The sequence below is a fragment of the Pseudomonas arvensis genome, from assembly GCF_056688935.1.
Map to the genome: position 1 here is coordinate 2336676 of NZ_CP162038.1, position 57671 is coordinate 2394346.

The window sequence follows — 57671 nt, forward strand, 5'->3', positions numbered from 1 at the left end:
AGGCCGGGTAAACCCGGCCGAATAAGGAGAGCGGTTTCAGCGATTGAGGAACGCCAGCAAGTCTTCGTTCAATGCCTGGGCGTGGGTCACGGCAAACCCGTGGGGCGCGTCCTTGTAGACCTTCAACTCGGCGCCCTTGATCATCTCGGCGGCCACTTTACCGGTGGTTTCGAACGGCACGATCTGGTCTCCATCGCCGTGGATCACCAGGGTCGGCACGTCGATCTTGGCCATGTCCGGACGGAAGTCGGTTTCGGAGAAAGCGGTGACGCAATCCACGGTCGACTTGAGGGACGCCAGCATGGCGATTTGCAGGGTCTGCCTCAGGATGCCTTCGGAGACCGTCTGCCCCTTGTTGAGACCGAAGAACGGCGTGTTGAAGTCCGCGATGAACTGCGCACGGTCCTTGAGCAGGCCGGCCTTGATGCCGGTGAACACGTCCAGCGGTACACCCTGCGCGTAATCCGGCTGCTGGCCGAAGATCGGCGTGACTGCACCCAACAGCACCAGCCCGGCAACCCGCGCGCTGCCGTGACGGGCGATGTAGCGCGCCACGTCGCCGCCGCCCATGGAGAAGCCCACCAGGGTCACGTCCTTGAGGTCCAGGTGTTCGATCAGTTGCGCGATATCGTCGGCGAAGGTGTTGTAGTCGTTGCCGGTCCACGGCTGGTCCGAGCGGCCAAAGCCACGGCGGTCGAACGCGATGGTGCGGTAGCCACGGCTGCTGAGGTATTCCATCTGGTATTCCCACATGTCGGCATCCAGCGGCCAGCCGTGGCTGAACAGCACGGGTTTACCGCTGCCCCAGTCCTTGAAATAGATCTGGGTACCGTCTTTGGCAACGAATGTGCTCATGGAAAACTCCTGGTTGAGGGGGGCGAGAAGACGCTGGCGCACTATTGCCGTAAACCTGACGAAGGGCTTGTACGGGTGTGCTCGGTTGAACGGTTCAGCGTCTATGCTGGTCCACTGACCTCCACAGTCTGATCACGCAGGTGAACGAAATGGCCAAGACCTACAGCTACGCCGCCCGGGATTCCAAGGATTCGCTCAAGCCCTTCACCTTCGAGCGCCGTGCGCCAGGGGGGGACGATGTACAGATCGACATCCTCTATTGCGGCGTGTGCCACTCCGACCTGCACACCGCGCGCAACGAGTGGAACAACACCCTGTACCCCTCGGTACCCGGCCATGAAATCGTCGGCCGCGTAACGGCGGTGGGCGCCAACGTGAAAAAATTCAAGGTGGGCGACCTGGCCGGTGTCGGCTGCATGGTCGACAGCTGCCAGCACTGTCCATCCTGTGCCGAAGGCGAGGAGCAGTACTGCGAGAACGGCTTTACCGGCACCTACAACGGCCCGGTATTCGGCGGTGAAAACACCTTCGGCGGTTACTCCGACAGCATCGTGGTCAAGGAAAAGTTCGTGCTGCGCATCTCCCACGACGATTCCAACCTGGCTGCGGTGGCGCCGTTGCTGTGCGCGGGCATCACCACCTATTCGCCGCTGCATCACTGGAAGGTCGGTCCCGGCAAGAAGGTCGGCGTGGTCGGCCTCGGTGGGCTGGGCCACATGGCGGTGAAGATCGCCCATGCCATGGGCGCGCACGTCACGCTGTTCACCACTTCCCCCAACAAACGCGAAGACGGCCTGCGCCTGGGTGCGGACCAGGTGGTGGTGTCGAAGAACCCGGATGAAATGGCCAAGGTCGCCAACAGCCTGGACTTCATCCTCAACACCGTCGCCGCACCGCACAACCTCGACGTGTTTCTCAACCTGCTCAAGCGTGACGGCACCATGACGTTGGTCGGCGCCCCGGACAGCCCGCACCCGTCGCCAGCGGTATTCGGCCTGATCTTCAAGCGCCGCAGCCTGGCCGGCTCGTTGATCGGCGGCATCCAGGAAACCCAGGACATGCTGGACTTCTGCGCCAAACACGGGATTGTCTCGGATGTGGAGATGATCGATATCCAGGGTATCAACGAGGCGTATGAGCGGATGCTCAAGGGCGATGTGAAGTACCGGTTCGTGATCGATATGGAGAGTTTGAAGAAGGAAAGCCACGCGGCCTGAGCCTCGCTCTCCAATCTACCGAATAACCCTTTTGGGAGGGGGCTTGCCCCCCCAGGCTCACGGCCGTTGCGGCTTGACCGATGTACCAAAGGTATTGCCCATGCGCACGCTGGTTGCCGCCGGGGTGGATAAGCCCACGGCGTTTGGCGGGCGTTTTTCCACGGACAGGTTTTGCGCCTCACGGTTTTTTTTCGCGGCCTTGGCTGCATTCGTGTCATTGCCCATGTGTTGGCCCAGGCAGCCATAGTCGGGCGCCTTGTAGCCATCCACCGTGACTTCGGTGCAACCGCCGGGCGCGTTGTCGGCGTGGGCGAGCAAGGGCAGGGCGGCGCACAGCAACAGGCTGGCGAGCGTCGGGAGCAGCTTCATCATGGCCTCCTGGCAGGCCCGAGGGAGTGGGCCGGTAAGGCTTTGGAGTCTAGTGCAGCCGGCTTCTCGTCACCGTGATGTTTTTTTTGCTATCACCGTAACATCAGGTTCATAAACGGGCCTCAGGATGACGGTTTTCTAGGGCGCGTCGGCCGTGCAGCGATGCAACGCAGGGGGTGAACAGGGGGCCTGGAGGCGCGCCGTATGCGCCCTGGTCTTGCTGTTGCTGCTGGCCGGCGGCAGCGCTGCGCGGGCACAGTCGCCGCCGTTGTTACTGAACCTGCCCGCGCAAGACCTTGAACATGCCTTGCAAGCCTACAGCCGCGCCACCGGGATGGCGGTGCTGGTGGACCGCGAATTGACGCGGGGCCGTCGCTCCTTTGGAGTGCGCGGTCGTTTCACGGCGCAGGAGGCTCTGGCGATGTTGCTGACGGGGAGCGGCCTGATGGCACGTTATGCACGCAGCGATGCGTTTACCTTGCAGTTGCCCGAGGTCAGCCAACCGCCCCCGGCTCGTGGTGCGGCGGCCCGCAGCGCTGCGCGGATCAATAACAGCTACGCGACGGCCTTGCAGCAGGCCATCGAGACCAGCCTGTGCCGTTCGCCCTTGACCCGGCCCGGCAGTTTTCGTGCGCTGGTGCAGGTGTGGGTCAACCGCGACGGCAGGATCGAACACAGCCGGCTGGTCAGCTCCACCGGCGATGAACAACGCGATGAAGCACTGGTTCGCGGCCTCGGCGCTGCGCGGGTGGAACGCCCGGCGCCGAGTTCACTGCGCCAACCACTGACTTTGCTCTTGATGCCCGACACCACAGGAACACGCATGGAATGCACAGCCGTAAAAGGAGCCTCGGGCGGATGAAAAATACCGGGCACAGTACGATGGTCAGCTTGTTCCTGGCGTCCTACGAAGACTTCAAGGTGCGCTTGCGCAAGCGCTTGGGCTCGGAAGACCTGGCCAACGACGTCCTGCACGAAACCTACCTGCGGGTCGACCGCATGGAAGTGCCGCCGAACCTGGCGCAACCCAATGCCTACCTGTACCGCATGGCCCTGAACATCGCCGCCGACCGCCGCCAGGCCGACGCCCGCTTGCTCACCGGCAGCGAGGTGGAAGAATTGCTGCAAAGCGCCGACGAAGCCCAGGACCCGTCGCGGGTGGTGGGTGGCCAGCGAGAAATCCAGTCCCTGGTCAAAGCCCTGTATGAACTGCCCGCGCGCCGCCGCAAGATCCTGATCGCCGCCCGCCTGGAAGAAGCGCCGCACCTGGAAATCTCCCAGCGCTTCGGCATCTCCACGCGCATGGTGGAGAAAGAAATCAAGGCCGCCCTGGGGCATTGCGCCAAGCGTCTGGAAAGAAAAGTGATCCAGCGGTTCGGTCCCGGCGCCGGAAAACCGTCTTAGTGTTGAGTCCCTGATAAAACCGTGAGTATGTGCGCGCTTGAACATTTTTAGCCTCTCCCTCGCCCGGCCGTCCGCCGCCAGCCCCTTGCACGATGAAGCTCGCGATTGGCTGCTCCTGCTGACCTCGGGCCGCGCCACCGTGGCCGATGCCAAGGCCCTCAAAGCCTGGTGCGACCAGAGCACTGAGCATGCCCAGGCGTTTGAACAGGCCAAAGGGTTGTGGCAGCAATTGGCACCGGCGCTGGAGCAAACGTCTGCGCCGCGTCAGTTCGGGCGTCGCGCATTCCTCGGTGCTGCGATTGCCGCGTCGGCGGCGGTGGTAATGGTGCGCGTCGGTGTGCCAGGCGGTTTTTCCGGGCTCACGGCGGACTATCGCACCGAGGTCGGCGAGCAGCGCCAAGTGTTGTTGAGCGACGGCGTGAGCCTGGAACTCAACACGCAGACACGCATCAGCCGGGTGGGGCAGGGGATTGAACTGCTCGAAGGCGAGGTCGAGGTCGTCGCCCATATTGCGCAACCGCTCAAGGTCCAGGCCGGGGAAGGCTGGGTGAGTGCGGCGCAGGCGCGGTTCAATGTGCGGCATACCGATCACCGGGTGTGCGTCACCTGCATCGAAGGATCGCTGTCGGTGGACGTTGGCGGCAACAGTCTGAGTTTGGGCAGTGGTCGGCAAATAAGCTATGACGCTGCCGGGGTCAGTGCCGTGACGACGGTGGACACGCAGGCGGTGGTGGCCTGGCGTGAGCAGGTGTTGGTATTCGATAACGCGACGCTGGCGACGGTGGTGGATGAAATCAACCGCTATCGGCCGGGGATGCTGGTGCTGCTCAATAAAGAACTGGGACGACGGCGGGTGCAGGCGCGGTTCAGTCTGCAGCAGTTGGCGGGTGTGGCGCTGTTGATTCGGGATGCGTATGGGGCCAAGTGTACGGAGTTGCCTGGGGGCGTTGTGTTGTTGAGTTAGGCCAGGTCTCTGCAGTTGAGCCCAGCCCAAATGTGGGAGGGGCGGTGCGACGATAGCAGTGGGTCAGTCAAAGTTGCATCAACTGGAGAGTGTCAGATTTTTTGTGTTCGGGCCGGTTACGGCCTGCCGTCAGGCAGGCCATCTTTACCAGGTCGGCCTGATAAATCGATCTCCGTACAGAATCGCAAATTGATTCATTGCGTTCTTCCAATCATGAGCTGCACTGCCCCAGTTCGCGGTGATATTTCGTAATGCCAGCCAGATTAGTTTTGTCGCGGCCTCATCCGTTGGGAAGTGGCCTCGCGTCTTGATGACCTTGCGCAACTGGGCATTGATACTCTCGATGGCATTGGTTGTGTAGATCACTTTGCGTATCGCCGGGGGAAACACGAAGAACGGGATAACTCGATCCCAAGCACGTTTCCAAGCTGATACGACTGTCGGATATTGCTTACCCCAAGGCCCGGCTTCGAAAGCCAGTAGCGCTTGTTCTGCGGCGTCAGCATTGAGTGCTTGATAGATCGGTTTCAGTGCCTTGGCCAGCTCACGGCGCTTATCCCACGGGGCGTAATCGAGGCTGTTACGGATCAGGTGGACGATGCAGGTCTGCAACGTCGTCTCAGGAAACACAGCACTCAGCGCTTCGGGCATGCCTTTGAGACCGTCAGTTACGGCGATCAAGACGTCTTCGACGCCTCGGGTTTTCAGGTCGTTAAAGACCTTCATCCAAAATTTGGCGCCTTCGGTTGTTTCAATCCAAATGCCCAGAATATCTCGCGTTCCGTCCGGCAATACTCCCAGTGCCAAGTAGATCGCTTTGTTGCGAACCAAGCCTTCGTCGCGAATTTTGACTCGCAATGCATCGAAGAAAATTACCGGGTACATCGGTTCAAGCGGTCGCTGTTGCCAGGCGGTAACCTCCTCCAACACTGCGTCAGTGACGGAGCTGATGAAATCGTGAGAGACGTCTGTTCCGTACTGTTCAGAGAGAAACGCCCGGATTTCGCGAACCGTCATGCCTCGGGCATACATCGCGATAATCTTGTCATCGAAGCCGGTAAAACGCCGTTCGTGTTTGGGGATCAGAATCGGAGCAAAGCTTCCATCACGGTCTCTGGGAATGTCCAAACGCAGCGGACCGTCATCGGTTAGCACCGTTTTTCCGCTCTTGCCGTTGCGCTGGTTACTCGACTCCTCAGGGCGCTCCGCGCCCTGAGGATAGCCAAGGTGGTGGCCCAACTCGGCACCAAGAGCTCGCTCGATCAGCGCCTTTTTGAACGCCATCGAGGCATCCTGAATGGCTTCGGCACTCATCGGGCCGCTGACGAACTGGTCGATCAGCTCTTGGGGAATGGATGGAAGGTCTCGCGGGGCCTCACGGGCCGGTTTCTTTTTGGTCGGCATACATGCACCTCTATCAACATGTTATGCCCGAACACAAAATTTATGACAGTCCCTCAACTGACACTCCCTCATCGAGGCATGCGTATCTACACATCTTTCAATGGATGGTGAATCTATGGCAAATAGGCTGTTGTGGTGAGCGGGCTTGTCCCGCGCTGGGCTGCGAAGCGGCCCCAAACTTTCACCTCGATTGATTCTGGCACGCTGCGGTGACCTTTTAGGGCTGCTGCGCAGCCCAGCGCGGGACAAGCCCGCTCACCACAGAGTTGTGTAGATACCCATGCTCATCGGGACAAGGGGAATCGTCGCACCGCCCCTCCCACATTTGGATCTCCATACATCAGACAGATGTCAGCCAGCATCGGCGCTGGCTTTTGATCTCAGTCGCCCCCCACCCGCAAAGGCCCCAGCACCTGCCGATACCGCTCCACCCCCTGCGCCGTCTGCCTGACCAACCGAATCTCCAACCCCAGCGGATCCGCCCGCCGATTCCCACTCAACTGGCGCCAGCCTTTGTCCGCCTCCCACACCCGCACCTGCAAATCGCTGACCCCGGTCAACACCACGACCCCATCCTTGGCCGCCGGTAACGGAAACCGATCCCGCGCCGGCGCGGCGGCGCGATACAGGCTGTCGCCCTTGAGCCACCAGCGCACCCGCTGCAAGCCATCGCCTGCCACGGGGGCACTGCGGATCACGTCCAACTGAAACCCTTTGCTGTCGGAGCTGCGAACGGAAACGCCAGCCAACCCATCGGCGCCGTCTTTCGGCATAGTCAGTTCCACACTGGCCCTGAGGCTGATGTCCCGTTGCAGTTGGTTCAGTACGCGCAACATGGCCTCAGTCTGTTCCGTGCTCGCCTGCAGGTGATGATCGGCACGGGTCACGCTGTCCAACCCGCGCCAGGCGATCAGGCTGACTACCGCCATGAGCATGATCGCGACCATCACTTCGATCAGCGTAAAACCTTGTTCAGCGCGCTTCATGGCAGGCTCACCACACGCATCAAACCGGCGGCATCCCGTTGCAGGCTGAGGCTGTGTTGCCCGTCGGACAGCACCACGCGCACGGGAGGGGTGATCCACTCGGCATCGAGTACCAGGGTCTGCCTGGGTTCGATGTTGATCTGCATCGACGGGCTCTCCCATAGACGTGGGCGCAATTGGGCATCGCCCTTGAACGCCTCCATGCCCATTCCGTCCTCACTGCGACGATTGAAGCGAAACCCCTTGGCATCGGCGCGCCAGGTAATCGGGCGGCCGTCGGCGCGGGCTTCGGCCTGGGCCACTTGCAACAGCTGGCTCAGGCGCTCGGCGTCTTTGCGCAGCAGGTGCAGCGGGTCGGGCTTGATGCTCAGGCTGATGGCGGCACTGGCAATGCCGATGATCACCAGCACGACCATCAGCTCGATCAGGGTGAAGCCGTGTTGTTTCATCGCGGGGCACCTGCTGAACTGGCGAGGTTGTGAAATAAAAACGTGCGAATTGGCCTGTACGCTGGAGACTCGGACAAACAGGAGGTCCCACCCATGGCTTTTTCCCTGCGATTTTCCCCCGCCCAGGGCGTGCAGATCGGCGCGCTGCTGGCGGCCTTGGCCGGCGGGGTAGTGTGGACGCCACTGTTACTCACCTCCGCGCAATCCCATACGCCCCAGGCCACCCCGCAGGCCCTGGCTGCGCGCAGTGATAACCCGGCGCTGCAATGGTTTTCCAATACGCCGACGGCGTTGCAGGTCAAGGTCACTGGCGTGCTCGCCGGCGCGCGCGGTGCGGTGGCGATCCTCAGCCTCAACGACGGCCCGCCGCGCAGCTTTCTATTGGGTGAGCGCCTGAGCCCCGGCGTGCGGCTGACGGCCATCGAAGGCGATGGTGTGGAGATTGAACGGGGCGGCGAGAAACTGCGCGTCAACCTCGACAAGCTGCCGGACGCTCCCGCATTGCCGCGCCTCACTCGGCCATGACCTGAGTGGCAAGGCGCGCCAGGGGCGGCGCTTCGCGACTGGCGTCGAGCACCAGGACGGTGATCTTAAACAGCGGGCCATCGGCGCTGACGGTCTGCTCGCAGCGCAGTTTCAGGCGGCCCTGGTCGCACTCGATGGTCTGCTTGCCGCTGCGCAGACTGCCCTCCAACCGGGCTTCCGCCAGGCGACTTTGCGCCGCCAGCAGCGCCATCGACTTGTCCCGCAACAGCCCGTTGCTCTGGGTCATCAACCCGGCCACACGCACAGCGGCGGCCATGGCCACGGCAATGATCGCCAGCGCCACCAGCACTTCAATCAGGGTAAATCCTCGCTCGTTGCGATGGCCGTACATGGCGCTCTCAAAGCCTGGAAACAGGCCCGCAGACTAGCGCCGCGAGTTGACCGATTGGCGACCGAACCTCCCGAGGATTTTCAATACGACTGACATGTGTTCTTGCAACACTGCGCCACGAAATGCACTCACCCAAGGAATGTCGAGATGGATATCGCGCGCCTAACGTCCCCATTGCCAGGCCCTCGCGGCCAGCGTGGCTTTACCTTGATCGAGATCATGGTGGTGGTGGTCATCCTCGGGATCCTGGCGGCGATGGTGGTGCCCAAGGTGCTTGACCGGCCGGACCAGGCGCGGGCCACGGCGGCCAGGCAAGACATCGGCGGCTTGATGCAGGCGCTGAAACTCTACCGCCTCGACCACGGCACCTACCCGAACATGAACCAGGGCCTGAAAGTGCTGGTGGAGCGCCCGGCGGATGCCAAGAACACCAGCTGGCGCGCCTACCTCGACCGTTTGCCGAATGACCCGTGGGGCCACCCGTACCACTACCTCAATCCGGGCGCCAACGGCGAAGTCGATGTGTTTTCCCTCGGCGCCGATGGCCAGCCGGATGGCGATGGTGTGAATGCCGATATTGGCTCCTGGCAGTTGTAAGGCGCGCCATGAAACGGTATTCGCCCCCAGTGGTGAAGCAGCGCGGCATGGCGATTATCAGCGCGCTGCTGATCGCCGCCGTGGTGGCGGTGATCGCCGGAGCCATGCTCACGCGCCAGAGCGTGTTTACCCGCAGCCTGGAAGCCGAGCAGATGCGCATCCAGGGCCAGTGGCTGTTGCAAGGCGGCCTTGAGCGCAGCCGGCAGATGCTGTGGGAAGCGCGCCAGAAAGACGTGCTGACCCGCCTGGACCAGCCGTGGGCCAGTGCCCAGGGCGGTGCGTTCGAAGGCCGGGTTGAAGACGAGCAGGGCAAGTTCAACCTGCGCAACCTGGTCAATCGTCAGCGGGTGGATGTCGAGCAAGTGCAGAGCTTCGAACGCCTGTGCCGCCTGATCGGCGTTGACCCGGCCGTGAGCCGGCGCATCAGCCAGCGCGTGATCGCGTCCTATGAGCAACTCGACACGCCCGCCAGATACCCGATGCTGCGCAGCCTGGATGACTTGAGTGGTATCGAAGGCCTCGACCCCGAGGTCGTGCAGCGCCTGCAGACCTATATCAGCGTGCTGCCCGACGTCACCTGGGTCAACGGCAACACCGCCCGCGCCGAAGTGCTCAGCGCCGTGGTGCCGCAACTGAGCCTGTCCCAGGCCCAGGCGCTGGTGGCTGAACGTGACGGCGGGCACTGGTTTATCAACCGGGGGGATTTCGTCAACCGTCTGCACTTGCCGCAGGTGGCGGTGGACACGGTGCAGGTGGGCATCACCAGCGAGTGGTTTCGCCTGCAGGGCCAGGCGCGGCAGGCGCAACGGCGGGTGACCCTTGATGCGCTGCTGCACCGTCCGGAGAGTCGCCGGCCCCAGGTGATCTGGTCGCGGGTGGGCGTATGAAACGCTTGCGCATTGCCTTGCCGCCGCTGGCTGAATTGAGGGTCGACAGTCGGGTGAAATGGGCCTGGCTGGAGGGTGGCGCGGTGGTCCGCGAAGGTCATGAAAGCCTGGCGCAATTGGGCAAGGGCCGCCACGCGGTGGACTGTTTTCTGCACCCCCGCGACAGCCTGCTGACGAGCCTTGAATTGCCGCCATTGCCCGCCGCCAAAACCCAGGCCGCCGTGGCCTGCGCGGCCCAGGCGTTGATCCTCGGCCCGGTGGAGCAGATGCACGTGGCCCACGGCCCCCGGGAAAGCGACGGCCGTGTGCAGGTTGGCTGGGTGCCCAAGGCCGGGCTGGAGCGGCTCGGTCAGGTCCTGGCGCTGGCGCAACTCAAACTGCGCGGGCTGTACCCGGCGCCCTACGCTTTGCCCGTGGGCGCAGCGGCGCTGGACGAAGGCTGTTTGTTGACTCGCGACAGCCTGCAACAAGCGGCGGTGCACCCGCTGGGGTTGCAGGCCCTCGATATGCCGCTGGTGGACGCTGCGCAACGTTGGGCCGGTGCCGTGCCCGCCTGGGGTTTGCACGCACGCCTGCGCGAAGGCTCCAAGGGTGGCTGGGGCCGGGCGCTGGCCTGTGTCGCGCTGGCTGCGCTGGTCTGGACGGTTGGCCTCAATCTGTATGCCGCCCGTCAGGCGGACGAAGGCTTGCGGCTCAAAGCGTTGATGAGTCAGCAGGTACGCCAGGCGTTTCCCGAGTTGCCGGTGGTGCTCAATCCGTTGCAGCAGGCCCGCCAGCAACTGACGGCACGCCAGACCGGCGCCGCCGCCGATCCCGGCCAACGCTTTCCCAGCCTGCTGCAACTGGTGGGCAGCCAGTTGCCGTTCATGGTGGGCAGCGTCGACACCCTGACCTTCGAACACGGACGCTTGCAACTGGCGTTGCTGGCCGACAGCCGTAGCCCGGCCGCCGAGGGCGAGTGGCAGGCGGCCTTGGCGCAGGCAGGGTTTGCCGCCACGCGGGACGACCATGGCTGGAGCATTGCCCCTGCGCAGGTCGCAGAAAAACCGGGAGCCGGCGATGAATAAATGGCGCCGCATGCGCGGCCAGACCCAGGTGTTCTGGAACGGCCTGGCCCTGCGTGAAAAACGCATGCTGGTGGGCGTCGGCCTGGTGCTGGCGAGCCTGTTGACCTGGCTGGTGCTGGTCCAGCCCGCGTTGAAGAAGATCGACTATTGGCAAGCCGAAACCCCCAAGCTGCGCGCCCAGGCCGCCGCCTTGCAGGTGCTGTTGCAGGATGTCACCGCGCCTCGGCCCGCCGACGAGGCGGCGCTGCGCCAGGCCCTGGACAGCGCCGGTCTGCAAGGCCATTACCAGTTGCAGGCGCTGGACGCCGGCGGTTGGCGCCTGACCTTCGACAACGCTCCGGCCGACGCCGTGGTGGGCTGGTTGCTGGGCAATCCCCGTTCATTTTCTCTGGAAGTGTCCGAGGCGCGTTTGCAACGTGCCCCGGACGCCGTCGACACCTCGGCCGGCACTGTGTCCGGGACCGTTCGCATGGATCAGGCGCTTGGCGCTAAGGAAGCTTCATGAAGTGGTCAGTCCCCCCTTTTCGTATGGCCGCGCCACTGCTGTTGCTGGCGCTCAGTGCATGCAGCAGCCAGGAGGCAGCCAAGCCGTTGCTGGTGGACAGCGAACTCGGCCAGCCGTTGGCCGACACGCGCCGCAGCGGCGATAGCGTGCTGGATCGCCAGCGCGAACTTGTCCCCAAGCCCGCCGTGCAGCATCGGGTGACCAACAGCGCCCGTGGCCAGGCCCCGGCGACGGTCAAGGCGCGTAACCCGTTGGGCGACCAACCGGTGCAACTCAACTTCGTCGACGCCGATATCCAGGCGGTGGTGCGCGCACTGTCCCGTGCCACCGGCCAGCAATTTCTGGTGGACCCGCGTGTGAAGGGCAACCTGACCCTGGTCAGCGAAGGCCAGGTCCCCGCGCATCAGGCCTACGACATGCTGCTGGCCGCGTTGCGCATGCAGGGCTTTAGCGTGGTGGATGTAGGCGGCGTGGCCCAGGTGGTGCCGGAGGCCGATGCCAAGTTGCTCGGCGGGCCGATCTACAGCGCTGGCAGCAGTGGCATGCAGACCCGCACCTTCCGCCTGCAATACGAAAACGCGGTGAACCTGATCCCGGTGCTGCGCCCCATTGTGTCGCCGAACAACCCGATCAACGCTTACCCCGGCAACAACAGCATCGTCATCACCGACTATGCGGAAAACCTGGCGCGGGTTGCACAGATCATCAGTGGCATCGACACCCCCAGCGCCATCGACACCGACGTGGTGCAGATCCAGAACGGCATTGCTGTCGACATCGCCGCCATGGTCGCCGAACTGCTCGAAACCCAGGGCGCCGACCAGACCCAGAAGATCAATGTGATCGGCGATCCGCGTTCCAACTCGATCATCATTCGCTCCGGCAGCCCCGAGCGCACCGAGCTGGCGCGCAACCTGATCTACAAGCTCGACAACGCCCAGAGTAACCCCAGCAATATGCACGTGGTGTACTTGCGCAACGCCCAGGCGGGCAAGCTGGCCCAGTCGCTGCGCGGGTTATTGACCGGCGAGAGCGATTCCGGCGTCAGCGACGAGGCGCGCGGCAAACTCAGTGCCATGGGCGGCAACGGCCAGACCACCACCCCGGCCAGCAACGCGCAGAACAGCAGCGGCACGCCCACCGGTAGCGGCGTGCAATCGAGCTATGGCCAGGACCCCCAAGCTACCGGCAGCCCGTCCAAGGACCAGGACACCGCGTTCAGCGCCGGCGGCGTGACCATCCAGGCCGACGCCACCACTAACACCTTGTTGATCTCCGCGCCGGACCCGCTGTACCGCAACCTGCGCGAAGTGATCGACATGCTCGACCAGCGCCGCGCCCAGGTGGTGATCGAAAGCCTGATCGTGGAAGTGGGTGAGGACGACGCTACCGAGTTCGGCGTGCAATGGCAGGCCGGCAACCTGGCAGGCAGCGGCGGGTTTGGTGGGGTCAACCTCGGCGGCAGCGGCTTGAACGGCACACCCGCCAGTCCCACCAGCATTGATGTATTGCCCAAGGGCCTGAACATCGGCCTGGTCAACGGCACCGTGGATATTCCAGGGATCGGCAAGGTGCTCGACCTCAAGGTGCTGGCCCGCGCCTTGAAGAGCAAGGGCGGCACCAACGTGCTGTCCACGCCCAACCTGCTGACCCTGGACAACGAAGCGGCGAGCATTTTTGTGGGGCAGACGATTCCGTTTGTCACCGGCAGCTATGTCACCGGCGGCGGGGGCACCAGCAACAACCCGTTCCAGACCGTGCAGCGTGAAGAAGTGGGGCTCAAGTTGAACGTGCGCCCGCAGATTTCCGAGGGCGGCACGGTGAAGCTGGATATCTATCAGGAAGTCAGCAGCGTGGATTCCCGGGCGTCGGTGGCCGCGGGGACGGTGACTAACAAGCGGGCGATTGATACCAGCATTCTGTTGGATGACGGGCAGATCATGGTGCTGGGTGGCTTGCTGCAGGATGGTTATAGCCAGAGCAATGACGCAGTGCCGTGGCTGTCGAGCATTCCGGGGCTGGGGGCGTTGTTTCGCAATGAGAAGCGCAGTGTGAGCAAGACCAACCTGATGGTGTTCTTGCGGCCTTACATCATCCGTGACAGTGGGGCGGGGCGGGCGATTACGTTGAATCGCTATGACTATATGCGCCGGGCTCAAGGTGGCTTGCAGCCGGAGCATAGTTGGGCGATGCCGGATGTGCAGGCGCCGCAGTTGCCTTCGGTGGAGAAGGCGATTCCGGCAGGGACACGGCCATGAGCCTGCTGTACACAGAACTAAATGTGGGAGGGGGCTTGCCCCCGATGGCGGTGGGTCAGTTAAAAATTTGCCAACTGACACTCCCTCATCGGGGGCAAGCCCCCTCCCACATTTTGACCGCATTTTACTGGGGGAGGCTGGTATGAGCCTGCTGCCCTACGCCTGGGCCAAATCCCAGCGCATCCTGTTGCGCCCCGGCGACGAAGGCATGCTGCTCACCGTCTGCCCTTCAACCCCCGGCTGGTCCATCAGTGAAGTCCAGCGCCAGTTTGGCGAGTCGCCGATTGAGCAGGTACGCGACGACGAACTCGACGGCCTGCTCGCCAGCGCTTATGCCGACACGGGCAGCGCCGCCGCTGTGGTCGGTGCTGCCGAGAACGAGGTGGACCTCGACCGTCTGATGCAGGACATGCCCGAAATCACCGATCTGCTCGACACCCAGGACGGTGCGCCGGTGATCCGCATGATCAACGCCTTGCTCACCCAGGCCGCCCGCGATGAGGCCAGTGATATCCACATCGAACCCTACGAAACCCATTCCGTGGTGCGCTATCGCGTCGACGGCACGCTGCGCGATGTGGTGTCGCCGCGCAAAGCGCTGCACGGTGCGTTGGTGTCGCGGATCAAGATCATGGCCCAGCTCGATATCGCCGAAAAACGCCTGCCCCAGGATGGGCGTATCGCCTTGCGGGTGGCCGGGCGGCCGATTGATATTCGGGTGTCGACGGTGCCCACCGGGCATGGCGAGCGGGTGGTGATGCGCCTGCTCGACAAGCAGGCCGGGCGTTTGCAGTTGGAAACCCTGGGCATGGAAGCGCAGTTGCTGGCGCGCCTCGATACGTTGATCCGCCAGCCCCACGGCATCGTGCTGGTCACCGGGCCCACTGGCAGTGGCAAGACCACCAGCCTCTACGCGGCGTTGGCGCGGCTGGATGCGAGCACCAGCAATATCCTCACCGTTGAAGACCCGGTGGAATATGACTTGCCGGGCATCAGCCAGATCCAGGTCAACGCCAAGATCGACATGACCTTCGCGCTGGCATTGCGGGCGATCCTGCGCCAGGACCCGGACATCATCATGATCGGTGAAATCCGCGACCTGGAAACCGCGCAGATCGCCGTGCAGGCCTCGCTCACCGGGCACTTGGTGCTGGCCACCTTGCACACCAATGACGCGGTGTCGGCGGTCAATCGCTTGATCGATATGGGGGTCGAGCCGTTTCTGTTGGCATCGTCATTGCTGGGAGTATTGGCCCAACGGTTGGTGCGGCGCCTGTGCCCCCATTGCAAGCAGGAAGACCCGGCCTCGCCGGGCACCTGGCGTCCGGTGGGATGTTCACATTGCAACCAGGTCGGTTACAGCGGCCGCACCGGTATCCATGAGTTGTTTTGCGTAGACGACGATGTGCGCAGCCTGATCCACCAGGGCGCCGGCGAGCAGGATTTGCGCCTCGCCGCGCGCCGGGCCGGGATGTTCAGCATGCGTGAGGACGGTGAGCGCTGGGTACGCAGCGGCGCCACCGCCCCCGAAGAAATCCTGCGCGTGACACGGGACGCCTGATGAATCGCTATCGCTATGAAGCCGCCGACGCCAACGGCAACGTCGAGGCCGGGCACCTGGAGGCCGACAGCCAGAGCGGGGCGTTTGCCGTACTGCGCAGCCGTGGCCTGACCGCGCTGTTGGTGCAGGTCGAAGGCCATCAGCAAACCACCGCCGGCAGCAGCCTGTTCGCCGCCAAGCTGTCGGACAACGACCTGGCCTGGGCCACGCGGCAACTGGCGAGCCTGCTCGGCGCCAGCCTGCCGCTGGAGGCGGCGCTGAGTGCCACGGTGGAGCAGGCCGAGAAAAAGCACATCGCCCAGACGTTGGCGGCCGTGCGTGGCGACGTGCGCGGCGGCATGCGCCTGGCGGATGCGCTGGCGGCGCGGCCACGGGATTTCCCGTCGATCTACCGCGCCTTGATCGCGGCGGGGGAGGAATCCGGTGACCTCGCCCAGGTGATGGAGCGCCTGGCCGACTACATCGAGGAACGCAACAACCTGCGCGGCAAGATCCTCACTGCATTTATCTACCCCGGTGTGGTGGGGCTGGTGTCCATCGGCATTGTGATTTTTTTGCTGAGTTACGTGGTGCCCCAGGTGGTCAGCGCGTTTTCCCAGGCGCGCCAGGACCTGCCGGGCCTGACCCTGGCGATGCTCAACGCCAGCGACTTTATCCGCGCCTGGGGCTGGCTGTGTTTTGCCGGGATCGTCGGCGGTTTCTGGAGCTGGCGCCTGTACCTGCGCAACCCGGTGGCGCGCTTGAATTGGCACAGCCGCGTGCTGCGCCTGCCGCTGATCGGGCGCTTTGTGCTGGGCCTGAACACGGCACGGTTTGCCTCGACCCTGGCAATCCTCGGCGGTGCCGGCGTGCCGTTGTTGCGGGCGCTGGAGGCGGCGCGGCAGACCTTGTCCAACGAGCGCCTGAGCCAGTGCGTCAACGATGCCACCGCCAAGGTGCGTGAAGGCGTCAACCTGGCGCCGGCGCTGGCTGTGGAGAAAGTCTTTCCGCCGGTGCTGATCCACCTGATCGCCAGCGGCGAAAAAACCGGCTCGCTGCCGCCGATGCTGGAGCGTGCGGCGCAAACCCTGTCGCGGGATATCGAACGGCGCGCCATGGGCATGACCGCGTTGCTGGAGCCGCTGATGATCGTGGTCATGGGCGCCGTGGTGCTGGTGATTGTGATGGCGGTGCTGTTGCCGATCATCGAGATCAACCAACTCGTCACCTGACGACACGCTGTAAAAAATGTGGGAGGGGGGCTTTGGTGAAAACATAACCTTAGCAAACGAGGCTCTTGTGGTGAGCGGGGCAAGCCCGCTCACCACAGAAGCCCCCTCCCACATTGGACCTTTTCTGTTCAGTTGATTTTTGGGCCGGGCCAATATCGCCAGACCCCAACCTCGGGTTCCTCATTCCGTCATATCCACGCCCCTTGTCACAGCCCGCGCCGCCTTGACGAAACCCACGCTGAAACCTCGCTGTCATCTGCCGCCAAACCGCTCAAAACCATGACCAAAACACCCGAGAATCTTTTTAAAATCAAGTGCTTCCTCCCGAGGTTTTTTCCTACATCTGTCATCGGAAACTGCGACTTTCTCTCCATGGTTTTCACCCCCCGGCCACCCCCGCATCACGGCCTTGGGACCGAAGCCATGGCGTCATGCAAGAGCCATCTACCCCAAACGTACAAACACGACGAAAGGAGATTCTTCATGTTTAAGCGCAACGTTCTCGCGGTATCCATGACCCTCGCTGCACTGTGCTCGGCCCAGGCTGCAATGGCTGACATCAACGGCGGCGGCGCAACCCTGCCACAGCCGCTTTACCAGACCTCCGGCGTCCTCACCACTGGCTTCGCCGCCTACATCGGCGTGGGCAGCGGCAACGGCAAGTCGGCGTTCCTGAACAACGACTACACCAAGTTCGTGGCTGGCGTGACCAACAAGAACGTGCACTGGGCAGGCAGCGATTCCAAGCTGACCGCGGCCGAACTGTTGGCTTACAAAACCAACAAGCAACCGACCTGGGGCAAATTGATCCAGGCGCCTTCGGTGGCCACTTCGGTTGCCATTCCGTTCAACAAGGCCGGTGCCAACGCGGTTGATCTGAGCGTGAACCAGCTGTGCGGCGTGTTTTCGGGCCGCTTGACCGACTGGAGCCAGATCACGGGTTCGGGTCGCACCGGCGCGATCAAAGTGATCTACCGCAGCGAGTCCAGCGGTACCACCGAGCTGTTCACCCGCTTCCTCAACGCCAAGTGCGCTGAGACGCAGCCGTTCGCCGTGACCACCACCTTTTCGTCCAGCTACGGTGCAGGCTTGCCTGCTGGCGCAGTGGCAGCCACCGGCAGCCAAGGCGTAATGACCGCGCTGAACGCGCAAGATGGCGCGATCACCTACATGAGCCCGGACTACGCGGCGACCACCCTGGCCGGTCTGGATGACGCCACCAAAGTTGCCAAAGTGGGCGGTGTTTCGCCTGCGCCTGCCAACGTTTCCACCGCCATCAGCCAGATCCCTGCGCCAACCGAAGCCCGTGCTGATGGTTCGTTCATCGACGCGACCAACCAGGACAACTGGGTACCGGTCTTCGCGGCTACCGCCAGCGGCCCGGCGACTTTCGCTTACCCGTCCAGCGGCTACCCGATCCTGGGCTTCACTAACGTGATCTTCAGCCAGTGCTACGCCGACGCCACCCAGACCACCCAGGTCCGTGCGTTCTTCAACCGCCACTACGGCAACCTGATCAACAACGACACCGCCATCAACAACAACCGCTTCGTGCCGTTGCCAGCCAACTGGAAAAAAGCCGTGCGTGACACCTTCGCCACCGCTTCCAGCGCTCAAGGCATCGGTAACACCAGCGTCTGCAACGCCATCGGTCGTCCGCTGTAACCCAGGCTTTCAACGACCCGCAACACCGATCAGCAACGGCCCGTGCCGTTGCTGATTTTTTTGCGTTAGCAGCCCTTTATGAACTTTGCATGACAGAAGTTCAGTCCCGCCCCTCGCCAACCGCCTAACCCTCATACGTGAGCCTGTCTTGCGCCTGGCGATTACAAAGAAGGAAGATTCCCGATGGTCCGCTGCACACCCACGCTCAAGCTGAATGCCCAGGGCTCGCACGCCCAGACTGTGTTGCGCCTCAAGCCTCTGGCCCAGGTCATTGCCTTGTTGGTGGTGGCGGGCAATGCCCATGCGGCGACGGCGTTCAGCCCGGCCTGGTTCGCGGCCAAGGGGGCGACCCAGGCGACGACGGCGGCGCGGATCAATGCGGGGCAGATGCCGTCGGTACCGACGCTGAACCAGCAGGCACGGGTCAACCAGCAGTTGGCGCGCTCCATCAGCACGCTCAACACCACGGTCGCGGCTATTGCGGCGCAACAGGCGGCGCAGGCGGCGGGTCGGCAGGCGGCGTTCGGTCAGGTTTCGACGATTCCCGATGGCCTCGGCAAGGGCGGCCTGCAGGTGGATAACAGCCTGACCCAGGGCTGGACCAACGCCAAGGCACCGACCCAGACCCAGGCGGGCGGCAAGACCACGGTGAGCATTGAGCAGACCGCCGACAAGGCGATCCTCAATTGGGAGACCTTCAACGTCGGGCGCAACACCACCGTGGATTTCCAGCAGCAGTCGACCTGGGCGGTGCTCAACCGCGTCAATGATCCTGATTCACGGCCCAGCGAGATCCAGGGCCAGATCAAGGGCGCCGGCACGGTGATGATCATGAACCGTAACGGCGTGGTCTTCAGCGGCACCAGCCAGGTCAATGTGCGCAACCTGGTGGCGGCGGCCGCGACGATCACCGATGACCAGTTCACCCAGCGCGGCCTCTATGTCGACACCAATGGCACACAACCGACGTTCACCGATGCGGCGGGCAAGGTCGAGGTACAGCGCGGTGCGTTGATCCAGACCCACAACGCCGCCACCTCCACCGACGCGGGCGGCTATGCCTTGCTGCTCGGCAGCGAAGTGGAAAACGCCGGCACGATCATCACCGCCAAGGGCCAGACCACCCTGGCCGCCGGCGACAGTTTCTACATCCGCAAAGGCGTGGGCACGGCGGGTAACGAGCGTTCCACCACCCGTGGCAACGAAGTCGCCGCCAGCCTGAAAACCGGCAGCACGGCGGGAACGGTGATCAACAACGGCCTGATCATGGCCGCCACTGGCGACGTCACCCTGACCGGGCACAATGTGCAGCAAAACGGCGTGGCCCTGGCCAGCACCTCGGTGGACACCCGTGGCTCCATTCACTTGCTCAATTCGGCCAGCGACACCACGGGCAGCATCACCCTGGGCGAGGGCAGCACCACTGCGATCCTGCTGGACGCCAGCGGCAGCACCGCCCTCAACAGCCAGAAAGACAACGGCCTGATCAAGCTCGACGGTACGCCCGCCAACCTGATCGGTGGGCAGTTCAACCACCTCAGCGCCGTGGCCGACCGCACTGACCAGTCGCGGATCGAGATCGTCAGCGGCGGCACCGTGGACTTCCAGAAAGGCTCGATCACCCTCGCCACCGGCGGCCAGGTGGCGGTCAGCGCGGGCCAGCGCAGCCTGGTGCGCGATGACGCGATGATCGACGTGTCAGGCGCCGTGGGCGTCAAGGTGTCGATGGAAGCCAATAACATCAAGATCAATGTGCAGGGCAACGAGCAGCGGGATGCGCCGGTCAACCGCGACAATGGGCAACTGATCAACAACGACGTGTGGGTGGACTTGCGCGACCTGGTGTTTGTCCCGGCCGGTACCAATGGCTATGCCACCGACCGTTGGTACACCGCTGGCGGTCTGCTGGAAGTCGGCGGCTACCTTGGCACCCAGGGCCATTCGGTGGGTGAATGGATGGCCCAGGGCGGTACCGTGACGTTTACCGGCAAGGATGTGGTGACCCAGCAGGGCGCGCAGATCAACCTGTCGGGCGGCACCGTGGATGTGCAAGGCGGCTATATCCGGCAAACCTGGCTCAAGGGCCCGGATCGACGCTTGTACGAGTTGTCCAGGGCGCCGGGTGACATCCTTTATTCGGGTATCTACAAGGGCTATGAAGACACCAGCGTTCGCTGGGGCCAGACCGAGTACTACTACAACCCGATGATTGCTCCGCAAGGCCGTAACGAGGCCGGTTATACCGTGGGGCGTGACGCCGGCAAGCTGGTGGTGAGCACCGCCAGCGCGGTGCTGGAAGGCCAGATGATCAGCGCGGTGTTCCAGGGGGATCGCCAGACCCAGGCGCCAAACATCAACCTCGACGGTTACCAGCAATCCCAGAAGGCCATGGCCCAGCTTGCGCAGTTGATCATTGGCCAATACACGCCGATCTACAACAAGACCACCGGCACCTTGCGCTATGCCTTGGGGGCGAACGCCGACGAGGTGTCGCTCGACGGCAACCTGGCAAACATCGCCGATGGCCTGGACCTCGCCACCGCGTTGCCCCAGGAGCGCCAGGGCAAGATCCTGCTCGACAGCGGGCAGCTCAGTGGCAACCCGTTGGGCGCGATCAAGGTCGCGGCCCGGCAGCAGGTGACGGTCAATGGCGCGCTCAGCGTGGCGGATGGGGGCGACATCACCCTGTTCGGGCCGAGGGTTGATATCAACGCGAATCTGACGGCCCTGGGTGGCAGCATCAATGCCGGCAACATCCTCAGCCAGGTCAACCCACTCAAGGCCGGCGCGGTCGAAGACACGACCCTGGCCGGGGGTTCGAGTGTGAATGTCGCGGCCGGCGTCAAGCTCGATGCCCGTGGTCGCTGGAACAACCTGTTGCTTGACCCGGCCAACAGCACCGGTGTGGCGTATGTCAATGGCGGCAAGGTCTCGTTGCGCAGCTCGAACAACGTCAACCTGGCGGCGGGCAGTGAGGTGGACGTGTCTTCCGGCGCGACCCTTGGCGTAGACGGCAAGCTCATCGGCGGCAAGGGCGGCAGCGTGACGCTGGGCGCGCTCGGTGCCCTGGGCCTGGATGGCGACGTGCGCGGCTACGGCGTGAACGGCGGCGGCACCCTGGCGTTGCAGGCTCGCAAGGTGCAGATCGGCGACAGCGCGGGTGCGGTGGACAGCGACACGCTGCGACTGGCCGGCGATTTTTTCAATAAGGGGTTCTCGGCCTACGACATCACGGGCAACGAAGGGCTGATCGTCACCGACGGCACCCAAGTGGATGTCAGCGTGCCGACCTATCGCTTGGGTACGCAAGCGTCCACAGTGCCGACCGGCAGCGATGCCGCCACGGCCCTGGAGCAATGGACGCCGCCGCTGTACCAGGAGGACGCCACCAAGGGCGTGCTGACCCAGCGCCGAGGCGCCGGCTTGAGCCTCACCGCCGGCACGGTCTTCGCCGGCGCTGCGCAGATGGCGAGCACAGCCCTGACGGTGGGCCACGGCGCGGTGATCAACGTCGACCCCGGCCAAGCCATCCAGCTGCGCAGCATCGGGCAATTGACCCTGGACGGCACGCTCAATGCCTGGGGCGGCAGCGTCACCTTGGGTGGCTTGACCACTGGCGCCTCGGAGGCAGTGAACGCCAGCGGCCATGACCGCTCGATCTGGATTGGCGAACAGGCATTGATCGACGTGGCGGCGCGGGCGGCCACGGCAGTGGACTTCCGGGGGCGCACCTACGGCGTGGTACGCGACGGCGGCACGATCAACATTGGCGGCACCCTTGACCTGAACACCGGCCTGACCACGGCCAGCGACTTGTTCGTGGTGGTACGTGAGGGTGCGCGCCTGGACGCGTCCGGCACCCAGGCCTTGCTGAATGTTCCAGGGCAGGGCGCGGTGGCGGTCGCCAGCAACGGCGGCAGCATCAGCCTGGCCTCGAACAACGGCCTGTACCTGGACGGCAGCCTGGTCGCCAAAGCCGGTGGTGTTGGCGCGGCAGGCGGTAGTCTCAACCTGGTGCTGGAGAGCCCGTATTACCAGAAAGCCGGGCTCACCGACCGGGTGCTCAAGGTCCGTGACCTGGTCGTGAGCCAAGTGCATCAACCGACTGCGCTGGGCGACAGCCTGGAGTACGGGCATGGCCGCCTGGGCGTGGATCAAGTCACTGCTGGCGGCTTCGATAACCTCGCGCTGCTGAGCAATGGCCTGCTGAGCTTTGACGGCGATGTGAGCCTGGACATGGGCCAGAGCCTGCGCCTTTACAGCCGGGGTTATGGGCTCAGTGAAAACGCGGCAGGCAACTCCCGTATCAACCTCAAGGCGCCGCACCTGTTGCTGGCGGGCTACCTCGCGCCGCCCGAAACCGGCAAGGATCTGTATGTGCGTCCGGTGCCGGTGCTGCCGGCGCCGTCCCAGCGCGCAACCGAGGCGCAGTTCAATGCCGACGGCGACCTGGTGGAAGTGCGCGGCAACGTGATCTTCGGTAACCGCAGCAGTTTGTATAACGCCGACAATAGCCTGGCGAGCCTTGAGCGCCGTGGCTTTGACCACGTCAACCTGACCAGCCAGGGCGATCTGCGCTTTCTGGCCGGCGCCTCCGCAAACGACATCATCACCGGGGTCAGTACCCAGTTGCTGACCCAGGGCGACATGACCTTGCGGGCGGCGCAGGTGTACCCAAGCTCGGACGTCAGTGCCCGAGTGATCGCTGGCTACCTTGGCGAATCAACCACGCTGAATCTGGGCCTGGACTTTGATCCGTTGCGCACATTGACGATTGGCCGCGTCGGCAGCACGGACGCGCCCCTGCCGTATTCGGCATTCGGGCGTCTGCAACTGGGTGCGGCCACCGTCAAGCAAGGCGGCGTGGTGCGCGCGCCCCTGGGCTTGATCGATATCGGCAGCATGGGCAGCAGCCTGGTGCAATTGCTGCCGGGCAGCGTCACCTCGGTGAGCGGCAAGGGGCTGGTATTGCCATATGGCGGCACGCTGGACGGGCAGGTCTACACCTACAACGGCAAGACCGTGACATTCCTCGGCCAGGGCGGGCTGGCCAATACCAACAGCGACTTGAGCGTCGGCGTCATTCTGGGCGGCCAGTCGGTTGCGGTGCAGCCGGATGCCATCCTGGACCTGTCGGGCGGTGGCGAGCTGCTCGGCGCCGGTTTTGTTTCCGGGCGCGGCGGTTCCACGGATGCGCGTTACAACCCGCTGGTGCAATTTGGCGCCAACGGCGGGTTTGTGCTGCCGGGGCTGTCCACCAACCCGATCTACGCGATTGTGCCGGGCGTGCAACCCGGCGCGGCGCCGGTGGCCGCCGAGGGCGGTGCCGTGGCGCCGCTGGTGGGCCAGCAGGTGACCATTGGCGCGGGTGTGCCGGGGTTGCCGGCGGGCACCTACACCTTGATGCCCTCGACGTATGCCTTGATGCCTGGCGCCTTTCGCGTGGAGATCAATGGCCTGGCCGGGCTCGGCAGCGACGCCGCGACCACGTTGATGCGCAATGGCTCGTGGTCGACGGCCGGGCAGCTGTCGATTGCCCACACCGGGATCCGCAACAGCATCGCCAGCCAGTTGATCCTGACCTCGGCGGACACCCTGCGCCGTTATTCCCAATACAACGAAACCAGTTACGCCCAGTTCGCCAAAGCCGACGCGGCCAGGCTGGGCGTGCCGCGCCCACTGCTGGAAGTCGACGCCAAGACCCTGAAACTGGCATTGCGCCCCGGCCAGGGCGCCGATGCATTCGCCTTCGACGGTATCGGACGTTTTGATGCCGCGACGGGCGGATATGGCGGCACGGTCGCGGTGGTGGACCCGAGTCGCCTGGGTATCGAAGTGGTCGCCGCCGACGCCTCGGCGACCGCCGGTTTTTCCGGCATTACCCTTAAAGCCGACACCCTCAATGCCATCGGTGCCTCAAGGCTGATGGTGGGTGGCTTGACTGCGGTGGAGTATGGCCAGTCGGGTAACTTCATCGGCCTGGCATCGGGTGTGAATGCCGCCAATAGCAACGTGACCCTGCGTGCGGGCGCCACGCTGGCTGCGCCCGAGGTGTTCCTGGTGAGCAACACCGGCGCCATCGTGGTCGAGCAGGGTGCTTCGATCAATACCCTGGGGCAGGGCGCCGCCAGCTACGATGCGCGCGACGGTTTTATCTACCAGGTTGCCAATATGCTCGCGGTGTCCAACGGGTTGCTCAACGTGGTCGGTGCCGTCCAGCCCGCTGGCGTGATCAGCGGGGGGATCAACGTGGGCGCCTGCGGCAGTAGCGCATGCCTGGGCCAGACCGGGTTGTATTCCGATGGCAGCATCGTGGCCCTGACCGACAGCAGCTTCCAACTCGGCGACCAGGTGCGCTATGGCACCCGTCACCTCAACCTGGGCGTGAGCACCATCAACCTGGGCAGCGTCGAAGCCCTCGCCGCCGCAGCCGCCGCGAACCGCTTGCCAGCCGGCCTGACTCTCAACCAGACGCTGCTCGACCGCCTGCTGCGCGGCGATACGCAACTGGGCGCACCGGCCCTGGAGACCTTGCAGCTGTCGGCGCGTGACGGTTTTAACTTCTACGGCAGCGCCAGCCTCGACACCTATGACCCGCTGACCGGCAAGTCGCTGCTGAGCAACCTGATGCTGTCCACCCCGGCCATGTACGGCGCCGGCGGTGCCAGCGATGTGGCGACCATTCACACCGCCAACCTGATCTGGCTGGGCGCGACCAACGCCCCCGGCGCGGTGGTGACGGGCGGCGCAGGCACCGGCAGCGGGCGCCTGGATATCAATGCCGAACGCATCGAGTTCGGCTACGGCGACTTTGGCCAACCGAGCAACGTGAAAAGCTTCGACCGCCTGGCCCTGGGCTTTGCCAACGTCAACCTCAATGCCAGCGAGCGCATCACCGCCAACCACAAGGGCAGCCTGTCGGTGTACCAGCGCCAGGGCGCCTATGACCCGGTCAGCGGCTTCCAGTACAGCGGCGGCAACCTGACCATCCGCACCCCGCTGATGACCGGTGAGGCCGGTTCGGTGAACACGATCAAGGCCGGCGGTGCGATCGATATCGGCGCTTCGGCAGGCCCCCGTGGCAGCGCCAGCGGCCAGGGCGCGACGCTGTCCCTGCAAGGCGACAGCATCCGTGTGGCCACTGCGGTGGTGTTGCCCAGCGGCAAAGTCAGCCTCAGTGCGCGGGGCGATGTGCTGTTGACCGATGACGCGCTGATCGATGTGGCCGGTCGTGGGATCACCTTCAACGACGTGACCCAATACGGTTGGGGCGGCGACGTGCTGCTCGACAGCCGCAGCGGCAATATCCTGCAGGCGGCGGGCTCGACCATCGACCTGTCCGCCAAGCACAACCAGGCCGGCAAGTTGCGTGCGGTGGCGACGGATGCGGCAGGCGGCATCGTCGATTTGCAAGGCAAGATCCTCGGCAGCAGCAGTGGTTATTACAACGCCGGTGGCACCTCGTTGCCGCAGCCGGCCGGTACCGTGGAGATCCAGGCCCAGCGCCTGGGCAGCAGCGGCGCCCTGGACCAGCAGTTTGCCGACCTCAACCAGCGCCTGAATCAGGGCGAGGTGTTCGGCGCGCGCAGCTTCCAGCTCAAGCAGGGCGACCTGACCATCGGCAACGGGCTCAAGGCCGGCACTGTCAGCGTGTCCGTGGACAACGGCAGCCTGCGCGTGACCGGGCTGGTGGACGCTAGCGGTGAGCGCGTCGGCAGCATCAACCTAGCCGGCAAAAACGGCCTGACCCTGGACAGCACCGCAGTGCTCGACGCCCACGGCAGCAAGCTGCGGGTGGACAGCTACGGCAAGATCATCGACTCGCCGAACCGCGCCATGGTGGTGCTGGGCTCCGGCAGCGGCCAACTGACCCTCGCCGATGGCGTGCGCATCGACCTGCGCCACGGCACCGGCGCGGCTGTCGGCAATGACGGACGCAATCGCGGCACTCTGGAACTGAACGCACCCCGGTTGGGGGGCAATGACGTGGCAATCGACGCCAGCGGACGCTTGACCATTCAGGGCGCGCGCTCGATCACCCTCAACGGCATGGCGACCTACGACGATGCGCCGCAGAAAAACGATCCGACCGCCAGTGGCAGGCCGTATCAGGAGATTACTCAGGATTATCTGGATAAGAAGCACAAGCTGGCCGTTGATTTCATCGATGCCGCCTTGCTCAACACACAGCTGACGCAGAACAAGCTCGCCGGCCTGAACAACGCCACCTACGCCGACGCCTTCCACCTGCGCCCCGGCGTGGAAATCGTCAGCAAGACCCCTGACGGCGACCTGGTGGTGCAGGGCGACCTGGACTTGTCCGGTTATCGCTATGCCAGCCTCAATCCCAATAGCCAGCAAGACGACAATGTCTACGGCTCCGGTGAGTCCGGCGCCCTGACCCTGCGCGCCGGCGGTGACCTGAATATCTACGGCAGCATCAACGATGGCTTCGCCAAACCGCCGCTGTCCGAGGACGACAAGGGCTGGGTGCTGCTGCCCGGTGTGGACTTCAGCGGCGGCACCATCGTGGTGCCGGGCAATGGTGTGACCCTGGCGGACGGCACGGCCTTCCCGGCGGGCAGTACGCTGAACTACGACCTGCCGATCAAGGGCCTGACGGTCGCCGCCGGCACCCGTTTGCCGGTGGCCGCGACATTGGGCCAGGACGTGGTGCTGCCGGCGGGCAGTGTATTGGCGGCCGACATACGCGATGCCGGGGGCAATCTGTTGTTCGCCGCCGGTACGTTGCTCGGTGAGGCGCAGACCCTGGTGGCGGGCACCCAGCTGGGCGCCGGGACACTGTTGACCCAAGGCACCCGCCTGCAAAACATGATCTGGCCCAAAGGCGTGCCGCTGCCGACGGTGCACGGTGCGAACCTGGCCAACAACACTGTGCTACTGAGTGGCATCAAGGACTTGCCGAAGGGCGCGCTGATCCCCGCCGGCACCGATGTGAAGTTGCCCAACGGGGCGGCCTCGGTGCAGTTGCGGGTCGGCGTGTCCGGCGACGCCGGCCAGGTGTGGGCCATCTCGCCGATGCTGGCCGAAGGCACCCAGTCGTGGTCGTTGCGCCTGGTGGCCGGTGCCGACACCGAGGCGGCGGACAGCCGTTTGCTGCAAGCCCACCCGCGCAGCGGTGATATTCACCTGGCGGACAATCACTACGGCATGTATGCCAAGGAATTGCCGAGCAAGGGCGTCCAGACCTGGACCGCCGCAGCGGTGGCGGTGCTGACTGCGGAAGGGTTGGACATCAAAGAGGGCGACCCTATCGACCAGCAATTGCTCAATGACTTGAGCCTGGGGTCGATTGAAGATTTCTGTGCCGGTGCGCCGGAGTATTGCGCGATCAAAGTCACCTACGTGTGGACGCAGCAAGCGGCCGATGATCTGTTGAACCAGTCCGGCGTGATCATTCCCGTGGGGGCGGTGATCACCAATGAGTTCCTCGCCAGCCTGCAATTGCCGACGGTGGAGGAGGTGTGCGCCATTGCTCCCGAATATTGTGCGGCCCAGAGCAAGACCGAATATGCGGCGACGCCTTCGAGTACCCGCTTCAGTGTGATCCGCACCGGCAGCGGCGACCTGGAACTGTTGAGCGCGGGCAGCTTGAGCATGGATTCGCTGTACGGTGTGTACACCGCGGGCACGTCATCGACTGGCACGTTCGCCGGCGACCCTTACAACCTGCCCAAGGCGCAGCCGTCCGGCAGCGTGCTGAATGACCCAGGCAGCTACTTCGAACAGTTCGTCAACGGCTCACCCACCAGTCTCTACCGGGCCTGGTACCCGCAAGCGGGGGGCAATGTGACCCTGAATGTCGGCGGTGACCTGACTGGCAATATCACCAGCACCACCGCGAGCCTGACGCGCCCCAACCCTAAGGATGCCGGGGTGGACTCGGCGGCGGTCGGCAACTGGCTGTGGCGCCAGGGCAGTGGTGATGTCGCTACGGGCGGGCAGGCTCAACCTACCGCGTGGTGGATCAATTTTGGCAGCTACACCGCGACCACTGCGGCAGACAAAATGCTCGGTTTCACTGGCTTCGGCACCCTCGGCGGCGGCAATCTGGACGTGAACGTGGGCGGCAACGCCGGGGTGCTGGATACCTTGGGTTACGACCTCAATGGCTCCGGAGCCAACCCCCATAGCCAGGGCCTGGTCCTGGCCGTCGGCAGCACGGGCCGGATTGCCAGCGATGGCAGCCAGCAGTTGACCGGCGGCGGCGATTTGCGCGTACGCATCGGTGGCGCACTGAACCCGGCCAGCGTGGCCGCGACGGCGGATCATCGTGATGGTGTGCTGGTCAACCTGCGCGGTGATGTGCAGTTGCGCAGCGCCAGCGTGGGCAGCGTCGACTTGCTGTACGGCAGCATCGCCCCCACCCAAAGCCCTGGCGAAACCCGCGCGTTCGACCCTCAGGTTGCCACGCGAAGCGTTGCCCGTGGCGGCATGACCCTGGTGCCCGGTGATGCCACCTTCAACCTGCAGACCCTGGGAGACCTGGTGGTGCAGAACGTCGAAGACCCGGGCCGGGTACAGCTCTCGCATGTATCACCCTTTGCGCAAGGCGCGAACCCCGGCAGCGGTTCAAGCTGGTTTACGCTGTGGACCCAAGACACGGCGATTGATCTGTTTTCACTGGGCGGCAACCTCACACCGTTCAGCCGCTCCGAGGCGACGGCCGACCTGGCGGTGGTCTACCCGTCCATCCTCAGGGCGACCGCAGCGGGCGGCAGCCTGTATTACGGTAAAGCCGCGCAGGCGCAGACCAACGGTGACAACACCTACAGCTACCCCTTGCTGCTGGCGCCTGGCGAGAACGGCCAGTTGCAGTTCCTCGCCCAGGACTCGATCTACGCCGGCGGCATGCCCGTCAGCCAGTCCGGCACGGCGAACAGCGCGATGGCGACGCCGTGGAATCCCGCGTATCAAGGCCGGGTTGGCAACGCGGTGGTCGCCAGCAACCTGTCGATCACGGGTAACGCGAGCAACCTGGCGTTGTTCGCATTCGGCGCCGGCACCACGGCGGCTTCATCCTCAGGCAGTGCTGAACCCGCACGGTTTTACGCGATGGACGGCGACCTGATCGGGGTGAGCAGCGGTCGGATCATCACCTTCCAGAAGAGCGCCGGGGCAGTGCATGAAGGTGAGACCTGGTATGAAGGCAATGGCGCGGTACGGATGATGGCCGGACGGGATATCGTCAGCAGTGGCCGTACCTTTGGCACCGATGGTTTTGCTGTGGCGGCGCCAAGTGACAATCTGTTCATTCACCAAAACACCAACGACATCTCCATCGTGTCTGCGGGTCGCGACATTCTCTACAGCAACTTCCAAGTGGCCGGCCCTGGCCTGCTGGAAGTGTCGGCCGGGCGCAATATCCTGCTGACAGGCACGGGCGGCGAGCACAGTGTGACCAGCCTCGGTGCAGTGCTGCCGGGCGACAACCGCCCTGGCGCGAGCATCGTCATGCAGGCGGGTGTCGGCGCCAACGGGCCGGATTACCAGCGGTTCGTAGAGAACTACCTGAACCCGCTCAACCAGGCACAAGCGGGCGAGTCCTTGCTGGGCGGCAAGGTGGCCAAGACCTACGAGGACGAACTGGCCACCTGGCTGGCCGAGCGCTTCGGCTTTGCCGGCGACAGCGCGCAGGCCCGTGCTTACTACGCCGCATTGCCCGCCGAGCAACAACGGGTGTTTGCCCGTGACGTGTATTTTGCCGAACTCAAGGCCGCCGGCCGTGAGTACAACCAGGACGGCGGCGTGCGCGAGGGTAGTTACCTGCGTGGCCGTGCGGCGATTGCGGCGTTGTTCCCGGCCAAGGACGTGGCCGGCAACCCGATCACTTACCAGGGCGACATCACCCTGTTCAACGGCTCGGGCGTGCACACCAATGCCGGCGGCTCGATCCAGATGCTCACCCCCGGCGGCGGCCAGACCTTCGGCATCGAAGGCGCGGCGCCACCGGCCACGGCGGGTGTGATCACCCAGGGTGCCGGTGACATTCAGCTGTATTCCATGGGCAGCATCCTGCTGGGGCAGAGCCGCATCATGACCACCTTTGGTGGCTCGATCATGGGCTGGACCGCCGAGGGTGACATCAACGCCGGTCGTGGCTCCAAGACCACCGTGGTGTATACGCCACCCAAGCGCGTCTACGACAACTGGGGCAACGTGGGCCTCTCACCGTCGGTGCCGAGTACCGGCGCGGGGATCGCCACGCTGAACCCGATCCCGGAAGTGCCGGCAGGGGACATCGACCTGATCGCGCCGTTGGGCACCATCGACGCGGGCGAGGCGGGGATACGGGTGTCGGGTAACGTCAACATCGCCGCGTTGCGGGTAGTGAACGCGGCGAATATCCAGACCCAGGGCAAGTCGTCCGGGGTGCCGGTGACGGCCTCGGTCAACACCGGGGCCATGAGCTCGGCCAGTGCTGCGGGTGCGGCGGCGTCCCAGGCGGCAGAAGACGCGGCGCGCAGTCAGCAGGCGGCGGCGAAGCAGGGCAGGGCTTCGATTGTGACGGTGGAGGTGCTGAGTTTTGGTTCGGAGCCTGTGCAGCGGGGGCCTGAAGACGGGCAGAAAACGTCGGGGTATAACCCCAACAGCCCGGTGCAGGTGTTGGGTGCCGGGCCGCTGAGTGAACAGGCGCGGGCGCGGTTGACGGATGAGGAGCGCAAGCAGATTAGTTTGTAGATCAAGGACCTCTCGTTGGACTTTGGGGCGATCTTTGATCGCCCCGTTTTTTTTTGATGTTCAAATGTGGGAGGGGGCTTGCCCCCGATGGCAGTGGGTCAGGCAAAGATGTATTCGCTGGCACTCCCTCATCGGGGCATAGGTATCGACACAACTTCCAGTGGATGCTGAATCTATGGCAAATGGGCTGTTGTGGTGAGCCTTTGAGAGTTGTGTAGATACCCATGCTCATCGGGGGCAAGCCCCCTCCCACATTGGGTCTCCAAACATCAGAAAAATGAAGCTTTCATGACAAAAGTTCGGTAGTCCAAGCCCATCCCCGTCTCTCCTGTGTAACGCGCTCAAGAACACCGCGCAGGTGTTTTCAAAGCCGCCAGCAGGACGCCAGGAGTGGGGCAATGGGATCTATGGAACGTTATTCAAAAGTCGGCATGCAGGAGCTCGACCAGCGCCTGTCAAAGATCGTCGAAGCCGCGCGCAAGAAGCCGGTGTCGGTCTATCGCTACGGCGCACCCTGGGTGTGGATCGTCTCCCAGGACGATTGGCAGGGCGCGTTGAAGGAAGTCTCCAGCTACATCCCCGCCGGCCATTCCCTGGTGTTGCTGCGTCCGCAGATCGACGACGTCCTCGACCAGCACCGCGACTGGCTGGTGGCCGAGCCTTCGATGTTGATCGCGCCGCAGACCGTACTGCAGATCCTGCTGCTGCAACTGCTGTACTCGGTACCCAGCGAGCAGCAACTGCATGAACAGCTGAACTACAACCTGCTGTTCCGCTGGTTCGTCGGCCTGGACCTGAACCAGAAGGTCTGGAGCATCCATGTGCTCACCCGCGACATCGCCACGCTGCTCAACAACCCGCGGGCGGTGCAGCTCATCCAGAAAATCATCGGTGACGTGTTTTGTGGCGCCTTGCTGCACATGCCGGAGTTCTCGCTGAACTTCGCCTTGCTGCACACCTGGCTGGCCCGGCACGGCAACACTTCGATCGCCAGCAATTGAGCCGGCCGGGCGCCGTGCCGGTGGCAGCGGCGATAACCATTAGAACGTCAGGGGGCGGTGTGGAGCATCTGTTCAAATCAACGCTGGTGCTGTACTGCTTGACGCTGGGGGCCATGGTCCACCCCGCGTTGGCGGAGGACGCGGCACCGGCACGCAAAGTGGACGTCAACGAGTACTTCGTGCGCGGCAATACCGTGCTCGATGCGGCCACCATCGAGGAGGCGGTGTACCCGTTTCTGGGCCCGCAAAAGACCCTCGACGATATCGAAGGCGCCCGTGAGGCGCTGCAGAAGATCTACCAGGCACGCGGTTACCAGTCGGTGTTTGTGGAACTGCCGGAGCAGAAGGTCGATGACGGCATCGTCTACCTGCAAGTCAGCGAAACCAAGGTCGGCCGGGTGCGGGTGGTGGGTGCCAAGCACTACTCGCCGGTGGAAATCCGCGAGCAAGTGCCGGGCCTGGAGGAGGGCGCGGTGCCGGACTTTGCCAGCGTGCAAACCCAGTTGGCCGGGCTCAACCGCAGTGCCGGGCGCCAGGTTACGCCGCTGGTGCGCGAAGGCCAGCGCCCCGGCACCATGGATGTGGATTTGCAGGTGGAAGACCAGAACCCCTGGCACGCCAGTATCGGCCTGAACAACGACTACAGCGCCGACACCGAGAAGCTGCGCTCGGTCGCGACCCTGGGCTATGACAACCTGTGGCAACTGGGCCACAGCATTTCCCTGACGTACTTCACCGCGCCCCAGGACACCGACAACGCCAAGGTCTGGTCGGGCTCCTACAGCGCGCCGCTGGATGAGCGCTGGACCTTGCAGTTCTCCGGTTACCAGTCCGACAGCAACATCGCCACGATCGGTGGCAGCAACGTGCTTGGCAAGGGCCATTCCTATGGGGTGTCGGCGATCTACAACCTGCCAGCCGCCGGCAATTGGGCCAATTCCTTCTCGTTTGGTATCGACTTCAAAGACTTCGACGAGCAGATGAAATTCGGTTCCAGCAGCGACCAGGTGCCGCTCAAGTACGCGCCGTTCACCCTGGGCTACAACGGCTATCGCTACACCGAGCAATCCCAGTTGGGCCTGGGCTTGAACCTGGTGGTGGGCACCCGCGCCTTCTTTGGCTACGGCAGCGACGCCGAAGAATTCGACTACAAACGCTACAAGGCCAGCGCCAGTTTCGCCGTGCTCAAGGGCGACCTGAATTACAGCTACACCTTCGCCAACGATTGGCAGTCGGCGTCCAAGGCCGGTTTCCAATTGGCCTCGGGGCCGCTGGTATCCAACGAGCAGTACTCGGCCGGCGGCGCCACTTCGGTGCGCGGCTACCTGGCGGCGGAGCGCACCGGGGACGAGGGCTTGCTGCTGTCCCAGGAGCTGCGCACGCCGTCCCTGGCCAAGTTCCTCGGCAGTTATGTGCAGGAGTGGCGCTTCTATGCGTTCGCCGAAGGTGCGCGCCTGCGCCTGCACGACCCGCTGCCCGAGCAAGAAGACGAATACAGCCTGGCCAGTGTCGGCCTGGGCACCCGCGCCAGTTTGAGCAAATGGTTGTCCGGCAGCCTGGATTGGGGCTACCCGCTGCTCGATGGACCGAACACCCAGAAACAGGATTCGCGACTGCACTTCAGTGTGCAGGCGACGTTCTGACTTTTTCTTCCGGAGACTTCACCCATGCAACGCCTATTTCTGAGCCTGTTGATCTGCCTGGGCTTCGCGCTCCCGGCCACCGCCCACGCCTGGTGGCAGGACGATTGGCACTACCGCAAACAGATCTCGGTAGACACCACCGCCCAAGGCGCCGCGATCAACCAGGCCTTGGGTCGCACCGCGCTGCTGGTGCGCCTGCACACCGGCAATTTCACCTTTGACGGGGTCAAGGACGACGGCAGCGACCTGCGCTTTGTGAGTGCCGATGACAAGACCGTGTTCAATCACCAGATCGAGAGCTTTGATCCGTTGATGGGCATGGCGCTGATCTGGGTCGATGTGCCCAAGGTCGAAGGTGGCCAACGCCAGGATTTGTGGATGTACTACGGCAACCAGAAGGCGCCGGCCACTGCTAACGGCCAGCTGGCATTTGACCCCAATTACACCGCGCTCTATCACTTTGACGGCGCCAATGCGACGCCGCCACGGGACACCACCGCCTACGCCAACACCGCGTTGAACGCCACCGGTGCGAGCATCGACGGCGTGATCGGTCGCGCCTTGCAGTTCGGCGGCCAGCCGCTGATGTTGCCGGCCAGCCCATCGCTGCAACATGCCGCAGGTGGTGCGTTCACCTTCAGTGCCTGGTTGCGCCTGGATCAGGCCAGTGGCGAGCAAATCGTCCTGGCCCGCCGCGACGGCGCCCACAGCCTGTTGTTGGGCTTGAATCAGGGTATGCCGTTTGTGGACATCGACGGCCAGCGCGCCGTCTCGACCCAGCCGCTGAACCCCGGCCAATGGCAGCACCTGGCGTTCACCGCCGAGGGTGAAAAAGTCGCGCTGTATGTGAACGGCCGCGAAACCGCCAGCCTTGCCGTGGCCATGCCGGCATTCAACACGTCGTTGGCGGTGGGCGCCGACCTGCCGGAAGCGGGCAGCACGCACTTGCCGTTCGCCGGTGCCATGGATGAGCTGCGCCTGTCCAAAGTGGCGCGCCCGGCTGCGCTGTTGCTGGCCGATGCCAGTGCCCAGGGCGCCGAGTCGAAACTGGTGGCTTACGGGGTGGATGAAGAACAGTCCGGCATGGGCTTCGGCAGCCTGGGCTTTTTGCTCAACGCCGTGCCGGTGGATGCCTGGGTGATCATCCTGGTGCTGGTGGCGATGATGTTCCAGTCGTGGGTCATCATGCTGCGCAAGAACCGCCAGGTCAGCCGCGTGAGCAGTGCCAACGAGGTGTTTCGCGAGCACTTCGCGCAGATCGGCACACGCTTGGAGATGTACGCCGACGACGCGCCACTGGGTGAGCGCCTGACCCATTCCTCGCTGTGGCGCCTGTACTTGGTGGCGGTCAAGGAGATCCGCACGCGCCGCGCCCAGGGCGCCGATACCTCGTCGGTGTCGGCGGCGACCATCGAAGCGATCCGCTGCTCCATGGATGGCGTGCGCACCCGCGAGAACCAGGCACTCAGTTCCAAACTCTCGACCCTCTCCAACGCCATTGCCGGCGGCCCGTACATCGGCCTGCTCGGCACGGTGCTGGGGATCATGGTGGTGTTCCTCGGCACGGCCATGGCCGGTGACGTCAACATCAACGCGATTGCCCCCGGCATGGCGGCCGCCTTGCTGGCCACGGCCATGGGCCTGTTCGTCGCGATCCCGGCGCTGTTTGGCTACAACCGCCTGATCACGCGCAACAAGGAAGTCAGCGCCGACATGCGCGTGTTTGTCGACGAGTTCATCACCCGCCTGGCGGAGATGCACGGCGAGAGCCAACACAGTGAAACCGCGCACCGCCGCGAGCATCACGCGTCGGTTCCGGCCTGAGGAGAATTGCCATGGCTTCCGTAAATACCTCCCACGACGATGACGATGATGCGGCCGTCGACAGTATCAACATCACGCCGCTGGTGGACGTGCTGATGGTGGTGCTGGTGATGTTCATCCTCACCGCTACGGCCCAGGTCTCGGGCATCCAGATCCATCTGCCCAAGGCCAGTGCGTCGGTGTCGTTGTCGGAGGCCAAGACCAAGGCCATCTCCGTCAACGACGGCGGCCAGGTGTTCCTTGATGCCTACCCGGTGACCCTCGGCGAATTGGAAGAACGCCTGCGCATCGAGAAAGCGCTGAACCCGGATTTCCCGGTGATCGTGCGCGGCGACGCCATGGTGCAGTACCAGAAGGTGATCGAGGTGCTCGACTTGCTGCGCCGGCTGGAGCTGTCCCAGGTCGGGCTGGTCACCGGCAAACCGAGCCAGGGCTGAGTCATGACCGCACAGATCCCGATCTCGTCGTTGCCGGTCAAGAAAACGCCACCGCTGCGCCCGCTGAAGTGGGGCGCTGGCCTGCTGCTGGCGGCCGTGGCGGCCTGGTTTTTATGGCAGTGGGCCAATGACATGAGTGGCGTACGCCGTGAAGCGCCGAAGGTGCCGACGATTATTCCGTTGCCGCCACCGCCGCCACCGCCCCCGGAAAAGCCCAAGGAACCCGAGCCTCAGGTGGAAGAGAAAGTACCGGAACCGGTGCCCACTCCCGAGCCGGAAGAGGTCAAGCCAGCCGAAGAGGCACCACCGTCACCGGCCGATGATTTGGCCAACCCGATGCAGATCGATGGCGATGCCCAGTCGGGCAACGACGGTTTCAACATCGGTGCAGGCAAGGGCGGCGGCATGGCCGGTTCCGGCGGCGGTGGCCTTGGCGCGGGTACCTACAAGCAGTACCTGGCCGGGGTGTTTCAACGCTTGCTGCGCGAAGACCCGGAGTTACGCAAAAAGGCTTACACGGTGCAGGCGGACTTGTGGCTGAACGCCGAAGGCGAGGTCACCCGTGCGCAGTTGGCCAAGTCCAGCGGCGATGCGGACACCGACGCTCAGGTCCTGGCCGCCTTGCGTGCGCCCCATGCCACACAACGGGTGCCGGCCTCGGTGACGATGCCGGTACGCCTGTCCCTCAAGGGCCGACGCCCGGATTGAACGAATTCTTTTTCAACGGTTTTTTACAGGAGTTGCGTACACATGATTTCCCCCGTGAATCGACTGACCCTGGCGGTTGGCATGGTCATCGCGACCCTGGTCGGCCAGGCGGCGGCAGCCCCGGTTGCCCCTTCGGAAAACGTCACCATCAACCTGATCCGCCTGCTGGTGCAGCAGGGCGTGCTGACCCAGGACACCGCCAACGGCTTGATTGCCCAGGCCGAAAAGGAAGCCTTGCAGGCACGCCAGGCCAATGCGGCGCCGGTGGTTGCCAGCGGCCCGGCTGCAGCGCCGGGCGATGTGCGCGTGCAGTACGTACCGCAAGCGGTACGTGACCAGATCCGCGACCAGGTGAAGGCTGAAGTCATGGCCACCGCCAAGCAGGAAAACTGGGCGCAACCCAACACCTTCCCGGACTGGGTGTCACGGGTGAGTTTTGATGGCGATATCCGTCTGCGCGACGAGTCGCGGTACTTTTCGGGCAAGAACGACGACACCATCACCGACTACGCCAAGCTCAACGATTCGGGCCCGTATGACGTCAACCCCGGCACCAATACGCGGTTCCCGCCGTTGCTCAACACCCGCGAGGACCGCGAAAACCTGTTCCGCCTGCGCGCCCGCCTGGGCATGAAAGCGGTGATTTCGCCGGAATGGACCGCCGGTATTCGCCTGGGTACCGGTTCGGACAATAACCCGGTGTCCACCACCCAGACCCTGGGCGGTGGGTTCGGCAAGAAAGACATCTGGCTCGACCAGGGTTACCTGAGCTGGAAAGCCTCTGACGCGGTGACACTGACCGGCGGGCGCATCGGCAACCCTTTTTATTCCACCGACATGATGTATTCCAACGACCTCAACTTCGATGGCGTGGCGGCGATTTTCAATCACAGCCTCAACAGCGAGTGGGGCCTGTTCGGCACCCTTGGCGCGTTCCCGGTCGAGTACACCTCCGACACTGCCAGCAGCAACGGTGTGGACAAGCAAGACAGCGACACCAAATGGTTGTTTGGCGGGCAGATTGGTGCGGACTGGAAGATCAACCGCAGCAACACACTCAAGCTTGCCGCTGCCTACTACCAGTTCCAGGACATCGAAGGCGAGCGTTCCAGCCCTTGCGAACCGTGGCAAGGTCAGCCCGGCTGCGACACAGACGGCTCGCGCGTGGCCTTCATGCAAAAGGGCAACAGCGTGTTCAACCTGCGCAACATTACGCCCAACCCGGCCACCCCAGGCCTCACGCCGGAGCCGCAATACGTCGGCCTGGCCTCCAAATTCAACGTGCTGGACCTCAACGCCGTCTGGGACAGCGAGTTGCCCAGTGACTTGAAGCTGCGCAGCCAGGGCAACTTCATCCACAACCTGGCCTACGACAAGGGCGAAATGCTCAAGCGCAGCGAAGGCCAGATCGTCAACAACCTCAACAGCGACGGCCAGTTTGAAAGTGGCGGCAATGCCTTGATGGTCTCGTTCACCCTGGGCAGCGCGCTGGAGATGCGCAAGCGTGGCGACTGGAACGTGCTGGCCGGCTACAAGTACATCCAGCCTGACGCCTTGCCTGACGGCTTCAATGACTCCTCGTTTCACCTGGGCGGCACCAACGCCAAGGGTTACTTCATTGGCGCCAACTACGGCATCGAAAAGAACATCTACGCCAGCGCACGTTGGTTGAGCGCGTCCGAAGTGTATGGCCAGCCGTTTGAAGTGGATGTGATGCAACTGGAACTCAACACGCGCTTTTGATGCGCACGGAGATGCCACATGAACACGCGAATCTGCGGGCTGCTGTTGTTGTTTGTCGCCAGCGGCGCTTGCGCCGAAGGCATGGAGGAGCGCCTGCGTACCCAACTGCGCAGCACCACCCAGCAATTGCAGGCGTTGCAAAGCGAGCAGGCCCAGGCCAGTGCCGCACGCATCGCTGCTGAAACCCAGGCCAGGCAGGCCCAGGCACAGATCAAGCAATTGACCGCCGAGCTGGAAAAGGCCCGTGGCGTGGCCGAGCAACTGGCCGGCCAGCAACAAAACCTGCACAGCCAGGCGCAAGCCCAGGTGGATGCGAGCAACGAGCAGATCGGCAAGTTCAAGAAGGCCTATGACGAGTTGCTGGTGCTGGCCAAGGGCAAGGAGGCCGAGCGCGCCCGTTTGCAGGCGCAATTGGGCGAGCGTGACACACAAGTGCAGCAATGTTCAGTCAAGAATCAACAGATGTACGGCGTGGCCCAGCAGTTGCTCACCGCCTACGAAAAAATCGATGTGGCCCAGGTGATGAGTATCCGCCAGCCCTTCGCCAGCAGCACGCGGGTCAAGTTCGAAGAACTGGCCCAGGGTTTTGGCGACGATTTGTACAAGAGCCGTTTTGATGCGCCCCAGGCGGGCGTCACCCACTGATCGACAAGGAAGAACAGACCATGAGCGAATTGATCACCAGCGTTAGCGTCCAGAGCCTCACCGAGCTGTTGCAGGAAGCCGGTTACCGGGTCAACCAGAGCGAGCAAAATGGCATCGTGCAGTTGCTCAGCGCCAGCCAGGGCATCGGTTTTGCCGTGCGCTTCGGCAACCCGACGGCCGAACAGGGCAGCTATGTGGACTTCACGTACAGCTGCGCGTTGCGGGTCCAGGGCGAGTTGCCTGAAGGCCTGGCCCAGGTGTGGAACGCCTCGCGCCGCTTTGCACGGTTGTCGGTGCAGGGTGAATTCCTGTTGATGGAAATGGACGTGGTGGTGGCCGGCGTCGGCGCCACGCACCTGCGCAGTCAGTTGGAACTGTGGGACCGTCTGTTGCAGGAATTCATTGTTTATCTGCGTGAGTACAGCCAGCACGCGGCGCAGTTGCAGGCCGCAGCGGTTGGGGAAGAGGCGCCTGTCCTGTGAAAAAGCCGACACTGATGGTCGGCGCGGGTGCGCTGGCCGTGCTGGTGGTGGCTGTGGCGTTGAGCCTGCGACCCGGTAGCGACCCGGTGGCGGCGCAACAACCGGCGCCGGTGATCAACCCGGCGTCAACCGGGCCGGCGGTGGCGCGCCTGGGTAACCAGCAGATCGACCTGGCGGAACTGAAAAACGTGCTCGCCAGCCTGCCGGCCGAATCCCGTGAGCAATTGCGCGGCAATCGCGGCGCCCTGGAAACCTGGATCCGCTCGCGCCTGGCGCAAAAAGCCGTGCTCGAACAGGCCGACGCCCAGGGCTGGCGCCAGCGCCCGGAGGTGGAGCAACAGACCCGCGCCGCCACCGAGCAAATCGTGTTTCGCGACTACATGCTGTCGGTCAGCCAAGTCCCGGCCGATTACCCCAGCGCTGCCGAGTTGCAACAGGCCTACGACAGCGGCAAGGCGCAATGGGTGACGCCGCCGTTGTACCGGGTGAGCCAGATTTTCCTCGCGGTAAACGAGCCGCAAGCCCTCGACGCCGTGCGCCGTCAGGCCCAGGAGTTGAGCCGCAAGGCCCAGGCCGCACCGGGAGATTTCGCAGCCTTGGCCACGCAGTTTTCCCAGGACCCGGACAGCGCCGCGCGCGGTGGTGATTCGGGGATGCAACCGTTGCAGCAACTGGTGCCGCAAGTGCGCGAGGCGGTGTCGCGACTCAAGGTCGGTGCGGTGTCGGACGTGGTGCAGAGCCCGGCGGGGTTCCATGTGCTCAAGTTGATCGGCCAACAACCGGCGCGTACGGCAACCCTTGATGAACTGCGTGAACGCTTGACCCAGGCCTTGCGTGCCCAGCGTCAGGAGCAGATCGCCAAGGCCTACCTGGAGGGCATGCTCAACACCGCGACCTTGAGCATCGACGGTACCGAGCTGAACAAAGTGTTGGAGTAACGCGCGTCAACCCGCATTGGATGCATAGACCAACAAGACAGGGAGTCTCCTATGGCATTACTGGAACCGTCCAACCTTCAGGGCCCTGCCGCCTATCGCGCAGTGGCCGAGCCGCGCAGCCATTGGCTGGCCCTGGCCCATGAAATCGACCCGCAGGTGGCGCGCTACTTTCTGGTAAGTGCGCGCTGCGGCTGCTTCATGCAGGCCGCGCGCAGCCTGAATATCAAGGCGACGCTGCTGCGCAAGCGCCTGGCGCAGCTGGAAGCACACCTGTGCCATTCGTTGTTCAGCTATCAGGGCAACGGCTTGGTGCTCAGTCGCGACGGCCAGCAATTACAAGCGCAACTGATCGCCCTGGCCCATGAGCGGCGCCTGCCGGTGGTGGAACAGCCGCTGATCCGCGTGGCGGTGGCCGAGCCGATCCTGCATGACATCCTCGGCCGCGACCTGATCGCCTTGCTGCGCCGCAACGCCAGCGTGCGCCTGGAAATCATCTCCATCGACAGCCAATTGTCCCTGCAAGCGGTGGACGTGGATGTGGTGGTGTGGCTGGCGGACAGCGACAGCCCGGTGCCCGGCCCGGGCTTTGTCACCGAACCGCCAAGGGCCCTGGCGCGCCTGCACTATTTGCCGCACATCGCCAAGCGCTACTCGCGGCTGACCACACGCCCGGACAGCGTGGAAGACCTGGCTGACTACATGCTGGTGCAATGGCAACCCGACGCCCAGGTCGACGTCTTGCAGCCATGGAACCAGGTGGTGGAGCAGCGCCTGGCCGCCGTGGTGCAGGTGCATGCCTATTCATTGATGCTGGAGATGATCCGCTGCGGTGCGTGTATCGGTTTGCTGCCGCACTACATGAGCAGCTTCGACCGCGGGCTGGTGGCGTTACCGGGTTTGTTGGCCGAAAGCATGCAGCGCCAGGTGTGGCTGGCGGTGAATGCCCAGGTGAGCAACCCCGAGGCGGTGCAGATGATTGTGGCGTTGATCGTCAGCACGTTCGAGGGGCGGCGGGAGTGGTTTGATTAGCGTTGCGCCGCAGCGATAACTGGGCCAGGCTTGCTGGCCTTACCTCGTTGGAGCGATCTGCGTGCAGGCCACCCGTTTGACCCTCATCTGCCATGCAGCCACTGCGTATCAAAAACACGCGCGTTTTGCCGATGACGAGCCGGTGGCCATGGACTGGCAAGGCGCGGCGTTGTCCCTGGCCAGTCTTTACAGGAAAAGCCCACGCCTGCTGTGCGGGCCCGAAGCCCGAGCCGTGCAGACGGCGGGGTTGTTAGGCGCTGATCCGGTGGTCGAAGCGGCCCTGCGTGATGCTGATTTGGGTCGTTGGAAAGGCCTGGACATCACGCAAGTGAAGCCCGATGAACTGGGTGCATGGCTCACCGACAGCACCTGCGCGCCCCACGGCGGCGAATCGGTCGATCAGCTCTGCACGCGGGTGGCACGGTGGATGCAATCCCTCGAAAGCCAGCCGGGTCATGTCGTGGCCGTCACTCACCCGTTTGTGATCCGCGCCGCGCTGTTGCAGGTCATGCAATGTCCGGTGTCGATGTTCTACCAGATCGACGTCGAACCGCTGTCGGCCACCGAGCTGCGCTTCAACACGGTGTGGCGCCTGCGCCTGGAAACTCACGCCCAGGCGCGGGATCATGGCAAAATCCACGCCCCGCAATGAGAGCAACCCATGAAACGCATCCTGATCATCGGCATTGGCGCCGGCAACCCTGACTACATCACGATGCAGGCCGTGAAGGCGCTGAACCGCACCGACGTGTTTTTCCTGATGGACAAGGGCCAGAGCAAAGACAAGCTGATCGACCTGCGCCGCGAAATCTGCGAGACCTATATCACCGAGCCCGGCTACCGCTTTGTCGAGGCCGACTGCCCCGAGCGTGTACGCGGTGAAATCGACTACACCACAGCGGTGCAGGACCTCAACCGTGACAAGCAGGCCACCTTCGAGCGCATGATCAATGAGGAAATGGCTGACGGCGAAGTCGGCGCGTTCCTGGCCTGGGGCGACCCGGCGTTGTACGACAGCACCATTCGTATCCTGCAGGCGATTCTGGCCAGCGGCCGTTGCGCGTTCGAATTCGAAGTGATCCCCGGCATCACCAGCGTGCAGGCCCTGGCGGCCCAGCATAAGGTGGCGTTGAATCGCATCGGCAAGTCCGTTGAAATCACCACGGGACGCCGGTTGGCGGCGGGGCAGGCCAGCGATGCCGACACCTTGGTGGTCATGCTGGATGCCGAAGATTCCTACCGCTCGGTGGCAGATCAGGATCTGGATATTTACTGGGGCGCCTACCTGGGCACGCCCGATGAAATCCTGATCAGCGGCAAAGTCAGCGACGTGGCTGAAGAGATCGAACGGGTGCGCAAGGCCGCGCGCCTGGCCAATGGCTGGATCATGGACACGTATTTACTGCGCAAACCTTGAGGTAACGTCCCATGCTTAAACTGTTCGCCCTCGTGCTTGCCCTGGTGGCCAGTGTTGCTCAGGCCGATGCGGAACTGCACACCGATTTGCCGCTGTCGTACCTGGAGCAGACCCAGGGCGATGCACGCAACCAGCCCCTGGTGATCTTTTTGCACGGGTTTGGCAGTAACGAGCAAGACCTGTTTGGCATCAAGGACGCGTTGCCGTCCACCTGGACCTACCTGTCGGTGCGGGCGCCGATGCCGGTGCAGCCCAGCGGCTTTCGCTGGTTTACCAAGACACCGGGTAACGGTGATTACGATGGTGTGACGGCCGATTTGCAGAGCAGCGCTGCGCTGATCAACGACTTTGTGGCCAAGGCCACCGCCAAGTACCACACCCGACCTGATCGGGTGTTCCTGGTGGGTTTCAGCCAGGGCGCGATCATGTCCTACGAGGTGGCGTTACGTGATCCCACGTTGGTGCGTGGTATTGCGGCGTTGAGCGGTAGCCTGCTGCCCGTGCTCAAGGCAGAACTGAAGCCGGATGAGCGATTGGGCGGGCTGGCGATTTTTATTGGCCACGGTACCCTGGACCAGGCACTGCCCTATGCGTCGGCGACGCGGGCGAACGAGGTATTGGTGGGGCTGGGGTTGAAGCCGGAGTTTCATGGTTATGCGGGGATGAACCACACGGTCAGCGAGGCGGAAGTGCAGGACTTGAAGGCCTGGCTGGAAACGAATTCGAAGTGAGCGCGCTGAATAAAGGTGGGAGGCGGCTTGCTCCCGTCGCGGTCTGGTAGATGACCAAGCCTCGTTGGGTGTACTCAGTTCAAATGTGGGAGGAGGCTTGCCTCCGATGGCGGTTTGTCGGTGTACATAGGCTATCGGGGGCAAGCCCCCTCCCACCTGGATTGGTGTTATCAGGACTATGGGTTACTTGCCGCCAGTGATCTGCTTCACCAGTTCAGCATGTCCTTCTGCATCATCCGCCCGCGAAATCGCCTGGATCACCAGCAGGTGATTGCCCGAACCGCCCAGGAACGTGGAGTTCAAGGTCTTGCCGCCGCCCTGGGTGGCGGTGCTGTCCACCTGGCGCAGGCCGATGCCCTTGAAGGTCAGTTTCTTCTCACTTTGCTTTTTGAAGTCGGGGAGGGCGGTGCTCTGGTCCTTGACGAAGCCAGCCACTGCGCCGTCGAGGAACTGCGGGTCGTTGTCTTTGATGGTTACGCCGTCGTTACGCACGGTTTCGGCGACGATCACCACACTTTTCGTGGTCTGGTTGGCGTACATCGTGCCCTGGGTGTCGGCAGTGCCATCCTCGGCCTTGCCCGCCGGCAGGGTGTCGGCGGTGTAGGCCTTGGGCAGGCTGAAGGTGAACTTGCCGCCCAGGGTGGAGATGGTCTGCGTGGTCGGCTTGGCAGCGGCGAATACGCTGCCGGCGGTAAGCGCAAGGGCCAGCAGGGCGGCGGTCTTGGTGAAAGTGGCCATGAAACGCTCCAGGGATGAACGAAATTGCGGAACATTCTGTCAGAAAATTCTCAATATCGTTCATCCCCATCTTCACGCCTTGTCGGACTCTTCCTCAAGTCTGTCCATCTCAAACAGCCGCGCCAACTCTGTACGGGCTTCCTGGGCGGTTTGCATCACTTTGGCGGCGTCGTCGTATACCGCGTGCTGGGCGGCGAGGACTTGCAGGTCGTGGTTCTTGAACCGGGTGATGCGCGCATCGGCCTGGGCCTGGCTCAGGCCCAGGCCGACCAGGGTGCGGCGGCTCATTTCCAGGCTGGAATAGAAGGTTTCGCGAACCGGCGAGGCGTCCAGGTCCACCAGGCGATGTACGTGCTGGCGGTTACGTGCGCGGGCGATGATTTTCATGTGCGGGTAGAGGCTGCGCACCAGCTCGGCGGTTTTGATGTTGATCTCCGGGTCATCCATGGCGATCACAAAGAACTCCGCCTGGTCGACCTTGGCCGCGTGCAGGATCTCGGGGCGTTGCGGGTCGCCATAGAACACCGGCATGCCGCCGAAGCTGCGGGTCAGTTCGATGGTTTCCACCGAGGTGTCGAGGGCGATGAACGAGATGTTCTGGGCGCGCAGGATCCGCGCCACGATCTGGCCCATACGGCCCATGCCGGCGATCACTACGCGCGGCGCATCGCTTTCGATGGCGCGGTATTCCTCGGGCACTTCCACCGGCTTGACCTTGGGCTTGAACAGCTTCGGGCACACCAGCAACAACAGCGGAGTTACCGCCATGGACAGGGTGATGGTCAGCACCAGGATGTCGTACAGGTGAGGTTCGAACAGGCCCTGGTCGCGGCCGATCTTGAACACCACGAAGGCGAATTCGCCGCCGGCGGCCAGTACTACGCCCAGGCGCAGGGCGCTTTCGCGATTGAGGTCGCCCACCAGCCGGGCCACGGCGTAGAGCAGCGGCAGCTTGAGGCCGATCAGCAGCAGGGTCAGGCCAATCACCACCAGGGGCGAACTGACCAACAGGCTGAGGTTGGCGCCCATGCCCACGCTGATAAAGAACAGCCCCAGCAGCAGGCCCTTGAACGGTTCGATCTGGGATTCCAGTTCGTGGCGGTATTCGGAGTCCGCCAGCAGCAGACCGGCGAGGAAGGCGCCGAGAGCCATGGACACGCCCACCAGCTCCATCAGCCAGGCCGTACCGATCACCACCAGCAACGCGGTGGCGGTGGACACTTCGCGCAGGCCGGTCTTGGCAACGATGCGAAATACCGGCCGCAGCAGGTAGCGCCCGCCGATGATCACCACGGCGATGCTGCCGAGGATCTGCAAAACGTGCTGCAGGCCCTGGGCTTCGGTGGTCGGGTGATCACTGCCGGCCAGCAACGGCACCATGGCAATCAGCGGGATGGCCGCGATGTCCTGGAACAGCAGGATGGCAAACGCCAGGCGCCCGTGGGGTTGGTTCAGCTCCTTACGCTCGGCCAGGCTTTGCAGGCCAAACGCGGTGGACGACAGCGCCAGGCCCAGGCCCAGCACGATGGCGCTGTTCCAGGCCTGCCCAAATACCCAGAGCGCTACCGCGCCCATCACCATTCCGGTCAGCAGCACCTGGGCCAGGCCAACGCCAAATACCGATTTGCGCATCACCCATAAGCGCTTGGGCGACAGTTCCAGGCCGATGATGAACAGCAGCAACACCACCCCCAACTCCGAAAACTGCGCCACGCTCTGCGGGTTGCCTATCAGGCCCAGCACCGACGGGCCGATGATCACACCGGCAAACAGATAGCCCAACACCGCGCCCAACTGCAGGCGCTTGGCCAGGGGCACGGTCAGCACCGCCGCGAGCAGGAACACCACGGCTGCTTGTAACAGGTTGCCTTCATGGGGCATTGCGAACTCCAGGATATTCAAAACCAGTCAACAGGCGGGTATTAGAGCGCTTTTTACATTTTGAAAATTGTGTTTTTGCGGTGAATGTCGTCGGTGTCTCGCGGCTCCTTACCGGGCAATGAGCTGCCTGCTGGCGTCTTGGGTGGAATATTTCATGGGCTGGGACATTGAATACACGGATGAATTCGGAGGCAATGTTGAGTCAATTATTTTTCTGCCGGCATCACGGCACGACACCCGGCAAGCATCAGGCGCGCTGTCAGGTATTTGATGTGTCGCCCTTGCTCAGGCCTTTGCTGTTGCCACGTCGGTCAGGATTCACCTCCCTGCGGCCCTCGTTTTGTTACTATCGCCCACCCTTGTCACCAGGAGTCACCGCCCCATGCAACACCAGTGGGATGAAATGCACCGCACCCGCAAGCCCACGTTCGTAATGTGCGGCGAGCCTCAGGGGGATGTGCTCAATCTCTATGTTCACGGGTATTCGGCGTTCTTCAATCGGCAACAACTGGGCAATTTCAAGGCGCAGCTGGCGGGTATCGAAGGCTCTACCAACCTGATGCTGTTCTGGCCGGCGGGGCACTTCCTGGAAAACCTGTTCGCGCCCGTCAAGGACGTGATCGGCGCGGTGCTCGGCGGCGGCAGCGTCGGTGCGGCGACTGTTGGCGTCGGCAAGGCGATTGCCTATTTCCTCGATCACTACAAAAGTGTCGAGGCGCGGGTAGACGAAGTGGCCAAGAGTTTGCTGCCGGAGCTGGCGGCCTACCTGCACGCTGAGTCGCTGGACGTGCGGCGTATCAACCTGATCGGCCATTCCCTGGGCGCGCGGATTCTGGTCAAGAGCCTGCTGGCCAGCCCTGAAACTGCGCGGGAACTGCCGTTGGACAATCTGCTGTTGATGGGCGGCGCGATCTGCACGTCGAGCCCGTGGGGTGAGGTGTCGGCGCCGCTCAAGGGACGCCTGATCAACTGCCATTCCAGCAAGGATTGGGCGCTGGCCATGAAGCCGGATACGGAGCGCTGCATTGGTCGTTACGCGATTGCGGTCACGCCGGCGCTCAAGGCCAAGGTCACCAATGTGCACCTCGCAACATTCGACCACGCCGCTTATTGGCCGCAGTTGCAGACGGTGGTGCAGTACACCGATCTGTTGCACGAACGGCGCGGCATGATCCGCTCCGACCAGCGCAGCAGCGAGGCGCGCTTTGCCGAGGAAGATGCGGAGCTGTTCCCGGTGCTGCTGCAGGCGCGACCGGAGGAGTTGAAGTTCCTCGCCGAATTGATGGCGCAAAAGCGCAGTGCATCGATTGATGCTTCGGTGCGCGAGCCGCTCAAGCTGGCTATCGAGTTGCAGTGCATGGGCGGCGATAGCTTTATGAACCTGGCCCGTGGGCATGGCGTGAGTTATCGCCAGATCGCCGAAGATGTGGCGCAACGCCTCGGGATCAAGTTTGACGAGCCGCTCGAATCCGTGGTGCTGGCAGACATCGAAACCCAGGTCGCGCAAAAGTTGATCGAGCAGTACAAGGACAAGCTCAGTAACGCCGACCGGCAGGTGTTCGACGCCGAGCTCAAGGCAGCCGCGCAGAAAGAACAGGGGCTGTTCAAGCGTTTCGATGTGGGGCGCTCGGCCACCACGGCCTTGAGCGGTACAGCGCTGGCGGGCCTGACCGGGTTTATCTTGCGTCGTGGTGCGGCCACGGCGATTCCGGTAGTGGGGCAGGCACTGGCGGCAGCGATGCTGCTGGTGAGTGGGGTGCGGGCGTTTTCCGGGCCAGCGTATTCGATAACCACCCTGGCGGTGCTGGTGATCGGTGTGATTCGTCAGCGCATGGAACGAGAGGCGCTGAACCAGGAGATGGACCTGGTGGTGCAGGTGGTGGAGGCGTTTGACCTGCCACGGGACACGGTGATGCGCACGGTCGCGTCCGACTGATAAGCTGCGCGCTGTCGAGTGTGTTTGCCTGGGATACCGCGTGAAATTCAGCCTGCCGAAAATTGCTACCGCCCCGTTCTGCCCGCCAGAAGTGGCCGGCTCCGTCGCCGTTGACCCCAAGGCTTCGTTTTTCAAACGCGCCCTCATGTTTGCCGGCCCCGGCCTGCTGATCTCCATCGGCTACATGGATCCCGGCAACTGGGCAACGGCCATCGAGGCCGGTTCGCGCTATGGCTACAGCCTGTTGTTTGTGGTGTTGCTGGCCAGCCTGGCGGGAATGGCGGTGCAGTGCCTGTGCTCGCGACTGGGCATCGCCACTGGCAAGGACCTGGCGCAACTGTGCCGTGAGCGCTACAGCAAACGTTCCGCCCGCACCCAATGGGCGCTGGCGGAAATCTCCATCATCGCCACCGACCTGGCCGAAGTGCTCGGCTGTGCCCTGGCGTTCCACCTGTTGCTGGGCGTTTCCCTGACCACCGGTATTGTGATCACGGCCTTTGATACGCTCCTGATCCTTGCCCTGCAAAACCGGGGCTTCCGCCGTCTCGAAGCGATCATGCTGGCGCTGGTGGCGACCATCGGCGTGTGTTTCTTTATCGAGCTGGTACTGATCAAACCGTATTGGCCGGACGTATTCAGTGGCTTCACACCGTCGCTGTCGGCCATCAGCGATGCCGCGCCGCTGTACCTGGCCATCGGCATCCTGGGCGCCACGGTGATGCCCCATAACCTCTACCTGCACAGCTCAATCGTGCAGACCCGGTTGATCGGCAAAGACCTGGCCAGCAAACAGGACGCGGTCAAGCTGGCGCGCATCGACACCATCGGCTCCCTGGCCCTGGCCTTGCTGGTCAATGCTGCGATTCTGGTACTCGCCGCCGCCGCGTTCCACAAGACCGGCCATACCGATGTGGTGGAAATCCAGGATGCCTACCACCTGCTGGACCCGCTGGTAGGTGGCGCGTTCGCCAGTATCCTGTTCGGGGTTGCCTTGCTCGCGTCCGGGCAAAGCTCGACCTTTACCGGCACCATCGCCGGGCAAGTGATCATGGAAGGCTACCTGAACCTGCGCATTCCCTGCTGGCAGCGGCGGCTGATTACCCGTGGGCTGGCGCTGATCCCGGCGTTCCTCGGGGTCTGGCTGATGGGCGACGATGCCATCGGCAAATTGCTGATCCTGAGCCAGGTGGTGCTGAGCCTGCAATTGCCGTTTGCGCTGTATCCGCTGATTCGCATGACCGGCGACAAGCAACTGATGGGGCCGTTTGTGAACAGCCTGCCGACACGGGTGCTGGTGTGGTTTCTGTTTGCGGTGATCAGTGGTGCGAACGCATGGTTGATTGGGCAGTGGGTGTTTTGAATTGACCGTACGAGCGGCTTTGGTGGCTTACACCTGAATCGCCAGGGGCGTTTACTGGGCGAGGGCGCTGACGTAAATCTCTGCTGCATTCTCAATCAGTTTCCGGGCTTTGCTGGATAGCCTGGGGTCATCCGCCAGTGCCCACAGCAGAATAAAATAATGGCCCGTAAAATCAGAAACACCCCACCTCGTTAAATAGGAAAAATCCTCAACGATCCCAATAAGGCACGGCGCCGAAGCACTCCACAAAGTAATCAATCACCGTCCTCACCTTCAGCGACAAGCGCCGACTCCCCGGCCACAACGCCGCAATCTGCTGCGGCTCCAGCGTGGTCGCTACCTCGTACTCCGTCAGCACTGCCTGCAAGGTGCCAGCGCGCAGGCTTTCGCCGATCAGCCAGGACGGAAACACCACCAGCCCCAAGCCTTGTTCGGCAGCGTGGGTGAGGGTATCGGCGTGGTTGCCGGTGATCGGGCCTTTGACGCTGTAGGGCGTCCAGTCGCCCTGGTCACGACGGAAGAACCAGCGTTGTTGGCCGGTGACGCCCTTGTAGGCCAGGCATTGGTGGTTGATCAGTTCGTCGGGGTGCACGGGCGTGCCGTGCTTTGCCAGGTAAGCCGGGCTGGCCGCGATGCGAAAGCGCTGGGGCGCGAAGATGCGGGCCTGCATGCCGGAGTCGTTGAGCACGCCGATGCGAAACAGCAGGTCGGTGCCATCTTGCAGCGGGTCGACGTAGGTGTCGGTTTGCTGGATGTCCAGTTGCAGCTTGGGGTAGCGGCGGCACAACTCACCCAGCCAGGGGGAGAGGTGACGCTGGCCGAATACCATCGGTGCATTGATCCGCACCAGGCCGCTGGGCTCACTTTCCTGTTCCTGCAGGGCCTGGCCGGCGGACTCCAGCTGTTCGAGCATCAGGCGCGCGTGCCGCCCGAGCAGACGCCCAGCCTCGGTGGGGCTGACAGCACGGGTGTGCCGATACAACAACTGTTGCCCCAGGGCCTGTTCCATCAGCTGGATCTGGCGGGAGATCGAGGAGGGCGCCAGGCCTTCGCGGCGCGCCACTTCAGAGAAGCTGCCGTGGTCCAGTACCGCGACGAACAGGCGGAGCGCCTTGAAACTCAATTCATTCAAACCCTGCATCTTGGCTCCAGGCTGTGCGTTTTACGCAAAGGTGTTGTTGGCATGCTCCCATTTATCGCACAGGACGGCCACTGGATAATGCGCGCCATTAATCCATTTGTTGATGCACAGGTGATGTATGCAGGCCAGTTCTATCGAGGGTGCGGCGAACGCCACGCCGAAAAAAAACCTTCTGCGGTTGCTGTTGTTGCCGCTGGTGATCCTTGCCGGTATGGGCTTGTCGGTGGAGGCCGGTTTGCTCGGCCCGTTGGGTGTGCAGGTGGGGCATCTGTGGGCGACCTTGAGCATCTTTGGCGTGGGTTCGGCGATTCTGTTCCTGCTGCTGCTGTTCAGCGGCCCGCAAAAAGGCCCGGCGCTCACTGACTTGCCGCGCTGGCAGTTGATCGGTGGCTTCCTGGGGCCGATGTACGTAGTGGTGCTGACCCTGGCCACGCCGCACGTCGGCATTGCGATGACCATGATCGCGATACTGTCCGGTCAGGTGGGCAAAAGCGTGTTGATCGACCACTTCGGCTGGTTTGGCGCAGCGCGCAAGCGGGTCAATGGTGAGCGCTGGATCGCATTGGCGCTGATTGTGGTGGCACTTGTTCTGATTGCACGAGGTTAAGACGATGAATCTGATTCTGTTGTTGGTAGTGGTCATCGCGGCCGGTGCGGTATTGAGTGTGCAGGCGGCGATCAATGGCCGTCTGGGCCAGACAGTCGGTGTATTGCGCAGCAGTTTGCTGACCTTCGCGGTAGGCGCGCTCACTACCGCGCTGTTGATTTTCTTCTTTGAACCGGCACAGGCCGTGAGCCTGCTGGATGTGCCTAAATGGCAACTGACCGGCGCGTTGTTCGGTGTGGTGTACATGATGGTGATGGTCGGTGCGGTGCCGGTGGTCGGCACGGCGGTGGCGACCGTGGCGGTGATCACGGGGCAGTTGGGCATGGGCATGCTGATCGACAACTTTGGCTGGCTGGGCAACCCGGCCATCGAATTGTCGGGCGGTCGCCTGCTGGCGATGGTGTGTCTCGCGCTGGCGCTGGTATTCATGTATCGCAGTAATACGCGCACTGACTGATGGTTTGAACGATCTGCGTGAGCCGGCAGTCATTGCTAAAGGTGCCGGCGCTCGCCGTACCGAGACGACCATGAAGAAGGAGTCTGACCATGCCAGATCAAACCTGTGCCTGCCCACACTGCAAGTGTGTACTGGGTGTCGATGCTGTGATGAAAGACGGTAAAGGCTATTGCTGCCAGGGCTGCGCGGAGCATCATGCCCATGGTGAGCCGTGTGCTGCTGCGACTGGTTGCGAGTGCGCCAAGTCGGCCCACGGCTGAACGCGCTGGGAGCGGTTAAACCGCTCCCGCATTTGATCTGTCTGGAAGCGGCTATTGGGTTTCCAGTTCCAGCCTGAGGCTATGGTCCGACAGGCGCTGCCGACCTCTGACTACCCCGCTGGTTCGCCGCCCCTCCAACGCAAACACCACCGTTTTCGCAGCATGCAGATCATCCGGAAGCGGCTGGAAAACCTTCAGCACCAGCCTGTCCGGTTTGTGCTGCACGCTCACCTGGCATTCAGCATGCCTGGCCAGTGGCCCAAACAGGGTGTCCTGGGTGTAATCAATTCGAGCCTTGCCATTGACTTGAGGGCGTGAATCCATGGGTATTTCTCCTTGTTCAAGCCTGGGCGCGCGCGTCCGAGCGGCGCCATTGCACATGGGTAATGCCAAATTTCTCGGCCTGGGCCTGGCTGGTTTTCTTGACCTGTTCGCGGGCGAAACGGCCAATACGACCCACGCCGGCATCACAGCTGGCCCAATGCCAGGCTTCGGCGGCATCGAGTTTTTCCAGGCGGATAATGAATGACTTGGCTTCGCCATGGAGGGTGTAGTCGATCACAAACAGTTTCGCGTTATTCATTGGTCCATCAACCCTGGAGGTGTAAGCAAGTGATCGCCCCCAGCGCTAAAAATTCACTCGGATTGCCGAGCGGTGGTCATTACCATGGCGGGTCATCCTGGATTGACGTGAACCTCCAAGGCGTGAATCAAGGCAGCCCGGACAAGATCATCCTGCTGCCTTGATTGCACTGATCATGCGTCGGGAACAGCTTTTTCCCAGGCCGACCAGTTGTTGAGGATTGCCTGTACCAACGGATTGCCCGTGCGGAACAGGTTTTCCAACGCCGGCGCGAAACCGCCCTGGTCGGCATACTTGAGCAGGTTATCCACCTCGCTGTAGCCAGGATAAGGCCGGTCGAAATCGGAACCTGCCCGCACCACGGCCAAGCGCTGAATATCCACCAACCCTTCACGACTGGCCCGCAGCAGGGCCTCGTAGGTGGAGTTGTCTTCCTGCTGGGTGGTGCAGTATTCGCCTTTGTTGTCCGTGAGCAGCTTGGTCCAGACCTCGGCACGTTCGCTCAGGCGCGTGCCGGAGAACCAGGTGTTGCCCGCCAGCGTGTCGCAGCGGGTGACTTGCGGCGGCTGGTTGGCCGGGGCGGCAGGATAATGCTTGCGCCAGGCGGCCGATTCTTTGCTTTCCGTCAGCTCGACTTTTTGCGACAAGGCAAACGCCTTGGCCTGCAGCTTGGGGTTGAGCTCAAACACTTCGGTCTTGTAGTCCAGCGGCGGTTTTTCGTTGGGGCCTTTGGTGTTGATGCCCAGATAGCCGGTCGGCCAATCCTTGGGCGCATCTCGTGAGTCCAGCTCCCACTGCGTTCCAAACTCCACCAGATAATGCGCCCAGGCGGCAGTGCCGATGGTGCCGTGCTTGGGGCTGATGCCGGCGATCCCGGCGATCAGGAAGTAACTCTGGCGCAGGTCGAACTTGGGCGACAGCGCCAGGGCAAGGGTGGAGGCGGCAGCGTTGGTCTGGCCCATGCCGGTGACCAGCAGGCACACGTCCTGGGTGTTGCAGCGGATCACCGGGTATTCAGCGGACAGGCCCGGCACGCGCACTTCCTGCTTGAGTTGCAGGCGGTCGATCCAGGTTTGCGCCTCGGGGGCGAACATGGTGATCAGCATCACTTTGGGTTTGATCGGTGCCGGGGTATCTGCCAGCACCAGATGCGGCATCAGGGCCAGGCCGACGGCCATCGATAGACGGGTAAACGTGTTCATCTCATGCTCCTTGATCAGAATTGGTAACCGACACCGGCGTAGTAGCCCCAGCCGTCAGAGCGGGCGCGGAAGTTGCCTTCGCCGAAATTCAATTCGCTGCCATCCTCCCAGTTGCCGCCGTTATGGAAGTAGCGGCCCACCAGGGTGAAGCGCAGGTGGGTGAACGAGTACAGCAGCACGTTGGTTGCCACGAGGGAATTGGCGGTGCGCGCCGGGTTGTCCTTGTGCAGGTCGGAGCCGAAATCGTAGTTGGTGAAGCCGATGTAAGTCAGCGAAGCGCCGTTGTCGAACTTGCCGATGGGCACGATGTACTTCATCTGGGCGCGGTAGCCGTCCCATGAGTATTCATTGCTCGCACCGTAGTTTTCCCACTGGTAGCGCCCATAGAAGTTGGCCGACAGGTTGACCCGCGAATGGGTGTCGATGTCGGTGCCCAGGCCGCTGTACAGGGTGTTGGCGCGGTTTTCCTTGTTGCTGCCGTGGTCGTAGATCCAGTCAAACGCCACGTACCATTCCTTGAACGGGCCGATGGCCAGGCTGCGACCGGCCAGGTAGTCGATGGAAATACGCGGTTCATGCTCCATGAACACTGGCGAGCCGTGGTCCCAGACGCCTTTGTCATTGCTGTTACCGATGCCGAGGATCTTTGGCACGTCGATGTAGCCATACAGCTCGAAAGGGCCCTTGCGACCGAAGTACTCGTATTCAAGATAAATGTCATCGGACGGCTTGGGGCCGAAGCTGATGTCTTTGCTGCCGATCAGCGTCAGGTCCTGGTTAAACCACTCCGACAGATACGGGCCTTTGTTCGATTGGGTGGCTTCAGGGCTGAAGGTTTCGCCCTGTGCTGAGTCATCGGCGGGTGTTTCCTGCGCCAAAATGGGTGCGCTGAGTACTCCCGTAACGGCGGCCAGTAGCAAGGAAACACCAAAGCAGGCACGCGGCCTTGAGGTTAGGTGCATTGAAAATCCCTATTCGTACGCGGTTGGAACCCGATTCCTCAGGTCATGGTGAACTTGGCGGACAAGTTCGTACCGCAAACGTTTGCACAGGCTGTACCAACTTTGCTCAATGGCTTGAATGCCCTAGGAAAAAGACAAATTAGTCGACCTTTTGATCAGAAATGACTGGGTGTCATTTTTGCGATCGGATTGAACAGGTGCAGCGCGGTTTCGCGGCGATATTCGCTCGGCGTCTGGTTCATCTCGATCCGAAAGTGTCGGTTGAAATTGGACAGGTTGGCGTAGCCCACTTCAAAGCAGATATCTGCCACCGACCGCTCGGTGTGCAGCAACAGCCGGCAAGCGCGCTGTACGCGAAATTTGCGCATCAGGTCGATAAACCCGTGGCCGGTGTTGCGTTTGAAAAACCGCGAGAATCCCGGTTCGCTCATCTCCAGTTGCTGGGCAATGACCGACAGGCGCACGTCGCCGGTGAGTTCGCGCATCAGGTAATCGAATGCCTTGTTGATGCGTTCAGCACTGCGGGCGTCCAGGGTGGGCGCATAGCAGGGGCTGGCCAGCGACTTGACCTGGGCGGGCAGCGCGTTTTTCAGGGTGTCTAGCAGTTGCAGGAACAGGATCAGCCGTTGCAGGCCATGGGCGCTGCCGATGGCCTCCATCAGCTGCGCCGCCTGTACGGCGCAGTCGCCGCTGAACTCCAGGCCGCGCCGGGCCTGTTCGAACAGCGGTTGCAAGTCACCGAGTTCCGGCAGGGTGCTGCGCAGGGCGAGCAGGGCGGCGCCGTCGAATTGCAGCACCACGTCGCGCCCGCTCAGGTGTTCGCCGGGGGCCAGCTCGCCGATCCAGTCGTGGGGCAGGTCAGGGCCGATCAACGCGACATGGCCGGCGTTGAAGGCGCCGATATAGTCGCCCGCCACCAGCTTGCCGCTGCCTTGGCGGATCAGGTGGATTTCAAATTCGGGGTGGTGGTTCCAGCGCGCCAGGTCAAAGGGATAGTCGTGTTCGAACCAGCGGAAGCAGTGGTCCGGCTCGGGCAGGATCACTTCCAGTTCGGCGGGGCGGTGCTCGAACAGTGTGGCGCGGCTGACGGGCATGGTGCTGCCTCTTGTGCATTGGGTCACGCCAAAATACGCGGGTTTGCAGGGAGCGTGCTACCCCTGCCTTTACCCGGCACTGATGCTTTTTTGATCCTGGAGTTGCGGTTAAAAAAGTATCAGTCAGGCATTCGTCAAGCGTTTGTGGGGGCTTGGCCGAGCTGCTGTAATCGGTGCTCAACAACAAAAACAACAGGTGGAAACCGCCATGTCAACGCTTCCCAAAGCACTGTTCCTGCTGTCCGGCCTGGCTTTGGCTCTGCCTGGCCACGCCGCTGATACCGTGACGATTGCCACGGTCAACAATAGCGACATGATCCGCATGCAGCGCCTGTCCAAGGTGTTTGAACAGCAGCACCCGGACATCAAACTCAATTGGGTGGTGCTCGAAGAAAACGTTCTGCGCCAACGCCTCACCACCGACATCGCCACCCAGGGCGGGCAGTTCGATGTGCTGACCATCGGCACCTACGAAACCCCGTTGTGGGGCGCCAAACGCTGGCTGGAACCGCTGAGCGAACTGCCGGCCGATTACGACGTCGACGATATTTTCCCCTCTGTACGCCAGGGCCTGTCGGTGAATAACACCCTCTACGCCTTGCCGTTCTATGGCGAAAGCACCGTCACCTACTACCGCACCGACCTGTTCAAGCGTGCCGGACTGAGCATGCCTGCGCACCCCACCTGGAGCCAACTCGGCGAGTTCGCCGCCAAGCTCACCGCCAAGGACCAAGGTCAGTACGGCATGTGCCTGCGGGGCAAGGCTGGCTGGGGGGAGAACATCGCGTTGCTGAGTACCATGGCCAACGCCTTTGGCGCACGCTGGTTCGACGAACAATGGAGGCCCGAGCTGACCAGCCCCGAATGGAAGGCCGCCGCCAACTTCTACGTCAACACCCTCAAGCAATACGGCCCGCCCGGTGTGTCCAGCAACGGCTTCAACGAAACCCTGGCGCTGTTCAACAGCGGCAAGTGCGCGATCTGGGTCGACGCCAGCGTCGCCGGCTCTTTCACCACAGATGCCAGCCAGAGCAAGGTCGCCGACAGTGTCGGTTTCGCCGCAGCGCCTACCGAAGTGACCGACAAAGGGTCGTCCTGGCTCTACGCCTGGTCCCTGGCGATCCCGGCCACCTCCAAGCACAAGGACGCCGCCAAGGCCTTTATCACCTGGGCCACCTCCAAGGATTACATCCAACTGGTCGCCGACAAAGAGGGCATCACCAACGTACCGCCGGGCACGCGCCAGTCCACCTACAACGAGGCATATCTCAAGGCCGCGCCGTTTGCCCAGGTGACCCTGGAGATGATGAAACACGCCGATCCCGCCCATCCTTCAGCCAAACCGGTGCCGTACGTGGGCATTCAGTACGTGACCATCCCCGAGTTCCAGGCCATCGGCACCTCGGTCGGCAAGCTGTTTTCAGCAGCGCTCACCGGCGGCATGACGGTTGACCAGGCCTTGGTGCAGGCGCAGTCCACCACCGAGCGCGAAATGAAACGCGCCGGCTATCCCAAGTAACCTTGACGGACACCACCCATGAAACGACTGGAAGGTAAAAGCGCGCTGATCACTGGATCGGCGCGGGGGATTGGCCGCGCGTTTGCCCAGGCCTATATCAATGAAGGCGCGACGGTTGCCATCGCCGACATCAACTTGCAACGCGCCGGGCAAACCGCCGCCGAACTGGGCCCGCAGGCCTATGCGGTAGCGATGGATGTCACCGACCAGGCCTCCATTGATGGCGCAATTGCCGCCGTGGTGGCCCATGCAGGCAAGTTGGATATTCTGGTCAACAACGCGGCGCTGTTCGACTTGGCGCCCATCGTCGACATCACCCGCGACAGCTTCGAGCGGCTGTTCGCGATCAACGTCG

Annotated in this window: 48 protein-coding genes and 1 pseudogene (1 of these 49 only partly in view); 34 read left to right on the forward strand and 15 right to left on the reverse strand. The window is 63.1% G+C overall.

The features are described from left to right. Positions 1-36: 36 nt before the first annotated feature. Positions 37-855: an alpha/beta fold hydrolase gene (locus tag AB3G88_RS10830; RefSeq protein ID WP_480453969.1), complete on the reverse strand. Its 819-nt coding sequence runs from the start codon at positions 853-855 to the stop codon at positions 37-39. Between the two features lie 149 nt (positions 856-1004). Here AB3G88_RS10830 and AB3G88_RS10835 point away from each other — a divergent pair, with 149 nt between their 5' ends. After that, positions 1005-2072: an NAD(P)-dependent alcohol dehydrogenase gene (locus AB3G88_RS10835; protein WP_480453971.1), complete on the forward strand. Its 1068-nt coding sequence runs from the start codon at positions 1005-1007 to the stop codon at positions 2070-2072. A 57-nt stretch (positions 2073-2129) separates the two neighbouring features. Here the strand turns inward: AB3G88_RS10835 and AB3G88_RS10840 are convergent, their stop codons facing one another. Further along, the gene (locus AB3G88_RS10840; RefSeq protein ID WP_191948498.1) at positions 2130-2441 is read right to left on the reverse strand and encodes a hypothetical protein; all 312 of its coding nucleotides are present in this window, start codon (positions 2439-2441) and stop codon (positions 2130-2132) included. Positions 2442-2658: 217 nt separating this feature from the next. Here AB3G88_RS10840 and AB3G88_RS10845 point away from each other — a divergent pair, with 217 nt between their 5' ends. Genes AB3G88_RS10845 through AB3G88_RS10855 form a run of 3 tightly spaced genes read left to right on the forward strand, consistent with a single transcriptional unit; the run spans position 2659 to position 4809 of the window. Then, entirely contained in the window at positions 2659-3303 is a 645-nt protein-coding gene (locus AB3G88_RS10845; protein ID WP_099586425.1) for a secretin and TonB N-terminal domain-containing protein, read from the forward strand. Beyond that, the gene (locus tag AB3G88_RS10850) at positions 3300-3845 is read left to right on the forward strand and encodes an RNA polymerase sigma factor (RefSeq protein ID WP_099586426.1); all 546 of its coding nucleotides are present in this window, start codon (positions 3300-3302) and stop codon (positions 3843-3845) included. The genes AB3G88_RS10845 and AB3G88_RS10850 overlap by 4 nt, the downstream gene beginning before the upstream one ends. 37 nt (positions 3846-3882) lie before the next feature. Continuing rightward, the gene (locus AB3G88_RS10855; protein WP_480453974.1) at positions 3883-4809 is read left to right on the forward strand and encodes a FecR family protein; all 927 of its coding nucleotides are present in this window, start codon (positions 3883-3885) and stop codon (positions 4807-4809) included. A gap of 144 nt (positions 4810-4953) precedes the next feature. Here the strand turns inward: AB3G88_RS10855 and AB3G88_RS10860 are convergent, their stop codons facing one another. The 3 genes from AB3G88_RS10860 to gspH form a co-directional block, all read right to left on the reverse strand. Further along, positions 4954-6213 carry an IS256 family transposase gene (locus AB3G88_RS10860; RefSeq protein ID WP_015372597.1) on the reverse strand — a complete coding sequence of 420 codons (1260 nt, stop codon included), beginning with the start codon at positions 6211-6213 and terminating at the stop codon, positions 4954-4956. A 380-nt stretch (positions 6214-6593) separates the two neighbouring features. Beyond that, positions 6594-7199, reverse strand: coding sequence for a type II secretion system protein GspJ (locus tag AB3G88_RS10865; RefSeq protein ID WP_480453976.1), 606 nt, complete (start codon positions 7197-7199; stop codon positions 6594-6596). Then, entirely contained in the window at positions 7196-7648 is a 453-nt protein-coding gene (gspH, locus tag AB3G88_RS10870) for a type II secretion system minor pseudopilin GspH (RefSeq protein WP_480453978.1), read from the reverse strand. Before gspH ends, AB3G88_RS10865 begins: the two co-directional genes overlap by 4 nt. 93 nt (positions 7649-7741) lie before the next feature. On the opposite strand from gspH, the gene AB3G88_RS10875 reads away from it, so the two are divergent. Beyond that, the gene (locus AB3G88_RS10875; protein WP_480453979.1) at positions 7742-8173 is read left to right on the forward strand and encodes a type II secretion system protein N; all 432 of its coding nucleotides are present in this window, start codon (positions 7742-7744) and stop codon (positions 8171-8173) included. Here the strand turns inward: AB3G88_RS10875 and gspI are convergent. Further along, entirely contained in the window at positions 8160-8525 is a 366-nt protein-coding gene (gene gspI, locus AB3G88_RS10880) for a type II secretion system minor pseudopilin GspI (protein ID WP_099586431.1), read from the reverse strand. The genes AB3G88_RS10875 and gspI overlap by 14 nt on opposite strands. A 147-nt stretch (positions 8526-8672) precedes the next feature. Here gspI and gspG point away from each other — a divergent pair, with 147 nt between their 5' ends. The 22 genes from gspG (at position 8673) to AB3G88_RS10990 (ending at position 43576) form a co-directional block, all read left to right on the forward strand. Then, entirely contained in the window at positions 8673-9122 is a 450-nt protein-coding gene (gspG, locus tag AB3G88_RS10885) for a type II secretion system major pseudopilin GspG (RefSeq protein ID WP_099586432.1), read from the forward strand. An 8-nt stretch (positions 9123-9130) separates the two neighbouring features. Then, entirely contained in the window at positions 9131-10009 is an 879-nt protein-coding gene (gspK, locus tag AB3G88_RS10890; RefSeq protein ID WP_191948501.1) for a type II secretion system minor pseudopilin GspK, read from the forward strand. Beyond that, on the forward strand, positions 10006-11076 hold the full coding sequence (gene gspL / locus AB3G88_RS10895) for a type II secretion system protein GspL (protein WP_480453981.1): 1071 nt from the start codon (positions 10006-10008) through the stop codon (positions 11074-11076). Before gspK ends, gspL begins: the two co-directional genes overlap by 4 nt. Then, positions 11069-11581, forward strand: a complete 513-nt coding sequence (gene gspM, locus AB3G88_RS10900) for a type II secretion system protein M (protein ID WP_191959997.1) — start codon at positions 11069-11071, stop codon at positions 11579-11581. Before gspL ends, gspM begins: the two co-directional genes overlap by 8 nt. Beyond that, entirely contained in the window at positions 11578-13839 is a 2262-nt protein-coding gene (gene gspD, locus AB3G88_RS10905; RefSeq protein ID WP_480453983.1) for a type II secretion system secretin GspD, read from the forward strand. The genes gspM and gspD overlap by 4 nt, the downstream gene beginning before the upstream one ends. A gap of 142 nt (positions 13840-13981) precedes the next feature. Further along, a complete protein-coding gene (gene gspE / locus AB3G88_RS10910; protein ID WP_480453985.1) occupies positions 13982-15400 on the forward strand; it encodes a type II secretion system ATPase GspE in 1419 nt (472 codons plus the stop codon). Further along, on the forward strand, positions 15400-16611 hold the full coding sequence (gene gspF, locus AB3G88_RS10915; protein ID WP_099584169.1) for a type II secretion system inner membrane protein GspF: 1212 nt from the start codon (positions 15400-15402) through the stop codon (positions 16609-16611). The genes gspE and gspF overlap by 1 nt, the downstream gene beginning before the upstream one ends. A gap of 483 nt (positions 16612-17094) precedes the next feature. Next, positions 17095-18276 carry a substrate-binding domain-containing protein gene (locus AB3G88_RS10920; protein WP_099584170.1) on the forward strand — a complete coding sequence of 394 codons (1182 nt, stop codon included), beginning with the start codon at positions 17095-17097 and terminating at the stop codon, positions 18274-18276. 183 nt (positions 18277-18459) lie between these two features. Continuing rightward, positions 18460-30978, forward strand: coding sequence for a filamentous hemagglutinin family protein (locus AB3G88_RS10925; protein ID WP_480453986.1), 12519 nt, complete (start codon positions 18460-18462; stop codon positions 30976-30978). A gap of 407 nt (positions 30979-31385) precedes the next feature. Continuing rightward, positions 31386-31979, forward strand: coding sequence for a transposase (locus AB3G88_RS10930; protein WP_099584172.1), 594 nt, complete (start codon positions 31386-31388; stop codon positions 31977-31979). A gap of 59 nt (positions 31980-32038) precedes the next feature. Next, positions 32039-33622, forward strand: coding sequence for a ShlB/FhaC/HecB family hemolysin secretion/activation protein (locus tag AB3G88_RS10935; protein ID WP_480453988.1), 1584 nt, complete (start codon positions 32039-32041; stop codon positions 33620-33622). Positions 33623-33646: 24 nt separating this feature from the next. Further along, positions 33647-35446 (forward strand): DUF2341 domain-containing protein, encoded by a 1800-nt coding sequence (locus AB3G88_RS10940; RefSeq protein ID WP_099584174.1) that lies wholly within the window; start codon positions 33647-33649, stop codon positions 35444-35446. 11 nt (positions 35447-35457) lie between these two features. After that, positions 35458-35883: an ExbD/TolR family protein gene (locus AB3G88_RS10945; protein ID WP_016980095.1), complete on the forward strand. Its 426-nt coding sequence runs from the start codon at positions 35458-35460 to the stop codon at positions 35881-35883. Between the two features lie 3 nt (positions 35884-35886). Continuing rightward, positions 35887-36591: an energy transducer TonB family protein gene (locus tag AB3G88_RS10950; protein ID WP_112194824.1), complete on the forward strand. Its 705-nt coding sequence runs from the start codon at positions 35887-35889 to the stop codon at positions 36589-36591. A gap of 42 nt (positions 36592-36633) precedes the next feature. Continuing rightward, the gene (locus AB3G88_RS10955) at positions 36634-38334 is read left to right on the forward strand and encodes a putative porin (RefSeq protein WP_191960001.1); all 1701 of its coding nucleotides are present in this window, start codon (positions 36634-36636) and stop codon (positions 38332-38334) included. Positions 38335-38352: 18 nt separating this feature from the next. Next, a complete protein-coding gene (locus tag AB3G88_RS10960; RefSeq protein ID WP_480453991.1) occupies positions 38353-38979 on the forward strand; it encodes a DNA repair protein in 627 nt (208 codons plus the stop codon). Between the two features lie 20 nt (positions 38980-38999). Next, entirely contained in the window at positions 39000-39461 is a 462-nt protein-coding gene (locus AB3G88_RS10965) for a YbjN domain-containing protein (protein WP_099584178.1), read from the forward strand. Beyond that, positions 39458-40399: a peptidylprolyl isomerase gene (locus tag AB3G88_RS10970; protein WP_158878213.1), complete on the forward strand. Its 942-nt coding sequence runs from the start codon at positions 39458-39460 to the stop codon at positions 40397-40399. The genes AB3G88_RS10965 and AB3G88_RS10970 overlap by 4 nt, the downstream gene beginning before the upstream one ends. A gap of 51 nt (positions 40400-40450) precedes the next feature. Continuing rightward, complete coding sequence (locus AB3G88_RS10975; RefSeq protein ID WP_480453993.1) at positions 40451-41428, forward strand: LysR substrate-binding domain-containing protein; 978 nt, start codon at positions 40451-40453, stop codon at positions 41426-41428. 61 nt (positions 41429-41489) lie between these two features. Continuing rightward, positions 41490-42080 carry a histidine phosphatase family protein gene (locus AB3G88_RS10980; protein ID WP_480453995.1) on the forward strand — a complete coding sequence of 197 codons (591 nt, stop codon included), beginning with the start codon at positions 41490-41492 and terminating at the stop codon, positions 42078-42080. A gap of 9 nt (positions 42081-42089) precedes the next feature. Continuing rightward, complete coding sequence (gene cobF / locus AB3G88_RS10985; protein ID WP_158878215.1) at positions 42090-42845, forward strand: precorrin-6A synthase (deacetylating); 756 nt, start codon at positions 42090-42092, stop codon at positions 42843-42845. Positions 42846-42856: 11 nt separating this feature from the next. Further along, positions 42857-43576, forward strand: a complete 720-nt coding sequence (locus AB3G88_RS10990; protein ID WP_480453996.1) for an alpha/beta hydrolase — start codon at positions 42857-42859, stop codon at positions 43574-43576. Positions 43577-43759: 183 nt separating this feature from the next. Here AB3G88_RS10990 and AB3G88_RS10995 read toward each other — a convergent pair whose 3' ends face one another. Both AB3G88_RS10995 and AB3G88_RS11000 read right to left on the reverse strand, forming a co-directional pair. Beyond that, entirely contained in the window at positions 43760-44314 is a 555-nt protein-coding gene (locus tag AB3G88_RS10995) for a DcrB/PsbP domain-containing protein (RefSeq protein ID WP_480453998.1), read from the reverse strand. A 72-nt stretch (positions 44315-44386) separates the two neighbouring features. Then, complete coding sequence (locus AB3G88_RS11000; protein ID WP_099584186.1) at positions 44387-46195, reverse strand: monovalent cation:proton antiporter-2 (CPA2) family protein; 1809 nt, start codon at positions 46193-46195, stop codon at positions 44387-44389. A gap of 382 nt (positions 46196-46577) precedes the next feature. On the opposite strand from AB3G88_RS11000, the gene AB3G88_RS11005 reads away from it, so the two are divergent. Next, positions 46578-48131, forward strand: a complete 1554-nt coding sequence (locus tag AB3G88_RS11005) for a DUF726 domain-containing protein (protein ID WP_099584206.1) — start codon at positions 46578-46580, stop codon at positions 48129-48131. 40 nt (positions 48132-48171) lie between these two features. Then, positions 48172-49491 carry an Nramp family divalent metal transporter gene (locus AB3G88_RS11010; RefSeq protein WP_099584207.1) on the forward strand — a complete coding sequence of 440 codons (1320 nt, stop codon included), beginning with the start codon at positions 48172-48174 and terminating at the stop codon, positions 49489-49491. Between the two features lie 63 nt (positions 49492-49554). Here the strand turns inward: AB3G88_RS11010 and AB3G88_RS11015 are convergent. Next, positions 49555-49644 (reverse strand): annotated as a pseudogene (locus AB3G88_RS11015) (PIN domain nuclease); the annotation flags it as partial. A gap of 55 nt (positions 49645-49699) precedes the next feature. Further along, positions 49700-50632, reverse strand: coding sequence for a LysR family transcriptional regulator (locus AB3G88_RS11020; RefSeq protein ID WP_099584208.1), 933 nt, complete (start codon positions 50630-50632; stop codon positions 49700-49702). Positions 50633-50750: 118 nt separating this feature from the next. On the opposite strand from AB3G88_RS11020, the gene AB3G88_RS11025 reads away from it, so the two are divergent. The 3 genes from AB3G88_RS11025 (at position 50751) to AB3G88_RS11035 (ending at position 51956) form a co-directional block, all read left to right on the forward strand. Continuing rightward, the gene (locus AB3G88_RS11025; RefSeq protein ID WP_480454000.1) at positions 50751-51239 is read left to right on the forward strand and encodes a DMT family transporter; all 489 of its coding nucleotides are present in this window, start codon (positions 50751-50753) and stop codon (positions 51237-51239) included. 4 nt (positions 51240-51243) lie between these two features. Next, a complete protein-coding gene (locus AB3G88_RS11030; RefSeq protein WP_099584210.1) occupies positions 51244-51696 on the forward strand; it encodes a DMT family transporter in 453 nt (150 codons plus the stop codon). Positions 51697-51785: 89 nt separating this feature from the next. Beyond that, positions 51786-51956 carry a metallothionein gene (locus AB3G88_RS11035; protein WP_099584211.1) on the forward strand — a complete coding sequence of 57 codons (171 nt, stop codon included), beginning with the start codon at positions 51786-51788 and terminating at the stop codon, positions 51954-51956. Between the two features lie 51 nt (positions 51957-52007). Here AB3G88_RS11035 and AB3G88_RS11040 read toward each other — a convergent pair whose 3' ends face one another. From AB3G88_RS11040 to AB3G88_RS11060, 5 genes are all read right to left on the reverse strand, one after another. Then, positions 52008-52280: a hypothetical protein gene (locus tag AB3G88_RS11040; protein WP_099584212.1), complete on the reverse strand. Its 273-nt coding sequence runs from the start codon at positions 52278-52280 to the stop codon at positions 52008-52010. Positions 52281-52296: 16 nt separating this feature from the next. Continuing rightward, positions 52297-52539: a DUF6555 family protein gene (locus tag AB3G88_RS11045; protein ID WP_099584213.1), complete on the reverse strand. Its 243-nt coding sequence runs from the start codon at positions 52537-52539 to the stop codon at positions 52297-52299. A 173-nt stretch (positions 52540-52712) separates the two neighbouring features. Next, the gene (locus AB3G88_RS11050) at positions 52713-53741 is read right to left on the reverse strand and encodes a purine-nucleoside phosphorylase (protein ID WP_480454001.1); all 1029 of its coding nucleotides are present in this window, start codon (positions 53739-53741) and stop codon (positions 52713-52715) included. Positions 53742-53755: 14 nt separating this feature from the next. Beyond that, positions 53756-54703, reverse strand: a complete 948-nt coding sequence (locus AB3G88_RS11055) for a nucleoside-specific channel-forming protein Tsx (protein ID WP_480454003.1) — start codon at positions 54701-54703, stop codon at positions 53756-53758. Positions 54704-54858: 155 nt separating this feature from the next. Beyond that, positions 54859-55797: an AraC family transcriptional regulator gene (locus AB3G88_RS11060; protein WP_099584216.1), complete on the reverse strand. Its 939-nt coding sequence runs from the start codon at positions 55795-55797 to the stop codon at positions 54859-54861. A 208-nt stretch (positions 55798-56005) separates the two neighbouring features. On the opposite strand from AB3G88_RS11060, the gene AB3G88_RS11065 reads away from it, so the two are divergent. Both AB3G88_RS11065 and AB3G88_RS11070 read left to right on the forward strand, forming a co-directional pair. Continuing rightward, positions 56006-57316: an ABC transporter substrate-binding protein gene (locus AB3G88_RS11065; RefSeq protein WP_480454004.1), complete on the forward strand. Its 1311-nt coding sequence runs from the start codon at positions 56006-56008 to the stop codon at positions 57314-57316. An 18-nt stretch (positions 57317-57334) separates the two neighbouring features. Continuing rightward, positions 57335-57671 carry the beginning of an L-iditol 2-dehydrogenase gene (locus AB3G88_RS11070; protein WP_480454005.1) on the forward strand. 437 nt of this gene lie beyond the right edge of the window, so the window shows 337 of its 774 coding nt (coding positions 1-337); the start codon lies at positions 57335-57337; its stop codon lies off the right edge, out of view.

Bases quoted from the DNA above. Each gene is read 5' to 3' on its own strand.
- gspI (WP_099586431.1), bottom strand. From the start codon at position 8,525: ATGTACGGCCATCGCAACGAGCGAGGATTTACCCTGATTGAAGTGCTG.
- gspM (WP_191959997.1), top strand. From the start codon at position 11,069: ATGAATAAATGGCGCCGCATGCGCGGCCAGACCCAGGTGTTCTGGAAC.
- AB3G88_RS10930 (WP_099584172.1), top strand. From the start codon at position 31,386: ATGGAACGTTATTCAAAAGTCGGCATGCAGGAGCTCGACCAGCGCCTG.
- AB3G88_RS10945 (WP_016980095.1), top strand. From the start codon at position 35,458: ATGGCTTCCGTAAATACCTCCCACGACGATGACGATGATGCGGCCGTC.
- AB3G88_RS10840 (WP_191948498.1), bottom strand. From the start codon at position 2,441: ATGAAGCTGCTCCCGACGCTCGCCAGCCTGTTGCTGTGCGCCGCCCTG.
- AB3G88_RS10975 (WP_480453993.1), top strand. From the start codon at position 40,451: ATGGCATTACTGGAACCGTCCAACCTTCAGGGCCCTGCCGCCTATCGC.
- AB3G88_RS11060 (WP_099584216.1), bottom strand. From the start codon at position 55,797: ATGCCCGTCAGCCGCGCCACACTGTTCGAGCACCGCCCCGCCGAACTG.
- AB3G88_RS10875 (WP_480453979.1), top strand. From the start codon at position 7,742: ATGGCTTTTTCCCTGCGATTTTCCCCCGCCCAGGGCGTGCAGATCGGC.
- AB3G88_RS10950 (WP_112194824.1), top strand. From the start codon at position 35,887: ATGACCGCACAGATCCCGATCTCGTCGTTGCCGGTCAAGAAAACGCCA.
- AB3G88_RS10955 (WP_191960001.1), top strand. From the start codon at position 36,634: ATGATTTCCCCCGTGAATCGACTGACCCTGGCGGTTGGCATGGTCATC.
- AB3G88_RS11045 (WP_099584213.1), bottom strand. From the start codon at position 52,539: ATGAATAACGCGAAACTGTTTGTGATCGACTACACCCTCCATGGCGAA.
- AB3G88_RS11055 (WP_480454003.1), bottom strand. From the start codon at position 54,703: ATGCACCTAACCTCAAGGCCGCGTGCCTGCTTTGGTGTTTCCTTGCTA.
- AB3G88_RS10965 (WP_099584178.1), top strand. From the start codon at position 39,000: ATGAGCGAATTGATCACCAGCGTTAGCGTCCAGAGCCTCACCGAGCTG.
- gspD (WP_480453983.1), top strand. From the start codon at position 11,578: ATGAAGTGGTCAGTCCCCCCTTTTCGTATGGCCGCGCCACTGCTGTTG.
- AB3G88_RS10830 (WP_480453969.1), bottom strand. From the start codon at position 855: ATGAGCACATTCGTTGCCAAAGACGGTACCCAGATCTATTTCAAGGAC.
- AB3G88_RS11040 (WP_099584212.1), bottom strand. From the start codon at position 52,280: ATGGATTCACGCCCTCAAGTCAATGGCAAGGCTCGAATTGATTACACC.
- AB3G88_RS10960 (WP_480453991.1), top strand. From the start codon at position 38,353: ATGAACACGCGAATCTGCGGGCTGCTGTTGTTGTTTGTCGCCAGCGGC.
- AB3G88_RS10850 (WP_099586426.1), top strand. From the start codon at position 3,300: ATGAAAAATACCGGGCACAGTACGATGGTCAGCTTGTTCCTGGCGTCC.
- gspG (WP_099586432.1), top strand. From the start codon at position 8,673: ATGGATATCGCGCGCCTAACGTCCCCATTGCCAGGCCCTCGCGGCCAG.
- gspK (WP_191948501.1), top strand. From the start codon at position 9,131: ATGAAACGGTATTCGCCCCCAGTGGTGAAGCAGCGCGGCATGGCGATT.
- cobF (WP_158878215.1), top strand. From the start codon at position 42,090: ATGAAACGCATCCTGATCATCGGCATTGGCGCCGGCAACCCTGACTAC.
- gspL (WP_480453981.1), top strand. From the start codon at position 10,006: ATGAAACGCTTGCGCATTGCCTTGCCGCCGCTGGCTGAATTGAGGGTC.
- gspE (WP_480453985.1), top strand. From the start codon at position 13,982: ATGAGCCTGCTGCCCTACGCCTGGGCCAAATCCCAGCGCATCCTGTTG.
- AB3G88_RS10860 (WP_015372597.1), bottom strand. From the start codon at position 6,213: ATGCCGACCAAAAAGAAACCGGCCCGTGAGGCCCCGCGAGACCTTCCA.
- AB3G88_RS10990 (WP_480453996.1), top strand. From the start codon at position 42,857: ATGCTTAAACTGTTCGCCCTCGTGCTTGCCCTGGTGGCCAGTGTTGCT.
- AB3G88_RS10835 (WP_480453971.1), top strand. From the start codon at position 1,005: ATGGCCAAGACCTACAGCTACGCCGCCCGGGATTCCAAGGATTCGCTC.
- AB3G88_RS10920 (WP_099584170.1), top strand. From the start codon at position 17,095: ATGTTTAAGCGCAACGTTCTCGCGGTATCCATGACCCTCGCTGCACTG.
- AB3G88_RS11020 (WP_099584208.1), bottom strand. From the start codon at position 50,632: ATGCAGGGTTTGAATGAATTGAGTTTCAAGGCGCTCCGCCTGTTCGTC.
- gspF (WP_099584169.1), top strand. From the start codon at position 15,400: ATGAATCGCTATCGCTATGAAGCCGCCGACGCCAACGGCAACGTCGAG.
- AB3G88_RS11025 (WP_480454000.1), top strand. From the start codon at position 50,751: ATGCAGGCCAGTTCTATCGAGGGTGCGGCGAACGCCACGCCGAAAAAA.
- AB3G88_RS10995 (WP_480453998.1), bottom strand. From the start codon at position 44,314: ATGGCCACTTTCACCAAGACCGCCGCCCTGCTGGCCCTTGCGCTTACC.
- AB3G88_RS11030 (WP_099584210.1), top strand. From the start codon at position 51,244: ATGAATCTGATTCTGTTGTTGGTAGTGGTCATCGCGGCCGGTGCGGTA.
- AB3G88_RS11035 (WP_099584211.1), top strand. From the start codon at position 51,786: ATGCCAGATCAAACCTGTGCCTGCCCACACTGCAAGTGTGTACTGGGT.
- AB3G88_RS11005 (WP_099584206.1), top strand. From the start codon at position 46,578: ATGCAACACCAGTGGGATGAAATGCACCGCACCCGCAAGCCCACGTTC.
- gspH (WP_480453978.1), bottom strand. From the start codon at position 7,648: ATGAAACAACACGGCTTCACCCTGATCGAGCTGATGGTCGTGCTGGTG.
- AB3G88_RS10925 (WP_480453986.1), top strand. From the start codon at position 18,460: ATGGTCCGCTGCACACCCACGCTCAAGCTGAATGCCCAGGGCTCGCAC.
- AB3G88_RS11065 (WP_480454004.1), top strand. From the start codon at position 56,006: ATGTCAACGCTTCCCAAAGCACTGTTCCTGCTGTCCGGCCTGGCTTTG.
- AB3G88_RS11050 (WP_480454001.1), bottom strand. From the start codon at position 53,741: ATGAACACGTTTACCCGTCTATCGATGGCCGTCGGCCTGGCCCTGATG.
- AB3G88_RS10865 (WP_480453976.1), bottom strand. From the start codon at position 7,199: ATGAAGCGCGCTGAACAAGGTTTTACGCTGATCGAAGTGATGGTCGCG.
- AB3G88_RS11000 (WP_099584186.1), bottom strand. From the start codon at position 46,195: ATGCCCCATGAAGGCAACCTGTTACAAGCAGCCGTGGTGTTCCTGCTC.
- AB3G88_RS10940 (WP_099584174.1), top strand. From the start codon at position 33,647: ATGCAACGCCTATTTCTGAGCCTGTTGATCTGCCTGGGCTTCGCGCTC.